The organism is Pseudomonas fragi (assembly GCF_900105835.1).
Lineage (GTDB): Bacteria > Pseudomonadota > Gammaproteobacteria > Pseudomonadales > Pseudomonadaceae > Aquipseudomonas > Aquipseudomonas fragi.
The window spans coordinates 3,407,315-3,462,180 of the sequence record NZ_LT629783.1; the positions used below are offsets into that span (position 1 = coordinate 3,407,315).

The following is a 54,866-nucleotide window of genomic DNA, read 5'->3' on the forward strand; positions in this document are numbered from 1 at the left end:
CATTGCTGAAGTGGTAGAAGCGCAGGCTCAGGCCGCCGGTGCCATCGTTGATGCGCACCAGCAAGCTGCGACGCTTGCCCATGACCACGTCGGCACCAATGACCCGGCCTTCGACCACCGCATCCTGACCGGGGCGCAAGGCGCCAATCGGCACCACGCGGGTGCGATCCTGATAACGCAAGGGCAAATGGAACAGCACGTCCTGGACGTTCTCCAGCCCGACCTTGGCCAGTTTCTCGGCCATAGCCTCACCGACGCCCTTGAGCGCGGTGACCGACACATTCGACAACTCGGTCATCACACGGGCACTTAGGTCGCGGCAGGTGGCTTGGCCACCGAGCACAGGCGGATCGAGTCCGCGAGGATTTCAATCGCCTTGGGCCGCGGGAAGCTGGCGCGCCAGGCGATGGCCACGGTGCGAAACGGTACCGGCGGGGTCAACGGGCGCACGGCCAGAATGCCCGGGGCATAGTGATGGCTGTCCACGGCCGACAACGGCAGGATCGAGATACCCAAGCCAGATGCCACCATATGACGGATGGTTTCCAGCGAGCTGGACTCCACCGTGGTGTGCATGGCGCCATCATTGCCTTTGGCCACGGTCGGGCAGGCTTCCAGCACCTGGTCGCGGAAGCAGTGGCCTTCACCCAGCAACAGCAGGCTCTTGTCGTTGAGCAGGCTGGCGTCGATGGTGTCTTTTTTGGTCCACGGGTGCTCGCTGGGCATGAGCACATAAAACGGCTCGTCGTACAGCGGCAGGGTCAGCACGTCGGCTTCATGGAACGGCAGGGCGATAATGATCGCGTCCAACTCACCGTTACGCAGTTTGTCGCGCAGTACATGGGTGAAGTTTTCTTCGATATACAACGGCATCTGCGGGGCGACCCGGTGCAGTTGCGGGATCAGGTGCGGGAACAGGTACGGGCCTACGGTGTAGATCGCCCCCACTTTGAGGGGAGCCGTCAGCTGGTTTTTGCCGGCCTGGGCCAGTTCACGAATGCCCTGGGCCTGCTCAAGCACTTTTTGCGCCTGAGCCACGATGGCTTCACCCACCGGCGTGACGCGCACCGCGCTTTTGCTGCGCTCGAAAATCAGCACACCGAGTTCGTCTTCCAGTTTTTTCACACCCACCGACAGGGTCGGCTGGCTGACATGGCAACGTTCGGCGGCATGGCCGAAGTGCTGCTCTTGGGCGAGGGTAACGATGTAGCGTAATTCTGTAAGCGTCATAGCGGGCGTCCCTTTGGTTGCGGGCCAAGCATAGCGGCAGCAATCGATAGACGCACGTTATCAGACATTGCCCTCAGAGCTACAGTCGCCAATCACGCTATAACTGGTTTTTTATCCAGACCCCAGATGCACAAAAGGCACCCTGGGGTGCCTTTTGTGGTGTTAGCGCCGACGCTTATCGATGGAATAAACGAAGGGTGCCACGATCTCGATACTGCCATTGGTCAGCATTTCAGGCGGCGGCTTGGGCAACGGTTGTGCCCGGCGGATCATTTCCAGGGTGGCCCGGTCCAGATCAGCGTTACCCGAACGCCCTACCAGCTCGTAGGACAGCACCTTGCCTTCAGCGTCCACCACGAAGCGCAGACGGTTCAGGCCTTCCTTGCCACGGGATTGCGCAGCAGGCGGGTACTTCTTGTACTTGCCCAAGTGATTGAGCAGCGTACCTTCCCAGCTGGCCTTGGCAGCCAGTTGTTGCGCCGACGGCCCCGGGGCCGGTGCAGCGGATTTCTCGCTGGTGTTCTTGGTCGGCGTTGCGTCGCTCGGTTTCTCTTCTGAAGGCTTCTCTTTGACCGGGTCCGGTTTTTCCACAGGCTTGGGCGGTTGCGGCTTTTGCTTGGGCTTGACCGGTTTGGGTACAGAAATCTTCGGTTTAGGCGCTTCGGCCAGCTTGGGTATCGGCAACTCTTCCACCGGCGCCGGGGGTTGTGGTGGTGTCACCACTTTGGGCGGCGCTGGCGGTGGCGGTGCTGGCAACGGTGCCAGATCAACCATCATCGCTTGCGGCGGAAGTTCGATTGCCCGCGGGTTGGACCATTGCAGCATAAGAGCTACTGCCACTGCATGGATGGCCAACACCGCGGCCAGGCTGATTGCGTAACGCGTCATCTTTTGGCGCGCTATGGTCATTTCTTGGCTGCCGTCTCAAGTCCGACCAGACCTACCTTCAAGTAACCGGCTGCGCGCAAAGCATCCATCACGCTCATCAGGTCGCCGTAGTCCACGCCCTTGTCGGCCTGGAAGAAGATCGTCGTGTCTTTGTTGTTGTGGGTCCTGGCATCCAGGGTCGGGCCCAGGGCTTCAACCGTGACCGGCTCTTCGCCCAGGTACAGACGCTGGTCAGCCTTGACGCTGAGGAACACCGGTTTCTCGGGCCGAGGCGCCGGCTTGGCGCTGGACGCAGGCAGGTCAACCTTGATATCCACAGTGGCCAGCGGTGCTGCCACCATAAAGATGATCAGCAGTACCAGCATCACGTCGATAAAAGGGGTGACGTTGATTTCATGGTTCTCGGCGAGATCGTCATCGCCTTCTTTTAAATGCAGGCCCATGGCCGATTACCCCACTTTCACCATGTGCGGTTGCGAGCTGCGCTCGGGCGGCAGGTGATCGAGGTCACGGCTAACCAACAGCAACACTTCAGCAGACGCATCCGCCACCTGGGCCTTGTAGCCGGTGATGGAACGGGCGAAGACGTTGTAAATCACTACCGCAGGGATCGCAGCAACCAGACCCAATGCCGTGGCCAGCAGGGCTTCGGCAATACCCGGCGCAACCACGGCCAGGTTGGTGGTCTGGGTTTTGGCGATACCGATAAAGCTGTTCATGATGCCCCATACAGTACCGAACAGACCGACGAACGGTGCTGTGGAGCCGATGGTGGCCAGTACGCCGGTGCCGCTGCTCATGTTGCGACCGCACGCTGCAACCAGACGCTCAAGACGGAAGCTCACACGTTCCTTGATGCCTTCTTTTTCACGGCTGTTGGCCGACAGGCGCATTTCTTCAAGGGCGTCCTGCACCAGCAGGTGGGCCAGGGTGCCTTCTTTGCCAGCCGTTTCGCTGGCTTCTTTCAAGGTGCGGGCTTTTTTCAGTTGGGCGATTTCGCTGCGCAGACGACGCTTGGCGCCCAGCACTTCAAAGCCTTTGGCAATCCAGATCGTCCAGGTGATGATCGAAGCAATAGCCAGGCCGATCATTACGATTTTGACGATGATGTCTGCGTTTTTATACATGCCCCAAGGCGACAGGTCATGGGCCATGCCCAGGCTGTTGTCTTCTTCGGCAACGATTTGCGGAGCGTCATCGGCGGGAGCGGCTGCGCCCTCTACCAGTGTAGGATCAGTCGCACCTGGTGCAGCGACAGGTGCCGGGGCCGCTGCTTCGGTGGCCGCGTGTACGGCCGGGGTAGCAGGCTCGTCGGCAAAGGCCGCGACAGGTGCCAACATCAAGCTGAACATCAGCGCCGCAACCCCACGCCAGACGCGTGTTGGGCTCAAAGGCTGGGTTGGCGAAGCGGTGGGATGATTGCGTGTCATGCTAGCCGGACCTGAGAAAGTAATGAGGTAATGCCCTACAACGCGGTGTAAGACCAAGGGCAAAATGATGGGTTATTATTGCAAGTAATTCTTGTTAACAAAAGCAATAGCATCTGTTTTTTTCGAAAGTCACGACTTTGGTCGTGTCAAATCACGTCGTTTTGTAACTTTTCATTAGGATTTTTACGATGTCCAAAGCCTCTGTATTGATCGTCGGGTGCGGTGATGTCGGTAGCCGCCTGGCTACTCAACTGCTCGACGCGCACTGGCAGGTCTATGGCCTGCGCCGCTCCATCGAGCGTTTACCCACGGGGGTTATCGGTGTGGCGGGCGACTTGTTCAGTGAGCAATGCCCGGCACAATGGCCAACCGGCCCGATCGACTATGTGGTGTACAGCGCGGCGGCGACCGAGCATGACGAAGCGGGTTATCAGGCGGCGTATGTAGACGGCCTGAAAAACACCCTGGCCTGGCTCAAACAGCATGGCCAACAGCCCAAGCGCCTGTTGTTTGTCTCCAGTAGCGGCGTTTACGCCCAAAAAGACGGGGAGTGGATCGACGAAACATCACCTGCCCTGAGCACCAACTACTCGGGCCGGATCATCCTGGATGCCGAACGGGTGGCGCTGGATAGTGGCATTGCTGCCAGTGCGGTACGCCTGACCGGGATCTACGGGCCGGGTCGAGAGTGGTTGCTGGGGCAAGTGCGCAAAGGCTATCGCGTGGCGGTTGAGCCGCCGCTGTATGGCAACCGTATCCATGCCGATGATGCGGCGGGGCTTTTGGCCTTTCTGCTGGAGGCGGACCGCCAGGGCAAGGCGCTGGATGATTGCTATATAGGTGTGGATAACGCACCGGCACCTTTGGCAGAGGTGGTGGACTGGTTGCGTGAGCGTTTGGGCATTACCGAATGGGCCGCCGAAGCGAGCGTGCGCCGGGCAGGCAGCAAGCGCTGCAGCAATGCCCGCGCCAAGGCGCTGGGCTGGGAGCCGCGCTATTCGAGTTACCGTGAGGGCTATGCAGCGGTTTTGGGCTAGCAGGCCTGAGAGTGGTCTTGTGGGAGCGGGCTTGCTCGCGATTCAGGCGGCGCGGTTTGAAAGAAAAATCGCGGCGATCTTATCGCGAGCAAGCCCGCTCCCACAGGTCAGGGGATTAGGTTGGCTTACAGTTTCTCCAGCGACCATTCAAGCTTGCCCGGGTAGAACTGGGGCATGTCGTCTGGCGCCGAGGCGTCCAGCGCCTGGAAGATTTCCAACTTGCGGCCATCGCGGACAAAAATGTGCGCCGCACCCGTTTCACCTTGCTGCAGCCAGAGGCTGTCGTATTCGCCGCTCATCGATGCGCAATCGCCCGCCAGGCACAGCACATAATTTTGGGTGTTGGGCAGCCCTGTCACCTGGCCGTCTGCCGAGAACGTCACCTGATTGCCCTTGCCCGCACCGCTGACCACACGCCACTGGCCACCCAGGTAGGCGGCGTTGAGCGCTGTTTCAAAGCTCGTGCCTAATGGCGCATCGCTTGCAACCTTGACCTGCGAGCGTACAAAAGGCTGGCGCGGCTCTGCATCCGTTTCGGCCTGGACCAGCGTTTCGCCCTCCAGGCTCAAGTCGGTGGAACTGCTGCCATAAAAGCTGACCTGCCACATGCCATCATCCGCAGGCAGCAGCTTGCCTTCAACTGACTCAAAGCCGTTGGTGTAGTGGGCGGTGGCGTTTTTGACGTCGATGTCCCATTCCAGGTTCGGCCCATATGCCAGCAGGGCTTCGCGCAGGTTGCCGCCATTGGCAGCTGCATCGATTGCGGCCTGGTTGATCCAGACACCACTGATGTCGCGGCGGGCGGGTTCGCTGGCACAACCACCCAAGACAATGGCGAGCAGTGACAACACGAGCGCTTTGCGCATGGTGGGATCCTTTTGAAACCGGGAAGAGCGGGGGTTGGCGCAGCATGAAGACGCTGCGCCGGGGGGTGTTACTCAATAACCAGGATAGCGTCCATCTCTACCTGCGAGCCCTTTGGCAGGGCTGCAACGCCGATGGCGGCGCGGGCCGGGTATGGCTGTTCGAAGTAGGTGCCCATGATCTCGTTGACCTTGGCGAAGTGGCTCAGGTCAGTCAGGAAGATGTTCAGCTTGACGATGTCCTTGAACGAACCGCCTGCGGCTTCAGCAACCGACTTCAGGTTTTCGAAAACCTGGATGGTCTGGGCTTCAAAGCCTTCAACCAGTTCCATGGTTTTTGGGTCCAGAGGGATTTGACCGGACATGTAGACAGTATTGCCAGCTTTGATCGCCTGAGAATAAGTACCGATTGCAGCAGGTGCCTTGTCGCTGGTGATAACAGTCTTGGACATGGGTGACTCCTTGTAATTAGATGGCTACGCACGCATGCGAGTGATGCGTATGACCCCGGTAAGGGCGCGCAGTTTTTTGATCACGCGAGCCAGGTGCACACGGTCGTGCACGCTGACCACCAGTTGGACCACGCTGATGCGACCATCGCGTTCGTCCATGCTGATCTTTTCGATGTTGCCGTCGGCAGCGTTGACGCTGCTGGCCAGCAGCGCAATCAGGCCGCGCTGGTGTTCCAGTTCGACGCGCAATTCGACGTTGAATTCGCCGGTAACGTCCTTGGCCCACGACAGCTGGATGCACTTTTCGGGGTTGTGGCGGATTTCACTGATATTGCGGCAGTTGTCCAGGTGCACGACCATGCCTTTGCCTGCAGACAAATGGCCAACGATCGGGTCGCCCGGGATCGGCGTACAGCATTTGGCGTAGCTGAGCACCAAACCTTCGGTGCCGCGGATCGCCAGCGGGCCTTCAGGGCTCGGCAATGCTTCGCCTTCGCCCAACAGGCGTCGGGCCACCACATAGGCCATGCGATTGCCCAGGCCGATATCTTCGAGCAGGTCTTCGATCTGTTCCAGGCGGTATTCCTGAAGCATGGCCTGCACGCGCTCGGCCGGGATCTTGTCCAGGGCGCTGTTGAAACCGTTGAGTACTTTGTTCAGCAGGCGTTCGCCCAGGTTGACCGACTCGGAACGGCGCTGCAGCTTGAGGGCATGGCGAATGTGCGTGCGCGCCTTGCCAGTGACCACAAAGTTGAGCCAGGCCGGGTTGGGGCGGGCGCCGGGAGCGCTGACGATCTCGACCGTGGAACCGCTTTGCAGCGGCTCGGACAGCGGCGCGAGGCGACGGTTGATCCGGCAGGCGATACAGCTGTTGCCGACGTCGGTGTGAACCGCGTAGGCAAAGTCGACGGCCGTGGAGCCTTTGGGCAGCTCCATGATCCGGCCTTTGGGCGTGAACACATAGACCTCGTCCGGGAACAGGTCGATCTTCACGCTTTCGATAAATTCCAGGGAGTTGCCGGCGCGTTGCTGCATTTCCAGCACGCCCTTGACCCATTGCCGCGCCCGGGCATGGGTGCCCGTGTGCTGCTCGTCGCCACTGGACTTGTACAGCCAGTGGGCGGCGATGCCGTTGTTGGCCATTTCTTCCATTTCACGGGTACGGATCTGGATCTCGATCGGTACGCCATGCATGCCAAACAGCGTGGTATGCAACGACTGATAGCCGTTGGCCTTGGGAATGGCTATGTAGTCCTTGAACCGGCCCGGCAGGGGTTTGTACAAATTATGTACAGCGCCCAGTACGCGGTAGCAGGTGTCGACCTTGTCGACGATGATCCGGAATGCGTAAACATCCATGATCTCGTTAAAGGCCCGGCGTTTGCCGCGCATCTTCTTGTAGATGCCGTAGATGTGCTTTTGACGACCGCTGACTTCGCCCTGAATGCCGTCGATGGCCAGACAGTGGCTGAGCGATTCTTCAATCTTGTTGACGATTTCCTTGCGATTGCCCCGGGCACGCTTGACCGCCTGGTAAATGCGCGCAGAGCGCATCGGGTACATCGCCTTGAAACCGAGGTCTTCGAATTCGATACGAATGCTGTGCATACCCAGCCGATTGGCGATGGGTGCGTAGATTTCCAGGGTTTCCTTGGCAATCCGTCGGCGTTTTTCGCCGGACAGCACTTCGAGGGTACGCATGTTGTGCAGACGGTCAGCCAGCTTCACCAGGATCACGCGGATGTCGCGTGCCATGGCCATGGCCATCTTCTGGAAGTTTTCTGCCTGGGCTTCGGCCTTGGTTTCGAAGTTCATCTGCGTCAGCTTGCTGACGCCATCGACCAGGTCGGCCACGGTTTCGCCGAACTGCGCTACCAGCGCTTCCTTGGCAATACCGGTGTCTTCAATCACGTCATGCAGCATGGCCGCCATCAGGCTCTGATGGTCCATATGCATGTCGGCAAGGATATTGGCCACTGCCAGCGGGTGCGTGACATAAGGCTCGCCGCTGCGTCGGCGTTGGCCGTCGTGGGCTTGTTCTGCGTAGAAGTACGCCCGGCGGACCAGATTGACCTGGTCCGGGCCGAGGTACGCCGACAAGCGATCGGCGAGGGCGTCTATGCTCGGCATGAGGAAACCTCCTGCCAAAACTTTTTACCCTTCGCCGTGCTACGTCGACCGGGCATAGGCTTAGTTCGCCTCGTTGGACTCGTCCTCGAACGCTGCGAACAGCGGTTCGTCTTCGACGATTTCAGCGTTGGCGATAAACTCGTAGCTCATCAGGCCTTCTGCGATTTCGCGCAGGGCAACAACGGTAGGCTTGTCGTTTTCCCACTGCACCAGAGGCTCTTTACCGCCGGTGGCCAGTTGACGGGCACGCTTGGTAGAGAGCATGACCAGCTCAAAGCGGTTATCCACGTGTTCTAGACAGTCTTCAACGGTTACGCGGGCCATGGTCTTCCTCGTAGCAAATGCAATATGCGCGCTGCCCGGATGGGCGAGCGGACTGAACAGTTTAAAAAATCACCAGCCATTAGGGAAGCGCTGATTTTTCGGCCACTGCTCCAAAAACCTCTGTAAGCACCAATGTAAAGCCCTTACAGGGGTTTTGGGAAGTGTTCATTAACCCAGCAGTTCGGCCAGCAATTTGCCAAAACGCTGTTGCTGGCGCTTTTGCTGCAGGCGATTGGCGCGGAAAATGGCCTTGAGGTCTTCAAGGGCCAGGGCGAAATCGTCGTTGATGATCAGGTAGTCATAGTCCACATAGTGGCTCATTTCGCTCACGGCTTCGCGCATGCGGGCGTCAATGATTTCGTCGCTGTCCTGGCCACGGTTGTCCAGGCGCTGGCGCAAGGCTTCCTGGCTTGGCGGCAGGATAAAGATCGAGCGCGCCTGGGGCATCAGCTTGCGTACCTGCTCGGCACCTTGCCAGTCGATTTCCAGAATCAGGTCGTGGCCTTCATCCAGGGTCTGCTGCAGGTGGCTTTGCGAGGTGCCGTAGAGGTTGCCGAACACTTCGGCACGTTCCAGGAAGTCACCGTGCTCGATCATTTTGACGAACTCTTCGCGCTCGACGAAGTGATAGTTCACGCCATTGACCTCGCCCGGACGCATGGCGCGGGTGGTGTGCGAAACCGATACCCGGATCTGCGGCTCAACGTCGATCAAGGCCTTGACCAGGCTGGTCTTGCCTGCGCCCGAAGGGGCAGAAACGATATAAAGGGTGCCAGTGCTGTGGGTCATGTCAGGGGATGCCTTACTCAATATTCTGTACTTGTTCACGCATCTGCTCGATCAACACCTTGAGGTTGACCGCCGCTTGGGTGCTGCGTGGATCGAATGCCTTGGAGCCCAGGGTATTGGCCTCGCGATTCAGTTCTTGCATCAGGAAGTCCAGACGTCGCCCGGCAGCTCCCCCCGACTTGAGTACGCGGCGTACTTCAAGAATATGGGTGCTCAGGCGGTCCAGCTCTTCGGCCACGTCGCTCTTTTGCGCGAGCATGACCATTTCCTGTTCGAGACGCTGCGGGTCCAGCTCGGCCTTCATGTCGGCAAAACGGTCGAGGACCTTTTGCCGCTGGGTGGCGAGCATTTGCGGCACCAGCTCGCGCAGGGTTTCAACATCGCTTTCAATGGCGGTCAGGCGATCGCTGATCAAGCGGGCCAGTTCCGCGCCTTCGCGCTCACGGCCGTTTTTCAGTTCTTGCAGGCCTTGCTTGAACAGCGTCAGGGCCTGGGTGTTCAAGGCTTGCGGGTCGCTGGCATCGGCCACCAGAACACCGGGCCAGGCCAGCACTTCCAGCGGGTTGAGCGCGGCAGGCTGCTTGATCAGGCTGGCGATGGTCTCGGCGGCGGCCACCAGCTGTGCGGCACGTTCGCGGTCAACCTGCAGCGGCTTGCCGGTGGTTTCTTCCGTGAAACGCAAGGTGCATTCCAGCTTGCCCCGGGAAATGCCCTGGCGCAGCGCTTCACGCACCGCACCCTCGAGATCACGGAAAGATTCAGGTAGACGCAGGTGCGGCTCCAGGTAGCGGCTGTTGACCGAACGCAGCTCCCAACTCAGGGTGCCCTGAGTGCCGGCGCTTTCGACGCGGGCAAAGGCGGTCATGCTGTGCACCATGGACGGTACCTCGCGATTGGATGAGTTAAGCCTGGCGGCAAGTTAGACGACAGATTGTAACGCAGTGCGGGCAACTGCCCCAAATGACGTCGGTCGTAAATACGTTTCACCGCCGTTCAGCGCCGGCGTCCACCGACGCGCCCTGCGCGGCCATGCCCTTTCCTTTATAATGCTCGGCAGTTTTCCGTCCCGTACAGGTATCCCACATGAAACGTCCAAGTGGTCGCGTTGCCGATCAGCTCCGCCCGATCCGCATCACCCGCAACTACACCAAACACGCAGAGGGTTCTGTACTGGTCGAGTTCGGTGACACCAAAGTCATCTGCACCGTCAGCGTCGAGAATGGCGTGCCGCGCTTCCTCAAGGGCCAGGGCCAGGGCTGGCTGACTGCCGAATACGGCATGCTGCCACGCGCCACCGGCGACCGTAACCAGCGTGAAGCCAGCCGTGGCAAACAAGGCGGGCGTACCCTGGAAATCCAGCGCCTGATCGGCCGCTCCCTGCGCGCTGCGCTGGACATGTCCAAGCTGGGCGATATCACCCTGTACGTCGACTGCGACGTGATCCAGGCTGATGGCGGCACCCGCACTGCCTCGATCACCGGTGCAATGGTTGCCCTGGTCGACGCCCTGAAAATCATCAAGAAGCGTGGCGGCCTCAAGGGCGGCGATCCGATCAAGCAGATGATCGCGGCGGTATCGGTGGGCATGTACCAGGGCGTACCGGTACTTGACCTGGACTATCCTGAAGATTCGGCTGCTGAAACCGACCTGAACGTGGTGATGACCAGCAGCGGCGGTTTCATCGAAGTTCAAGGCACCGCCGAAGGCGCGCCGTTCCAGCCTGAAGAGCTGAACGCCATGCTGGCACTGGCACAAAAAGGCATGAACGAAATTTTTGCCCTGCAACAAGCGGCACTGGCTGACTGATTGCCCGAGCCAACGCTTAGCACTTGGAGAATCTCATGAGCGAACTGGATCTTTCAAAACCTGGACCGAGCCGCGACGCTCGCAAATGGGCCATGTTCTGTCATTTTTCGGCGTTCCTGGGGATGTGGTTTCCGTTTGGCAGCCTGATCGGCCCGCTGATCCTGTGGCAGGTAAAGCGCGAGAGCGATCCCTTTATCGACGATCAGGGCAAGGAAGCGATGAACTTCCAGATCACCGTGGCGATTGCCTCGGCCATTTGCTATGTGCTGATGTTCGTGCTGATCGGCTTTGCGCTGCTGGGCCTGGTGCTGATCGGTGCGGTGGTGCTGGTGGTGATTGCCGGGGTCAAGGCCAATGACGGGGTGGCTTATCGTTACCCTTTCACCTGGCGGCCGCTCAAGTAACACACCTGCCTTGTGGGAGCGGGCTTGCTCGCGATGCAAACGATGCGGTCTGTCTGGTAAACCGCGTTGATGCCATCGCGGGCAAGCCCGCTCCCACATCGCCCGCCACCACAATGGGTTGCGTACAAAAAAGGCCCGTATCTTCCGATACGGGCCTTTTTTAACTGCGAAAAAACACTTAGATAGTCAGTGTCCAGTCGTAGTCCACGATCAATGGCGCGTGCTGCGAGAAGCGTGGCTGACGCGGCATGCGAGCGCTTCGTACAAAGCGGCGCAAGCCCGGTGTCAGCAGCTGGTAGTCAAAACGCCAGCCCAAATTCAGCATCTCGGCCTGTTCGTTGTCCGGCCACCAGCTGTACTGGTCGCCTTCACGACTGACTTCACGCAGGGCATCGACATAGCCCATGTTGCCGACAATCTCATCCATCCAGGCCCGTTCAGGCGCCAGGAAGCCAGGCGATTGCTGGCTGTCGCGCCAGTTTTTAATGTCGAGTTTCTGCTGCGCCACATACAGCGAGCCGCAGTAGATGTACTCACGACGCTTGCGACGCTGCTTGTCGAGATAGCGCGCAAAGTCGTCCATTAGCTTGAATTTTTGATTCAAGTCTTCATCGCCGTTCTGCCCCGAAGGGAGCAGCAAGGTCGCGATGCTGACCTTATCGAAATCGGCTTGCAGGTAGCGCCCGTAGCGATCGGCCGTCTCGAAGCCAAGCCCGGTGATGACTGCTTTCGGCTGCAACCGCGAGTACAAAGCCACACCACCTTGGGCAGGAACTTCGGCGTCACAGGCATAAAGAAAGTAGCCATCGAGCTGGTAGGCTGGATCGTCCAGTTCAAAGGCGGAGGCACGGGTGTCCTGCAGGCAGATAACGTCGGCATTCTGAGCTTGCAGCCAACTGAGTAAACCGCGCTCGACTGCCGTCTGAATACCATTGACGTTCACACTGATGATCCGCATAAATGGCCCCAAAAATCTCGTGCGTGTATGATACACGCCGTCTTACCAATTAGCTAAATCCGTGGTATCTGGGGCCTTTTTCATGCAAGCGTATCAGCGCGACTTCATCCGTTTTGCCATCGATCGCGGCGTACTGCGCTTCGGTGAGTTCACCCTGAAGTCCGGGCGCACCAGTCCTTACTTCTTCAATGCCGGCCTGTTCAACACCGGTTCCGCCCTGGCCCAGCTAGGGCGCTTCTATGCGGCGGCCATCGTTGACAGCGGCATTTCCTTCGACGTGCTCTTTGGCCCGGCCTACAAGGGCATCCCCCTGGCGGCGACCACTGCCGTGGCACTGGCCGAACACCACGACCGCGACCTGCCGTGGTGCTTCAACCGCAAAGAAGCCAAGGCTCACGGCGAAGGCGGCAGCCTGGTTGGCTCGCCGCTGGAAGGCGATATCCTGATCATCGACGATGTGATCACGGCTGGTACCGCTATCCGTGAAGTGATGCAGATCATCCAGGCCCAGGGCGCCAAGGCGGCCGGCGTGATGATTGCCCTCAACCGTCAGGAGCGCGGTAACGGCGAGCTGTCGGCGATCCAGGAAGTCGAGCGCGACTTCGGCATTCCGGTGATCAGCATCGTTTCGTTGAATCAGGTGCTGCAATACCTGGCCGAAGACGAAACGCTCAAGCAATACCTGCCAGCCGTTGAGGCGTACCGGGCGCAGTACGGGATTTAATCCCCCCCCCGCCCATAAAAAAGCCCCGCCCGGATCATTCCGGGCGGGGCTTTTTTAGTTCTGCTTAAGCCGGTTTGCTATTGGTAATCAGCGTACCTACACCGGTATCGGTGAAGATTTCCAGCAGTACGGCATTCGGCACGCGCCCGTCGACGATATGCGCCGTGGTCACGCCACCTTGCACAGCTTCCAGTGCGCAGCGGATTTTTGGCAGCATGCCACCATAAATGGTGCCGTCGGCGATCAGGTCATCCACCTGAGCGGTCGTCAGGCCGGTCAGTACCTTGCCTTCCTTGTCCATCAAGCCGGCGATGTTGGTCAGCAGCATCAGTTTCTCGGCCTTGAGGGCTTCGGCAACCTTGCCCGCCACCAAGTCGGCGTTGATGTTGTAGGACTCGCCATTGGCGCCCACGCCGATCGGCGCAATCACCGGGATGAAATCACCCTTGGTCAGCATGTGCAGCAGGTCGGTGTTGATGTCGATGACCTCGCCCACATGACCGAAGTCGATGATTTCCGGCTTGGTCATTTCCGGCGTCTGACGGGTCACGACCATCTTTTTGGCGCGAATCAGCGTCGCGTCCTTACCGGTCAGGCCGATGGCGCTGCCACCGTGGCGGTTGATCAGGTTGACGATTTCCTTGTTCACATGGCCGCCCAGCACCATTTCCACCACATCCATGGTTTGCGAGTCGGTCACGCGCATGCCGTCGATAAAATGGCTCTCGATGGACAAACGCTTGAGCAGGTCGCCGATTTGCGGGCCGCCACCGTGGACTACGACCGGGTTGATACCCACGGCCTTCATCAGCACGATGTCACGGGCAAAGCCGGTTTTCAGGTCATCGTTCTCCATAGCGTTGCCGCCGTACTTGATCACCAGCGTCTTGCCGACGTAACGGCGAATGTAGGGCAGCGCTTCGGACAAAACCTTGGCGACGTTGGAGGCGGCATCACGTTCGAGGGTCATTCAGGGCTCCGGTAGAACAAGTCGGTCAAAACGGTAGTTGGAGATCAGGTGCCACACGCTGCAATTGAGCGTGAAAGACATCCTTGATACGTTGCAGTTCGGCCTCGGTTTCGGCCTCGAATCGCAGCACCAGCACCGGGGTGGTGTTGGAGGCGCGAACCAGGCCCCAGCCATGAGGGTAGTCAACCCGCACGCCATCAATGGTCGTCAGCTCGGCGGCTTCGCCCCATTGGGCGTCGTGCAGGGCCTCAATGATGCTGAATTTGCTCTCGTCCGTCACATCGATATTGATTTCAGGTGTGGAAATATCGTTCGGGAAGGTCTCAAACAGCGCTTCAGCAGTTACCTGACGCTTGCTGAGGATCTCCAGCAGGCGTGCAGCGCTATAGATGCCGTCGTCAAAACCGAACCAGCGCTCTTTGAAAAAGATATGTCCGCTCATTTCGCCAGCCAGCAAGGCGCCGGTTTCTTTCATCTTCTTTTTCATCAGCGAATGGCCTGTCTTCCACATCAGTGGTCGACCGCCGAGTTCCTTGATGAGCGGGATCAGACGGCGGGTGCATTTCACATCGAAAATGATCTCGGCGTCCGGGTTGCGCTCCATTACATCCTGGGCGAACAACATCAGTAAGTGGTCAGCAAAGATAATGGTGCCAGTGTTGGTCACGACACCCACGCGATCAGCATCACCATCAAAGGCAAGCCCTATATCGGCATTGGTTTCTTTGACCTTGGCGATCAAATCCACGAGGTTTTCCGGCTTGCTAGGGTCGGGGTGATGGTTGGGGAAATTGCCATCCACTTCGCAAAAAAGGGCGGTCACATCACAACCCAAGGCTTCAATCAGCTGGGGGGCGATGACCCCGGCCACGCCGTTGCCGCAGTCCACAACGACCTTCAAGCGCTTGGCCAGCTTGATATCGCGGGTAATCACTTCGGTGTAGAGGGGCAAAATATCTACACGTTCTATACGCCCTTCGCCCCAGGTCAGGTCATTGGCCTTGAGCCGCGTATGCAGTGCCTTGATCTGCTCATCAGCCAGGGTATCGCCCGCGATCACGATCTTGAAACCGTTGTAGTCCGGCGGGTTATGGCTGCCCGTGAGCATCACCCCCGACTTGCCTGCCAGCACATGCGTGGCGTAATACAGCGCAGGGGTCGGCACCAGCCCAACATCGCTAACCTGGCAGCCACTGTCTGCCACGCCCTGGATCAGGCGTTCGACCAGCTCAGGGCCTGACAGGCGCCCGTCCCGACCTACCGACACATGGGGTTCACCCTTGGCCAGGCTTTCGGCACCGACGGCACGGCCGATCCAGTACGCGGTTTCAGCGGTCAGGGTTTTTGGCACCACACCGCGGATGTCATAGGCGCGGAAAATGCTGTCAGGCAGTATCGGTGGAACCGAAGCGGGGTTAATCATTGCTGGGGGGGGCTCCACGCTCAGAGGATTCAGGAGGGTGCTGAAGGCCAGGTCGGACGCCTGGCCTTGTCGTGCAAAATCAGAGCTTGCCGGAGTGGCCAAAACCGCCAGCGCCGCGCTGGCTTTCGTCGAATTCTTCGACCAGTTCAAAGTGTGCTTGTACCACCGGCACCAGTACCAGCTGAGCGATACGCTCGCCGATGGTGATGTTGAAGGCGGTCTGGCCACGGTTCCAGCACGACACCATCAGCTCGCCCTGGTAATCAGAGTCGATCAGGCCGACCAGGTTCCCCAGCACGATGCCGTGTTTATGGCCCAGGCCCGAACGCGGCAGGATCAGGGCGGCAAGGCCCGGGTCGCCAATGTATACCGACAGGCCGGTAGGGATCAGCAGGGTCTGGCCCGGCTCCAGAACGGTGTCTTCTTTAAGCATGGCGCGCAGGTCGAGGCCGGCGGAGCCCGGGGTGGCGTACTGCGGCAGCGGGAATTCGTTACCAATGCGTGGGTCGAGGATCTTGGCTTGCAAAGCGTGCATACGAGTTAAACCTGGTTCAGACGTTCGGCGATAAAAGTGACCAGCTGGCGGGCAATCTTGCCCTTGCTGGTCTGGGCAAATACGGTGGCATGCAGTTCGCGATCAATCACGCTGCAGGCGTTCTCTTCGCTGTTGAAGCCGATGCTGGGGTTGGCCACATCGTTGGCGACAATCAGGTCGAGGTTTTTGTCTTTGAGCTTGCGTGCTGCGTAATCGAGCAAGTGCTCGGTTTCTGCGGCAAAACCAACACTGAAAGGGCGGTCAGGGCGTGAAGCAATAGTGGCCAGAATGTCTGGATTGCGCACCATCTGCAGCAGCAGGCCGTCACCCTTGGTAGGGTCTTTCTTGAGTTTTTGCGGGGCAACGACTTCCGGGCGGTAGTCTGCAACCGCAGCGGACGCGATAAACACGTCACAGGGGATCGCCGCTTCACAGGCTGCGAGCATGTCACGGGCGCTTACAACGTCGATGCGGGTGACGCGATCCGGAGTCGGCAGGTGTACCGGGCCGGTGATCAGGGTCACGCGCGCACCGGCTTCCACTGCCGCTTCGGCCAGGGCGAAGCCCATTTTGCCCGAGCTGTGGTTGGTGATGTAACGCACCGGGTCGATGTTTTCCTGGGTCGGCCCGGCAGTAATCAGCACATGCTTGCCGGTCAGCAGCTGGCGCTGGAAACACTCGGCGGCGCAGTGCACCAGATCATCGGCTTCGAGCATGCGGCCAAAGCCCACGTCGCCACAGGCCTGACTGCCAGACGCCGGGCCAAACACGCGCAGGCCGCGGCTTTCGAGCAGTCGGGTATTGGCCTGGGTGGCCGGGTCGCGCCACATGGCCTGGTTCATCGCCGGCGCGATGGCAACCGTGGCATCCGTAGCCAGCACCAGGGTGGTCAGCAGGTCATTGGCCAGGCCCTGGGCCAGGCGGGCGATCAGGTCTGCAGTTGCAGGTGCAATCAGCACCAGGTCGGCCCACTTGGCCAGCTCGATATGCCCCATAGCCGCCTCTGCCGCAGGGTCGAGCAAATCCAGATGAACGGGGTGCCCGGACAACGCCTGCATGGTCAGGGGGGTGATGAATTCGCTGCCGCCGCGGGTCATGACAACCCGTACTTCCGCGCCTTGGTCCAGGAGACGGCGAACCAGCTCTGCACTCTTGTAAGCCGCGATGCCGCCGCCGACGCCCAAGACAATGCGTTTTCGATACAGCCGCTGCATAGGCCTGCCTTTTAGTTCGATGATGACTGCGCAGAAAATGGCCAAATGCCGCGCAAAAATGATGGGCTAAGATAACACAGCGCCTGCCAGGGAACAGCGGCGCCCACTCACAAGGAGGTGTTATGAGCATTCGAGATTGGCCTGCGGCGGAGCGTCCGCGGGAGAAGCTTTTGCAACACGGATCCGGCAGTCTTTCCGACGCCGAACTGCTGGCAATCTTCTTGCGCACCGGGGTTTCGGGCAAAAGCGCGGTCGATCTGGCGCGCCATCTGCTCAGCGAGTTTGGCAGCCTGCGGGCCTTGCTCGAAGCTGATCTGCGTGCCTTCTGTCGCCAGCTCGGGCTGGGCCCGGCCAAGTTCAGCCAGTTGCAGGCCGTACTGGAAATGAGTCGCCGCCATTTGGCCGAACGCTTGCGCCGCGAAAGCGCGCTAGAGAGCCCGCAAGCTGTTCGCGACTATTTCAAGGCCTTGCTGCGTCATGAGCCGCACGAAGTGTTTGGTTGCCTGTTTCTGGACACCCGGCACCGCATGCTGGCCTTTGAAGTGCTTTTCAGGGGCTCGATAGACAGCGCCAGCGTCTACCCGCGCCAAGTGGTCAAGCGCGCCCTGGCGCACAATGCCGCAGCGGTGATTTTCTGCCACAACCATCCCTCCGGCATCAGCGAACCCAGCCAGGCTGACCGGACCTTGACCAGGCGTCTGATCCAGGCGCTGGACCTGATCGAAGTGCGGGTTCTGGATCACTTTATAGTCGGCGACGGCCAGCCGCTTTCGATGGTCGAACGCGGCTGGATGTAAGGCTCAGGGCTTAACGCTGACTGTTGAAAAGTCCTGACGCCCAAACGGACTTACCTGATATCCCTGTACGTCTTTACGGGTCAGTGCGTAGGCCGTTGGATGGGCCAGCGGCAGCCACAGGGCTTGCTGCTGGATCTGCGCTTGGGCCTTTTGATACAACGCGCTGCGTTTGTCCTGGTCGGTCAGGGTTTTGCCCTGGCTGATCAAACCGTCCAGGGTCTTGTCGCAATAGCGCGCAAAGTTGGTCCCGGACTTCACTGCCGCACAGGAAAACTGCGGCGTGAGGAAGTTGTCCGGGTCACCGTTATCGCCCGCCCAGCCCATAAACAGCAGGTCATGCTCGCCCGCCTTGGCGCGACGGATCAACTCACCCCACTCGATCACGCGGATATCGGCCTGGATGCCCACCTTGGCCAGGTCAGCCTGCAGCAACTGCGCTCCAAGGCTCGGGTTGGGATTGAGCACGCTGCCTGTCGGGCGCGTCCAGATCGTGGTTTTGAAGCCGTCTTTCAGCCCCGCCCTGGCCAACAACTCCCGGGCTTTTTGCGGGTCGTGAGCATACCCCGGCAAGTCCTTGGCATAACTCCAGGTGGTTGCCGGGTAAATCCCGTTGGCCGCCTGGGCGCCATTTTCAAACACGGCCTTGAGATAAGTGTCCTTGTCGAAAGCCAGATTAATGGCCTGACGAACTTCGGGTTTATCCAGTGGCGGATGCTGGCTATTGATGGCCACAAACGCGGTCATGAAGGCGGGGGTTTGTGTCACTGCCAATGCCGGATCCTTGGCCGCGGCGGCTACGTCCAGCGGCTTGGGCGAGAGGGCAATCTGGCATTCATTGCGACGCAATTTCTGCAGGCGCACGTTGGCATCAGGGGTGATGGCAAAAATCAGCCCATCCACCGCAGGCTTGCCGGCAAAGTAGTCCGGGTTGGCCTTGTAGCGCACCACGGCGTCTTTCTGGAAACGGTTGAAGATGAAAGGCCCGGTGCCGATCGGCTGGCTGTTCATCAACTCGGGCGTGCCCGCTTTCATCAGTTTGTCGGCATATTCGGCTGAGTAGATCGAGGCAAAGCCCATGCTCAGTGCTGGCAGAAAGGTCGAATCAGGGCGGCTGAGGGTAAAGCGCACAGTCAGCGGGTCGGGTGTTTCAATCTTTTTGATCAGCTCGGGCAGTTGCAAGGATTGCGCATGGGGGAAACCGCTTTGCGCCACCTTATGCCACGGGTTGGTGGGATCAAGCATGCGTTCGAAGCTGAAACGCACGTCATCGGCATTCAATTCACGGCTTGGAGTGAAATAGGCCGTGTTGTGGAACTTGACCCCGGGGCGTAGCTTGAAGTCGTACACAAGACCGTCAGGGGACACTGACCAGCTTTGCGCCAGTGAAGGCACCAGCTTTGCGGCTTTGGCGTCAAAGTCCACCAGGCGGTTCATCAGCACGTCTGCCGAAGCATTGGTGGTGCTGAGCGAGTTGTACTGCACAACGTCGAACCCTTCAGGGCTGGCCTCGGTGCAAACGCTCAAGGTGGCTGCCTGTACCAGCGGGCTCAGGCAAAAGGTGAGCAAAAAAGGGACGGCAGCGAGGCGCATGATCTGTTTCCTGTACAAGTCGATGAGGCCCATCTGCAAGTGCAGTCTGGAAAAGTCTTACCCTAGTGTTCTGATTGCTAAATGACTACTTTTTAATGACAGCCGATACGCTGTAGCCGCTGACAAGGCCCGCAGGGCCTTCAATAATCGTGAAAAAACGACCGCTGCGCCCTCGATTGCAGCCTTCGGCAGCGGCTACACGATGGCATTGGCACCTGAAAACTTTCACCCAGCGACGAGCGGTAAAACGCCACAAGGCATAGACGCGGCGTGGATTGGCGTTAAAATGGCGGCTTCATTAATTACACCAAATCACACTGCTTGTTGTTGCTCTTTAGTCTTTCTGGTATAAAGCAGCGCTCTTTTCTAGGGGCCCGGTTCCTGCGTTTGTAGGTGTAGCCGGTAAGACCCTTAAAGAAACGCGGCGCCTGGCGCCATGACTGAGAGATTAAGCGGCCAACCCATGCCGGGTTGGGCATGTGGTTTTAGAGGGCTGAGGCATGTCGAGAGTCTGTCAAGTTACCGGTAAGGGTCCGGTGACTGGGAATAACATTTCCCACGCAAATAACAAAACCCGTCGTCGTTTCCTGCCGAACCTGCAGCATCACCGCTTCTGGGTTGAAGAAGAGAAACGTTTCGTACGTCTGCGCGTATCTGCTAAAGGCATGCGTATCATCGACAAGCGTGGCATCACTGTCGTGCTGGCCGAAATCCGCCGTGCTGGCAAGATCTAAGGGAGCTAATCATGCGTGAATTGATCCGTTTGGTGTCGAGCGCTGGTACAGGCCATTTCTACACCACTGATAAGAACAAGCGCACCACTCCGGACAAAATCGAAATCAAAAAATTCGATCCGCGGGTTCGCAAGCACGTGATCTACAAAGAAGCCAAAATCAAGTAATTGGTTTTTCTTCTTACGAAAAAGGCCCATATCTCACGATACGGGCCTTTTTTGTGCGCGCTTTTCGGCCTTAGCCGCACATAAAGCTCTGCATCAGGTTGTTTTCGTCGACAATAACGCGAAGACGATCAGCGTTGTATTCCTTGGTATAGCCCTTGCCGGGTTCCTCGACGCGAATTTCTGTTGCTCCGGTCTCGCGACGCAACATCTCCAGCAGGGCAGGCGTCGCCTCAGGCGCAACCAGAAAATTGATTGCAACCTGTTTGCACTTGCCGCCCTGCTCAGCCATTGCGGGCGTGGAGCAAACCCCCAGTACGACGCTGCTGGCCACTAACAAACGTTTCAACGCATTCAGACTGGACATGGATCTTCCCTGTTTTCAGATAAATGAAGTAACGCTGCGGGTCTCATTCCGTAAGTGCCCGGCGTTCTCCCAAGACTGGCCCAAATCGGCGCGAAAGGTGCTGGTGACGTATTTCTGAATTTGTAGTCGTTACCTTGAAGGGCAGGCATAAAAAAGCCCCGCCAGCAAAGCGTGGCAGGGCTTGTTTAAAGCTCTGGATCAGCTGTCTTCGGCCTTTTTCTCAAAGACGACGTAAATTTTCCGACATGGCTCCAGTACTTCCCATGTCCCTTTGAAGCCCGCGGGGATGACAAAGCGATCTCCGGCGCGCAGGGTCTTGGCGTTACCTTCATGGTCACGCAAAACGGAAACGCCCTGCACGATCTCGCAGTATTCGTGCTCGGTGTAATTGACGGTCCACTGGCCCACAGCTCCTTCCCACACTCCGGCGTTCATTTGCCCACAGGGGCTGTCGTAGTGGTTGTGGATAACTTGTTCGGGGCTGCCTTTGAGCACCTTTTCCGGGGCCGGGCTAAAACGCTCAGCCTGGGTATTGGCAGTGCTGAAGTCGACTACGCTTGCGATGCTCATCTTTGTTATCCCCCCGAAATTGCGGCGTATGTGGTCAGAAAACCAAAGTCTATGTTTATTAAAACGAACAAGCCATGCCGTATGCGTCACTTGTGTCAAATATATTGAAAGTTCAATGGCCACTGGTTTAGGGTGGCGCTTCCATTTCAACAAGAGGAGGACACTCGAATGACCACCCTGACGCGTGCTGACTGGGAACAACGGGCCCAACAGCTGAAAATCGAAGGTCGCGCCTTTATCAACGGTGAGTACACCGCTGCGGTCTCCAATGAAACGTTCGAGTGTCTGAGCCCGGTCGATGGCCGCTTGCTGGGCAAGGTTGCCAGCTGTGATAGCGCAGATGCCCAGCGCGCCGTTGAAGTGGCCCGCAAGACGTTCGAGTCCGGCGTCTGGTCGCGCCTGGCCCCGGCCAAGCGCAAGGCGGCAATGATCCGCTTTGCCGGCCTGCTCAAGCAAAACGCCGAAGAACTGGCCCTGCTTGAAACCCTGGACATGGGCAAGCCGATCAGTGACTCCCTGCATATCGACGTACCCGGTGCTGCCGGCGCGCTGAGCTGGAGCGGCGAAGCCATCGACAAGATCTACGATGAAGTTGCCGCCACCCCCCACGACCAGCTGGGCCTGGTAACCCGTGAGCCGGTGGGCGTGGTCGCCGCCATCGTGCCGTGGAACTTCCCGCTGATGATGGCCTGCTGGAAACTGGGCCCGGCCCTGTCGACCGGTAACTCGGTCATTCTCAAGCCGTCCGAAAAGTCTCCTCTGACAGCCATTCGTATCGCAGCGCTGGCGGTTGAAGCCGGTATTCCTGCGGGCGTGTTCAACGTGTTGCCAGGCTACGGTCACACCGTTGGCAAGGCCCTGGCCCTGCATATGGATGTCGATACGCTGGTGTTTACCGGTTCGACCAAAATCGCCAAGCAATTGATGATTTACGCGGGCGAATCCAACATGAAGCGCATCTGGCTTGAAGCTGGCGGCAAAAGCCCGAACATCGTTTTCGCCGATGCGCCGGACCTGCAAGCCGCTGCCGAAGCGGCAGCCAGCGCCATTGCCTTCAACCAGGGCGAAGTCTGCACCGCCGGTTCGCGCCTGCTGGTGGAGCGCTCGATCAAAGACAAATTCCTGCCGCTGGTGGTCGACGCACTCAAGGGCTGGAAGCCCGGCAACCCGCTGGATCCGGACACCACCGTGGGCGCTCTGGTCGATACCCAGCAAATGAACACCGTTCTGTCGTACATCAAGTCTGGCCATAGTGAAGGCGCAAAACTGGTCGCAGGCGGTAATCAAATCCTGCAAGAAACCGGCGGCACCTACGTTGAACCGACCATTTTCGATGGCGTCAGTAACGCGATGAAAATCGCCCAGGAAGAAATCTTCGGCCCTGTGCTGTCGGTGATCACCTTCGACAGCGCCGAAGAGGCCATCAAGATTGCCAACGACACGCCTTACGGCCTGGCAGCAGCCGTGTGGACTGCGGACATTTCCAAGGCGCACCTGACCGCCAAGGCCCTGCGCGCCGGTAGCGTGTGGGTCAACCAATACGATGGCGGCGACATGACCGCGCCGTTTGGTGGTTTTAAGCAGTCGGGCAACGGCCGTGACAAGTCGCTGCACGCGTTCGACAAGTACACCGAGCTGAAGTCCACCTGGATCAAGCTGTAACAGTGTAAACGCAACACCCTGTGGGAGCGGGCTTGCCCGCGATGGCAGCACTGAGGTCTGACTGACAGACCCCGGTGCCTTCATCGCGGGCGGGTTCGCTCCCACAATGGTTTTTACACCACACAAGTAGCGCCCTCACCCTAACCCTCTCCCGGAGGGAGAGGGGACTGACCGAGTTGATGCTGGATTCAACTTAAAACTGTCAGATTGCCGAAACTCTTAAATATCCCCCAATCAGCTCCCTCTCCCTCCGGGAGAGGGTTGGGGTGAGGGCAGCCGTCACTCAGAGCATTCGCTCAAGCCCCACACTTTTGCTGAACCAGGCATTGAGCCGGCGCCACCAGTTGCCTGGCTCATGGTGCAAGGTGTGCAACTGGCCGTTGTCTTCGGTCACCCAGACCAACTTGCCCTGTTCCAGTTTCGGTTCATAACTCAAGGCCGGGGCCATGCCCTGCAACGCCAGTTTGCGGGCCTCGGCAGCCAGTTCAGGGCTGTCCACCAGCACGCCGACCTCGGTGTTCCACAAGCCCGAGCGCGGGTCGAAATTGAACGAGCCGATAAAGGATTTCTGCTGGTCGAAAATCATCGCCTTGCTGTGCAGGCTCGAATCCGAACTCATCCCCGGCTTGAACCAATGTGGGCCGCTGCCGCCGCTACTGCCCGGCTGGCGCCGCAGCTCAAAGAGCTTGACCCCATGCTCCAGCAGCGCCTTGCGATACGGTGCATAACCGCCATGCACCACGGGTACGTCGGTGGCCTCCAGCGAATTGGTCAATAAACGTACATCCACTCCGGCATCGGCGCGGCCCGTGAGGTACAGCAGCCCGGTTTCACCGGGTACAAAGTAGGCGGAAACCAGAATCAGCTCCTGGTTCACCCCCGCCAATTCCGGCGCCAGTTGCGTGGTCAGCATCAAATGTGAGTCAGGCTCGTCGCGGGCCAGCACCTTGCTGGGTGCATCCCACAGCGCCTGATTCCAGGCCCAGATCAGTTCCTTGCGCCACACGTCGAGCTGCGGGCGGGTTTCGTACGAGGCCAGCTCTTGATACAGCGCCGGGTTGCGTTGCTGCGCACGCTTGAGCGAGGCTTCCAGTTGTTTGCGCGCCTTGCCCAGCTCGTGCTCAGTCAGGCTCGAAGAGGCAAAATCGCCAATCGGCTGGCTCAGGGCGCTGTTCCAGTATTGGTCGAAGCTGTGCCCCAATTGTTCTGCCACCGGGCCGACGCTGAGCAGGTCGATATCGGTGAAATTCAGCTCCGGCTTGGCATCGAAATATTCATCGCCCAGATTGCGCCCGCCGACGATCGCCACGCTGTTATCGGCCAGCCAGAGCTTGTTGTGCATGCGCCGGTGCTGGCGCGAGAGATTGAACAGCCGCCCCATCGCCCGGGTCACGCCCGTGCTGCGCCCCAGTTGCAGCGGGTTGAACAGGCGGATCTGGATATTGGGATGGGCCGCAAGGGTTGCCAGCACATCGTCCAGGCCATCACTGGCCGTGTCATCGAGCAGGATGCGCACCCGTACTCCGCGATCGGCCGCCTTGAGCAGCTCGTCGATCAACATGCGCGTACTCAGCCCGTCGTGGACGATGTAGTACTGCAGGTCGAGGCTGGTTTGCGCGTTGCGGATCAGCTCGGCCCTGGCCCTGAACGCTTCGCCGCTGTTGGGCAGCAGGCGAAACCCCGAGCGGCCCTGATACGGTGCGGCCTGGGCCTGGATTGAACGGCCAAAGGAAGAGTCGGTTGCGGGCAACGCCTGGGTGGGTTCACGGGGTACGTCCAACGTGGCACAGCCTCCCAGCAAGACGGCTAAAAACAATGCGCAAAGTGATTTCAACGGGTCGAGCCTCGGGCAGACGTCACGGGAGTTAAACGGAATCTGCCAGCAGTTTACTGGCCGCCATACCCACTTTGCGTACAGCGTCTTCGATCTGCGGTGTAGGCTTTGCAGCGTAGTTCATGCGCAGGCAGTTACGGTACTTGCCCGAGGCCGAAAAAATACTGCCCACTGCGATCTGAACGCCCTGGTCCAGCAACGCGCGATTGAGGCGCAGGCTGTCAAACCCCTCCGGCAGCTCAAGCCAGAGCATAAAACTGCCCTGGGGCCGGCTGGCGCGGGTGCCGGGCGGAAAGTAACGACTGATCCAACCCAGCATCAGGTCGCGATTGCGCTGATACTGGCTGCGCATTTTGCGCAGGTGCGGCTCGAAATGACCGTTTTTCAAAAAATCTGCAACCGCCAGTTGCGGCTGCGGCGCAGTAGAGCCGGTGCTGATGTATTTCATATGCAGCACCCGCTCCAGATAACGCCCCGGCGCAACCCAGCCAACGCGCAAGCCGGGGGCCAGGGTTTTGGAGAAAGAACTGCACAGCAGGACACGACCGTCATCGTCGAAGGATTTAATGGTGCGCGGGCGAGGGTAGGTGTAGGCCAATTCGCCGTACACATCGTCTTCAATGATTGCCACATCAAAACGCTGGGCCAGGGTGACCAGCGCCCGCTTGCGGGCCTCGGGCATGATATAGCCCAGCGGGTTATTGCAACTGGGGGTGAGCTGGATGGCCTTGATCGGCCACTGTTCCAGGGCCAGTTCCAGGGCTTCGAGGCTGATACCCGTCAGTGGATCGGTGGGGATTTCCAGGGCTTTCATACCCAGGCCCTTGAGGGTTTGCATGGCGCCGTGAAAGCTCGGCGAATCCACCGCGACGATATCCCCCGGCTCGCACACGGCGCGAATGCTGCACGACAACGCCTCATGGCAGCCGGTGGTGATCACCAGATCTTCTGCGCCCAGCTGGCAGCCCGAATCGAGCAACAGCCGCGCCAGTTGCTCGCGCAGGCCCAGCACACCGTAGACGTTGTCGTAATACAGACCGGGCAAATCCAGACGCCGGCTGATCTGCGCCAGGCTGCGCAACAACGGCTTGATGGTCGGCGTGGTGACATCGGGCATGCCGCGCCCCAGCTGGATCACGTCCTTTTGTGGCACCGAGCGCACCAGTTCCAGCACCTGTTCCCATTGTGAAATTTCCACCGGGCGCTGCGCCGGTTTGCCCATGCCCGGCAGGGCGGGCAGCTCACGCTCCATCGGCACAAAGTACCCGGACTTGGGCCGCGGCGATGCCAGGCCATTGTCCTCCAGCAACCGATACGCCTGCTGCACCGTGCTCAGGCTCACGCCGTGCTCGGCGCTTAACGCGCGTACAGAAGGCAAACGGTCGCCAGGGCGATAAAAGCCTTGTTCGATGCGTGTGCCAAGCAGGTCGGCGAGGTTGACGTAGAGGGTCATGGGCAGGGCTCCTGCAGGGTTGACCAGTACAGATAGGGCTAAAACCGAGGATTCAGCGCCTGAAATGCCGAATCTGTATGCACTTAAAAGGACTTTGCTGAATCTGTCATGGTTTTGAGCAGACGGCCATCATGCTGACTCATGGCAATTGAGTCAAAAGGAGCTGTCTGATGAATGGTTTGAGCGATGTGCGCCTGACGCTGCACAGCCAACAATTACTGGCCGAGCATGAAACCCGTGAAGTCACCAGCATCCCGACCGGCCTTGGGTTGTGGGGCCTGTTTTGCCACCGCGCCCGCAGCCGCCGCGTACTGCTGAACCTGGACGAACAACAGCTGCGTGACGTGGGCCTGAGCCGTGAAATGGCTCAGCGTGAAGGCTGCAAGCCGTTTTGGCGTTCATGACTGCAACGCCTGTGGGAGCGGGCTTGCCCGCGATGGGAGCGCCGCGGTGTGTCGGCTACACCGGGGGGGCTTGATCGCGGGCAAGCCCGCTCCCACAGGTTTAACGCAGTTCTTTTAACCGGTGCCACAGCATCCCCAGCGCCAGCAACGGCGAACGCAGGTATTTGCCGCCGGGGAAGGTGATATGCGGGACTTTGGCGAACAGATCAAAACCGTCACTGTGCTGGCCACTGATGGCTTCGGCCAGCAACTTGCCCGCCAGGTGAGTGGCATTGACCCCGTGCCCCGAGTAAGCCTGGGCGTAATACACATTGGGTTGGTCTGGCAGGCGGCCAATCTGTGGCAAACGGTTGGCACCAATGCCGATCATGCCGCCCCACTGGTAATCGATTTTTACATCCTTGAGATGGGGGAACACCTCAAGCATTTTCGGACGCATATACGCCGCAATATCCTGCGGGTCACGGCCCGAATAATGACAGGCGCCCCCGAACAGCAAGCGTCGATCCGCCGAAAGCCGGTAGTAGTCCAGCGCCACTCGCTGATCGCACACGGCCATGTTTTGCGGCAGCAAAGCGTGCGCCTGGGCCTCGCTTAACGGTTCGGTGGCGATGATGTAACTGCCCGCAGGCAGCACTTTGCCACTGAGCTGCGGGTTCAAGTCCTTGAGGTAAGCATTGCAACCCAACACCAGGCTTTTGGCCCGCACCGTGCCCTGGGCCGTGTGCACCCGCACCTCAGGGCCATAATCAATGCGGGTCACGGCGGAATTTTCAAACAGCTTTACACCCAGTTGTGCCGCCGCTGCGGCTTCGCCCAGCGCCAGGTTCAACGGATGCAAATGCCCCGAGCCCATATCGACAAAACCGCCAACATAACGGTCCGAACCCACCACGGTATGTACTTCATTGGCCTGCAACAGGCGGGTTTCGTGGCGATAGCCCAGGTCGCGCAGCTCCTGGGCTTCTTCGGCAAAACCTTCAAGGTCACGGGGCTTGTTGGCCAGGTCGCAATAGCCCCAGGTCAGGTCGCAGGCAATATTGAAGCGCTCGACGCGCTGGCGCACGATTTCCACGGCCTCCAGCCCCATCAGCTTCATGTGTCGTACACCGTCCTTGCCGATGATGCCTTCAAACTGCTCAAGGCCATGACCGACACCGCGAATCAACTGGCCGCCATTGCGCCCGCTGGCGCCCCAGCCGATCTTGTGCGCTTCCAGCAAGACCACGCTCATGCCGCGCTCGGCCAGCTCCAGGGCCGTGTTCAGGCCGGAAAAGCCACCGCCCACCACACACACATCCGCCATCAGCTCGCCCTGCAGCACCGGGTGATCGGGTTGCGGCAGGCTGCTGGCGGCGTAATAAGAAGCGGTGTGCTGGCTGCGCTGAACTGGGGCGTTCATGTGCGTAATCCTGATTATTGATGTTTGGAAAATTTGACGGAGCATAAGCCGTGCCATTCCCGCGGGGCAAGAACAGCCGAATGGCCCTGTCTAGTGCAGGGGTTTTCAGGCAGACTCTGCGGCCTTTTCAAAATCGGTACGTTCTGGATGAGCTGCAACAGCCACAAGATCCGCTTTCTCAGGCAGCAAATCCCCTCGTTCGACTGCGTGCCGGGTTGCCATGACTGCTGCGGGCCTGTGACCACTTCATCCGAAGAAATGGCCCGCTTGCCACGCAAGACGGCGGCCGAGCAGGAAGCGGCGATGGATGAGCTGAACTGTGTGCATCTGGGGCCCAATGGCTGCACGGTGTATGAAGAGCGGCCACTGATCTGTCGGCTGTTCGGTACGACGCCCACCTTGCCGTGCCCCAATGGCCGACGCCCGGTAGAGATGATTCACCCCAGTGCAGAGAAGCTGGTGCATGAATACATCGCCAGCACGCGGCAGGTGTTGGTCTAGATCAAAAGCCCCTCACCCTAACCCTCTCCCGGAGGGAGAGGGGACTGACTTGCGCTGTTTTTGAAATCGCGTGCGGTCGGCTCCCTCTCCCTCGGGAGAGGGCTGGGGTGAGGGGCCGCTGTTAATCCGCAATCGGCAGATTCAGGCTCTCTTTCACTTCTTCCATCACGATATAGCTCTTGGATTCGCGCACATGGGGCAGCTTGAGCAGGATGTCGCCCAGCAGCTTGCGGTATGAAGCCATCTCGCTGATCCGCGCTTTCACCAGATAGTCAAAATCCCCCGACACCAGATGACATTCCAGCACATGTGGCAATTTCAGCACGGCCCGTCGGAATTCGTCGAAGGTATCGCCTGACTTGTAGTCCAGGCTGATCTCCACAAACACCAGCAGGCTGCCCTGCAAGTGCTGCGGGTTGAGCCGGGCGTTGTAGCCCATGATGATCCCTTCGCGTTCCAGCCTGCGCACCCGTTCGGTACAGGGCGTTGTGGACAGCCCGACCTTCTCGCCCAGCTCGGTAAACGAGATGCGGCCATCGACTTGCAGGATGCGCAAAATGTTGCGGTCTATCTTGTCCAGTTCACGCTTTGTTTGATGATTTGTACGCATAGGAGATTCTCCTCCGTGAAAAGCGATTCGCCCGGGAATTGTCGCCAAATATAGCTGCTTATACAGTGAATTCCACTAGCCAATGCTTCATATACTGCGCTCATCTTCGCTCTGAACAATAAACGTCTGCGGCTGGCCGCGATGAGGGATATAAATATGCGAGTTATGGTATTGGGTGGCGGCGTTATTGGTACTGCCAGCGCCTATTATCTGGCCCGAGCCGGTTTCGATGTGGTCGTCGTGGACCGTCAGCCAGCCGTTGCAATGGAAACCAGCTTTGCCAACGCCGGCCAGGTGTCTCCGGGCTACGCTTCGCCGTGGGCTGCACCGGGTGTGCCGCTCAAGGCCATCAAATGGCTGCTCGAACGCCACGCGCCTCTGGCCATCAAGGCCACGACCAGCATTGACCAGTACCTGTGGATGGCCCAGATGCTGCGCAACTGCACCGCCAGCCGCTACGCCGTGAACAAGGAGCGCATGGTCCGCCTGTCCGAGTACAGCCGTGACTGCCTCGATGAACTGCGCGCCGAAACCGGTATTGCCTACGAGGCCCGCAACCTCGGTACTACGCAACTGTTCCGCACCCAGGCCCAGCTCGATGGCGCCGCCAAGGACATCGCGGTCCTGAAAGAATCCGGCGTACCGTTCGAACTGCTCGACCGTGCTGGCATTGCCCGGGTTGAGCCTGCACTGGCCAGCGTCACCGATATCCTGGCCGGCGCCCTGCGCCTGCCGAATGACCAGACTGGCGACTGTCAGATGTTTACCACCCGCTTGGCTGAAATGGCCAAGAACCTGGGTGTAGAGTTCCGCTTCGGCCAGGATATCCAGCGTCTGGACTACGCAGGCGACCGAATCAATGGCGTGATGATCGACGGCAAACTCGAAACCGCCGACCGCTATGTACTGGCACTGGGCAGCTACTCGCCGCAGATGCTCAAGCCGCTGGGCATCAAGGCTCCGGTTTACCCGCTCAAGGGTTATTCGCTGACCATTCCGATTACCAATTCGGACATGGCCCCGACCTCGACCATTCTCGACGAGACCTACAAGGTCGCGATCACCCGTTTCGACAATCGCATCCGCGTTGGCGGCATGGCTGAAATCGCCGGTTTTGACCTGTCGCTGAACCCGCGTCGACGCGAAACCCTGGAGATGATCGTCAACGACCTTTATCCTCAGGGCGGTGATCTGAGCCAGGCCAGCTTCTGGACCGGCCTGCGTCCGACCACCCCGGACGGTACGCCGATTGTTGGCGCGACCCCGTTTAAAAACCTGTTCCTGAACACCGGTCATGGCACACTCGGTTGGACCATGGCCTGCGGTTCCGGTCGTTTCCTTGCGGACGTAATGGCCAAGAAGACCCCGCAAATCAGCGCCGAAGGCCTTGATATTTCCCGCTACGGTAACCACCAGGAGACTGCAAAACATGGCAATCCAGCGCCAGCTCACCAATGAACGCATGAGCCAGATCGTTACCCATAACGGTACTGTCTACCTGTCCGGGCAAGTCGGCGACGACATGAACGCCGGGGTCGAGCAGCAAACCCGTGAAACACTGGCCAATATCGAGCATCTGCTGGACCTGGCGGGCACCGACAAAAGCCGCATCCTGTCGGTCACCATCTACCTCAAGGACATCGATGCCGATTTTGCCGGCATGAACAGCGTCTGGGACCAGTGGCTGCCAAAAGGTGTAGCGCCGGCCCGAGCGACCGTCGAAGCCAAGCTGTGCGAACCTGAAATTCTGGTCGAATTATCTGTTGTGGCAGCACTGCCCTAGTAGTTTGATCATGTAACAGTCCCTCTTGCGGTGCGGCACGCGGTTCACGCTGCGGGTTTGCACCGTTTTTTTATTCAATTGCCGTTAGAAGCCCGCCGCCATGCGCCCAGCCCGTGCCCTGATTGACCTGCAAGCCCTGCGTCACAATTACCAACTGGCGCGTGAAGTCACGGGGGCCAAGGCCCTCGCTGTAATCAAGGCCGATGCTTACGGCCACGGGGCCGTTCGCTGCGCCCAGGCCCTTGAAGCCGAAGCCGACGGCTTTGCCGTTGCCTGCATAGAAGAAGCACTGGAGCTGCGTGCCGCCGGTATTGGCGCACCCATCCTGCTGCTCGAAGGTTTTTTTGAAGCTGATGAACTGCCGCTGATCGTCGAACATGACTTCTGGTGCGTGGTGCATTCGCTGTGGCAGCTCGATGCGATCGAGCAGGCCCGCCTCGCCAAACCGCTCCACGTATGGCTGAAACTGGACAGCGGCATGCACCGCGTCGGTTTGCACCCCAATGATTACCAGGCGGCCTACCAGCGCCTGCAGGCCAGTGCCAATGTGGCGAAAATCGTGCTGATGAGCCACTTTGCCCGCGCCGATGAACTCGATTGCACCCGAAGCGTAGAGCAAGTCGCTGTGTTCCTGGGCGCTCGCGCCGACTTGACGGCAGAAATCAGCCTGCGTAACTCGCCAGCTGTACTCGGCTGGCCACGGGTGCCAAGTGACTGGGTACGCCCGGGGCTGATGCTGTATGGCGCCTCGCCATTTGAAGAACCCCAGGCCACTGCATCACGTCTGCAACCGGTGATGACCCTGGAGTCCAGGGTGATTTGCGTGCGCGAATTGCCCGCCGGTGAACCAGTGGGCTACGGTGCCAAATTCATCACCCCGAAGCCGATGCGCATTGGCGTGGTGGCAATGGGTTATGCCGACGGTTATCCGCGCCAGGCACCCACCGGTACCCCGGTGCTGGTGGACGGTGTGCGCAGCCAGTTGCTGGGCCGGGTGTCGATGGACATGCTGTGCATCGACCTAACCGATGTACCGCAAGCCGGCCTGGGTTCGACGGTCGAGTTATGGGGCAAAAACATTCTCGCCAACGAAGTGGCAACCGCAGCAGACACCATTCCTTACCAGATTTTCTGCAACCTTAAACGCGTGCCACGCCTCTATTCCGGTAGCTGACAGGTTGTATCCAATGTACGGGGGCAAATGGGTACCCGGGTTTGAAGTCGAAGTGTTGTAAATACTGAACGCTATCGCCATCATGGCGGCTTCTCGACTTGAATCTGCCCCAGGAGGCTCCCGCATTGGACGTCGGTGAACGACTGCAATCCATCCGCAAACTCAAAGGCCTGTCGCAGCGTGAACTCGCCAAGCGCGCGGGCGTCACCAACAGCACCATTTCGATGATCGAAAAGAACAGCGTGAGCCCGTCCATAAGCTCCCTGCGCAAAGTGCTGAGTGGCATCCCCATGTCCATGGTCGAGTTTTTTTCCGAAGAGATCCTTCAAGAAAACCCAACTCAAATTGTCTACAAAGCCAATGAGCTGATCGACATTTCCGACGGTGCCGTGACCATGAAACTGGTCGGCAAGGCGCATCCGAGCCGGGCCATTGCATTTCTCAACGAGATTTACCCACCGGGCGCCGATACCGGGGACGAAATGCTGACCCATGAAGGCGAAGAAACCGGGATTTTGGTGGAAGGTCGCCTAGAGTTAACCGTGGGTCTTGAGACCTTCGTGCTGGAAGCCGGTGACAGCTATTATTTCGAAAGCTCCAAACCGCACCGTTTTCGCAATCCGTTCGACGTCGCGGCGCGACTAATCAGCGCAGCCACCCCGGCGAACTTCTAAGAACAGAGGCGCCCTGCCTGTTTGCAGAGGCACCCGTAGATGCATTTCGCCAGCTCTATTCCCCCTTTGTCTTTAGGGTTGTTTCAGAGAGGCGGGCTAACCGTTATACTTTTGCCGCCCGCGAAACCGTGGTTGTGGGCGTGAATAGCCACCATTGAGGGTGAACGCGTGAACCTAATTATGAAAATGCTGGCCGTACCAGCAGCAGTAGTGGCCCTTTGGGCAGTCAACGCTCAGGCAACAACGAACGATGACATTGCAAAACGTCTTGAGCCAGTGGGTAAAGTCTGTGTTCAAGGGCAGGAATGCAAAGGGATGGAAGTGACTGCTTCTGTAGGCGGTGGTGGTGGCATGACACCAGACGATATTATTGCCAAGCACTGCAGTGCTTGCCACGGCACCGGCTTGTTGGGCGCACCGAAAATCGGTGACACCGCGGCCTGGAAAGAGCGCGCCGATCACCAGGGCGGCCTTGATGGCATCCTGGCCAAGGCCATCACCGGTATCAACGCCATGCCGCCAAAGGGCACTTGCATGACCTGTACCGATGAAGAGCTTAAAGGCGCCATCGAGAAGATGTCCGGCCTCAAATAAGCCGAACGTCCCTGAAAAAGCCGCTGATGGGCGGCTTTTTTGTGCCCGGGATTTGGGGTGGATCGCACCAACTGTTCTTTATCACGTCTATATTCAAGGATGGATAAGGAGAGTCAGATGGTGCAGCCCTGTTCGATCGAACGCGCAGTCGATGATGTGCTGGCGCGGTTACCGATACATATTCACCTTGGTCTGCCACTGGGTCTGGGCAAGGCGAACCGCTTCGTCAATGCGCTTTATCAGCGAATCAAACTGCTGCCCGAGCGCCAGCTGACGATCTATACCGCCCTGAGCCTGGGTCGCCCAGCGCTTGGCGATGGTTTGCAGCGGCTGTTTCTGGAGCCTTTTGTCGAGCGGGTATTTGGCGATTACATCGAGCTGGATTACCTCGCCGATCTGCAGCACAACCGCATGCCCGCCAATATCCACGTTGAGCAGTTCTTTATGCAGCCGGGCAGTTTGCTCAACAGCCCGGCGGCCCAACAGGATTACGTCAGCAGCAATTACAGCCACGCGGCTCGCGACATCAATGCCAGCGGCCTGAACCTGGTGGCCCAGCTGGTGGCCCGCCACCCCGGGGATGCCACGCGTCTGAGCCTGAGCTGCAACCCCGACATCACCCTCGATCTATTGCCCATGATTGCCAGGCGGCGAGCGGCGGGCGAGACCATTCTGATGCTGGGCCAGGTACATGAAGACCTGCCGTATATGCCCGGTGACTCGGAATTGAGCATCGACGATTTTGACTTGCTGATCGACGAAGATGAACGCACTACGTTGTTTTCAACCCCCAGCATGCCGGTCAACCTGCAAGACCATATGATCGGCTTGCACGCCAGCACCCTGATCCGTGACGGCGGTACGCTGCAGATTGGCATTGGCTCGATGGGCGATGCCCTGAGCGCAGCTTTGCTCGCACGCCAGGGTGACAACGAGGGCTATCGCGCCCTGCTCGACGATATCGATACCACCCCGTGGCACACGCTGATCGAGCGCGAAGGTGGCGTCGAGCCTTTTGCCCATGGCCTGTACGGTTGCAGCGAGATGTTTGTCCACGGCCTGATGGTGCTGGCAGATGCCGGGATTGTGCGACGCAAGGTCTACCCCGATGTCGAACGCCAGGCCCAGGCCAATGCCGGCACCCTGGATGAAAGCCTGCATGAAGACGGAGTCAGCATCCACGGCGGTTTTATTCTCGGCCCCCGCGACTTTTACCAGCGCCTTAGGGAATTGCCCCACAGCAAGCGTTGCGAATTCAACATGACTGCCATCAGCTATATCAACGAGCTGTACGGCCAGGAAGAGTTGAAGCGCTTGCAACGGCGCGATGCGCGCTTCGTCAACAGCGCTTTCACCGCCACCTTGCTCGGTGCTGCGGTGGCCGATCAGCTTGAAGACGGCCGGGTGCTTAGCGGGGTCGGCGGGCAATACAACTTTGTTGCCCAGGGCCACGCCCTGCATGATGCCCGCTCGGTGATCATGCTGCGCAGCTGGCGTGAGTCAGGCGGGGAGGTGAGTTCCAATATTGTCTGGGAGTACGGCCACTGCACGATCCCGCGGCATTTGCGCGACATTGTGGTCACTGAATACGGGATTGCCGACCTGCGCGGCAAAACCGACAGCAAGGTGATCGAAGCGCTGCTCAACATTACCGACTCACGCTTTCAGACCGAGCTGACGACGCAGGCGCAATTGATGGGCAAATTGCCCAAGGATTTCTGCCTTGACCCGCGTTTTGCCGACAACAGCCCGGAACGCTTGCAGGGGATAGCTGCCAGGCACCCGCACTTGTTCCCTGAGTACCCGCTGGGCAGCGATTTCAGCGCGCAGGAGCAAGACCTGCTGCGAGCGTTGAATTGGCTCAAGAGCAAATTCAAGCTCACGCAGATTTACCAGTTGGGCAAGGCCACGCTAGACGCGCCGTCGCCGCAGGCCTTCCCCGAACACCTGGCGCGTATGCAGCTCGCACAGCCCGACGGGTTGCGCGATGAGCTGTACCAGCGTTTGCTGCTGGCGGGGTTGCAGGCCACCGCGAAAAGCCATTGACGCGCCTTTCGTAGCAGCTGCCGCCAGGCTGCGTTCGGCGGCGCAGCCGTCGTAAACCCTGCAATCACGGTTGTTCGGATAGACCGCGACGACCGGGTTTACGAGCGCTTCGCGCTCGAACGCAGCCTTCGTTCCTCGGCAGCTGCTACGGGCTGAATGGGTTACTCGATAAAGGTCACTTTACCGCCCGCCAGGGATTTGACCCGGGCCAGGGATTCAACGCGGTAGCCCTGTGCATCCAGTTCGGCACGGCCGCCCTGGAACGACTTCTCGATCACGATACCCAGGCCGGCAACGGTGGCGCCCGCCTGCTTGATGATCGAGATCAGCGCTTGCGACGCCTTGCCGTTGGCCAGGAAATCATCGATCACCAGAACGCGGTCGCTGCTTTGCAGGTGACGCGGGGAGATCGCAACGGTGCTTTCGGTCTGCTTGGTGAACGAATACACCGTGGCCGACAGCAGGTTTTCTGTCAGGGTCAGGGACTGGTGCTTACGCGCGAAAATCACAGGTACACCCAAGTTCAAGCCAGTCATCACGGCAGGGGCGATGCCCGATGCTTCGATAGTGACGATCTTGGTGATGCCCGAATCCTTGAACAAACGCGCGAACTCGTCGCCGATCTCTTTCATCAGCTGAGGGTCGATCTGATGGTTCAAAAAGGCATCGACCTTCAAAACCTGATCGGAAAGCACGATGCCTTCTTCGCGAATTTTCTTGTGCAGTGCTTCCAACGTAACGTCCTCAAATAGCGCTTATGCGCTGAAGGTAGAGTGAAAAATAGTCGATTTTAGCGTTTTAGCATGGCGCGTATATCGGCCAATGCCGTATTGCCGCGAACCGCTTTGACTTCGGTAGGGGTATCGTCGTTGCCTTCCCAGGCCAGATCGTCCGGTGGCAACTCATCGAGGAAGCGGCTTGGCGCGCAATCAATGATCTCGCCGTACTGCTTGCGCTTGGCCGCGAAGGTGAACGCCAGCGTCTCACGGGCACGGGTAATGCCCACGTAGGCCAGACGGCGTTCTTCTTCAATGGTGTCTGCTTCAATGCTGGAGCGGTGCGGCAGGATTTCTTCTTCCATGCCCATGATGAACACGTAGGGGAATTCCAGGCCCTTGGAGGCGTGCAAGGTCATCATCTGCACGCCTTCGGCACCGTCTTCCTCTTCCTGCTGGCGCTCAAGCATGTCGCGCAGTACCAGCTTGCCGATGGCTTCCTCGATGGTCATGGCGCCGTCTTCGTCTTTTTCGAGGGTGTTTTTCAACGCCTCGACCAAGAACCAGACGTTGGACATACGGTAGTCCGCCGCCTTGTCGCTGGAACTGTTGGTGCGCAGCCAGTTTTCGTAGTCGATGTCCATGATCATGCTGCGCAGCGCCGCTATCGGGTCTTCGCCCGAACAGTGCTCGCGCACGCGGTCCATGAAACGCTTGAAGCGCACCAGACGATCGGTAAAACGCGCATCCAGATGCTCGCCCAGGCCGATTTCATCGGTGGCGGCATACATCGAGATTTTGCGCTCGGTCGCGTAGTTGCCGAGCTTTTCCAGGGTAGTCGAACCGATCTCGCGACGCGGGACGTTGATCACGCGCAGGAAGGCGTTGTCGTCATCCGGGTTTACGATCAGGCGGAAGTAAGCCATCAGATCTTTGACTTCCTGACGCCCGAAGAAGCTGTTGCCGCCCGATAAACGATATGGGATCTGATGGTGCTGCAGCTTCAGCTCGATCAGTTTGGCCTGGTAGTTACCGCGGTACAGAATCGCAAAGTCGCTGTACGGGCGGTCGGTGCGCAGGTGCAGGGTGAGGATTTCGACGGCAACGCGCTCGGCTTCGGCGTCTTCGTTGCGGCAGCGGATCACCCGCACTTCGTCACCGTGACCCATCTCGCTCCACAGCTGTTTTTCAAACTCGTGGGGGTTGTTGGCAATCAGGATATTGGCGCAGCGCAGGATACGGCTGGTGGAGCGGTAGTTTTGCTCCAGCATCACCACTTTCAAGGACGGATAATCGTCCTTGAGCAGCATCAGGTTTTCCGGGCGGGCGCCGCGCCAGGCGTAGATCGACTGGTCATCGTCACCTACTACGGTGAACTGGTTACGCTTGCCGATCAGGTATTTGACCAGCAAATACTGGCTGGCGTTGGTGTCCTGATACTCGTCCACCAGCAGGTAACGCACCTTGTTCTGCCATTTTTCCAGAATGTCGGCGTGTTCTTCGAACAGTTTGACCGGCAGCAGGATCAGGTCGTCAAAATCCACCGCGTTGTAGGCCTTGAGCGTGCGCTGGTAGTGGGTGTAGACGATGGCTGCCGTCTGCTCCTTGGGGTTGCGCGCGTTTTCCAGGGCCTGGGGCGGCAGGATCAGGTCGTTTTTCCACGAGCCGATCATGTTCTTGATTTCGTCGACCCCGTCGTCGCCCGAGTATTCCTTTTGCATGATGTCGGCCATCAGCGCCTTGACGTCAGCCTCGTCAAAGATCGAGAAACCCGGCTTGTAGCCCAGCCGTGCGTGCTCCTTACGGATAATGTTCAGGCCCAGGTTGTGGAACGTACACACCGTCAAGCCGCGGCCTTCACCCTTTTTGAGCAGGGTACCGACACGCTCTTTCATCTCGCGGGCGGCTTTGTTGGTGAAAGTCATGGCGACGATGTACTGGGCACGGATGCCACAATTCTGGATCAGGTGCGCGATTTTTCGGGTAATCACGCTGGTTTTGCCGGAGCCTGCGCCGGCGAGCACCAATAGAGGGCCGCCGACGTAGCTCACGGCTTCTTGCTGCCGGGGATTGAGTCGGGACATGACGAGATCAGGGGTCGTGTGTAAAAAGGGCGGGCATTTTAACAGGCTGAGCGAATATTGCTGCCTCTGTGCGACGGTGTGACATGCCAGAGCATCTATATTTGCCGCTTTTGTTACTTTCGAGCAGGATGCTGAGAGCATTTACAGCTAATGTTGGGTAAATGCAGCAAATGCGTATTTGATAACCAGTGTCATTGCCATTGGTTGCCGGCACGTCATAATGCCCACCGGTCGAATTTTTGCAGAGTCTAGGGAGCTAGCTTGTCTACGCCTGTCGAACCCTTGCGTTTGCTGCTATTGGCCGAAGAGCCATCTTGGGCAGCGTTGTTGCGCGAGTGTCTGGCGCCAATGGGAAGTGCGGCCGTACTGATAGACGCGCCGAGCTGGGAATCTGTCAGCCATCTGTTCGAGAACGATCGCAATGCGCTGCTCCTGACGACCCCGGCCCTGCAGCCCTCAGCGGGCCGCTGCCGCTTGCCCACGATTTTGCTGCTCGACAGCGAACCTGCGAGCGCCCCTGCGGGCGTCAGCGACTGGCTGGTGGGCGCCAGCCTGACCAGCGATGTGCTGCGCCGCTGCCTGCGCCATGTGCGTGAACGCGGCCTGCTGGAGCACACGTTGCAGCGTCTTGCCGAAGAAGACCCGCTGACCGGCATCGCCAACCGTCAGGGTTTCCAGACCTTGCTGGCCGTGCGCCTGGCTGAAGGCGACGGTCGCGGCATAGCCCTGGGCCACCTGGACCTGGACAACTTTCGCCACGCCAACGACGCATTGGGCCATCAGGCGGGCGATCGGCTGATCCTGCAAGTGGTGGCGCGCCTCAAAAGCCAGCTTGAGGCCTGCGACCAACTGGCCCGGCTGGGCAGCGACGAATTCGCCCTGCTGATTAACACCCATCGTGCGCCTGAACGCGCCGAATGGATGGCCGAGCGCATCACCGAGGTGATGGCCGAGCCCTACTGGGTTGACGGTGAGAGCCTGCTGATCGGCTGTAGCCTGGGCATCGCCCACGCCCGCGCCAACGCCGGGGCCGACCCGTTGATGTGGCACGCACACATTGCCATGCAGCAGGCTAAAAGCACCCAGGGCTGCACTTTTCACGTATTTAACGAACGTATCAATCGCAACGCCCGCAGCCTGGCCGACCTCGAAAGCGAGCTGCGCCGGGCTCTGCGCCGTGACGAACTGGAGCTGCATTACCAGCCGCGGCTGGACCTGGGCACGGGGCAAATCGTCGGGCTGGAAGCGCTGGTGCGCTGGCGCCATGCCGAGCGGGGTTTGTTGGCCCCCAGCGAGTTCGTGCCGCTGGCCGAGCAAAGCGGGTTGATTGTGCCGCTGGGGTACTGGGTGATTTCCCGCGCCCTGCGGGATATGCAGGCGCTGCGCGAACGCGGGCTTGAGCCATTGCATATGGCGGTCAACCTGTCGTTCCGCCAGTTTCAGGACAGCCAGTTGCTTTCGACCCTTAGCCGCTTGATCACCGAGCGCGGCGTTGAAGCCCAGTGGCTGGAGTTCGAGCTGACCGAAACGGCCGTGATGCGGCGCAGTGACCTGGTCAAACAGACCATGGATGCCCTGGGCCGATTGGGTGTGCGCTTTTCGCTGGATGATTTCGGTACGGGTTTCTCATCGTTTGTGCACCTCAACAGCCTGCCGATAGCGCTGCTCAAGATCGACAAAAGCTTTGTGGGCGGCATGGAAAGCCGCGAAGAGAACCGCAAGCTGGTGCATGCCATGATCAACCTGGCGCACAACCTGAAACTGGAAGTGGTTGCCGAAGGCGTCGAAACCCCGGAGCAGCTTGCGCTTTTGCGTGATTTTGGCTGCGACCAGGTGCAGGGCTACTTCATCAGCAAGCCGCTGCCGCTGGCAGAACTGGTGGACTACCTGACTTTCGGGGCCAGGCAGCAGGTGCCGCAGGCAATATAAGGCCGGCACCTCACCTGTGGGAGCGGGCTCGCTCGCGATGCAGGCGACGCGGTCCTTCAAGCGAACCGCAGTGATGCCATCGCGAGCAAGCCCGCTCCCACAGAGGCCAGGCAACCGGTCTGGTCCCTACACAGCGCTCAAGCCCGCCACTTTCGCTGCCTTGCGTTCCTGCTTGAGCATGCGCCGCACCTTCCACTCGAATGCCAGGGTCAGGCTGATCGACGCACAGGCCAGCCCCATCGCCAGGCCCCACCACACGCCGGTCGGCCCCCAGCCGAAGGTAAACGCCAGCAGCCAGGCCATCGGCGCACCAATCACCCAATAGCAGAACAGCCCCACCAGGAACGTGGTCTTGGCATCCTTGAGCCCGCGAATCGCACCCATCGCAATGGTCTGCGCGCCATCAAACAGCTCAAACCAGGCCGCGACGGCCAACAGGCTCACCGCCAGCTCGAACACCGGGCGGAAGGCCGGGTCGTTGTAATCCAGGAACAGCCCGATCAACTGGCTCGGGATAAACCAGAACACCGCCGAAAACCCGAGCATGATCACTGCACCACAGCCGATCCCGACCCGGCCCGCCAGCCGCGCCCGCTGCAAATCACCACCACCATAATGCTGGCCGATGCGCATGGTGATTGCATAGGACATGCCTGCCGGCACCATAAATGCGACCGAGACGATTTGCAGGGCGATCTGGTGCGCCGCCAGTTGCGTGCTGCCCATCGTGCCCATGCACAGGGCCGCGAAGGCAAATAGCCCGACTTCCACCGCATAGGTGCCGCCAATCGGCAAGCCGAGCCGCCACAGTTCCCGCAGGTAAGTCAGATTGATCCGCGACAGGCCCTTGCTGATCGGATACGCGTCGTAGGCCGGGTGCCGATGGATATGCCAGGCCAGGCCCAGGGCCATGCCGGTCGCCACAACCGCCGTGACCAGGCCGATACCCATCAAACCCAGTTTTGGCAGGCCGAACATGCCGGTAATCAACGCGTAATTGAGCACAAAGTTGGCCACGGTGCCGATCAGGCTGATCACCATGACCGGCGTGGCCCGACCCATTGCACTGGTAAAGCCGCGCAGGGCCATGAAAGTCATATAGCCGGGCAGGGCAAACGGCAGCAGCAGCAGGAACTGGCCAGCGGCTTCAACGTTGGTTGGCGTTTGGCCAAACAGCAGCAACAACGGCTTGATATTCCACAGCATCACCGCGCCGCCCAATGCCAGCGCCCAGGCAAGCCACAGCCCGGCCTGGGTCAGGCGGGTCGCACCTTCAATATCCCCTGCACCCTGGCGAATTGACACCAGCGTGCCTATGGCAGCGATGACGCCAATGCAGAAAATCGACACGAACGAGTAGCTCGCCGCCCCCAGGCTCCCGCCCGCGAGCGCCTCGGGGCTCAGGCGCGCCATCATCAGCGTATCGGTGAGCACCATCAGCATGTGAGCCAGCTGCGAAGCGATCAGCGGCCCGGCCAACCGCATAATGGCCGAGAGTTCGATACGTGCAGGATGCTGTTTGGTCATCGTAAAAATATCTATAGGTGCGTTGAAAGGCTTGATTCTCGGCGCCTTGAGTGTTTTAAGCAAAGGGATAAAAACGATCGCTGGCATGATTTAAACTCATGCTGGTAGTTATGTTTTCTATCGTCACCTGTTGTGCAATAGGAATATTCGTAATGGCTCGTAGCCTTCCTCCGCTTTATGCCCTGCGCGCCTTTGAGGCTGCAGCTCGCCATAGCTCCTTCACCCGGGCGGGGGAAGAGCTGTCGATTACCCAGAGTGCCGTCAGCCGCCATATCAAAACCCTGGAGGCGCATTTCGCCTGCCGGCTGTTTCAGCGCAGCGGCCGCAGCCTGCAACTCACTGAAGCGGCTCGCTTGCTGCTACCCGGAGTGCGCGAAGGCTTTGCTGCTCTGGAGCGCGCCTGCACCACTTTGCGCGCCGAAGATGACATCTTGCGCATGAAAGCCCCCTCGACCCTGACCATGCGCTGGCTATTGGCAAGGCTGAGCCGCTTTCGCCACTTGCAGGCGGGCAACGAGGTACAGCTGACCAGTGCCTGGATGGACATCGACCATGTGGATTTCAATCAGGAGCCGTTCGACTGTGCGGTGCTGTTGAGCAACGGCCACTTTCCGCCCGACTGGGAGGCCACGTTGCTGTTTGCGGAGATGCTGATCCCGGTCGGCGCGCCTGCCAGCCAGGACGACAAACCCTGGGACGTCACGCGTCTGGCCGCCACTGAACTGCTGCACCCCACGCCCGATCGCCGTGACTGGCGGCGCTGGCTCGACTGCATGGGCCTGAGCGGGCAAGTATCACTCAAGGGCGGGCAAGTTTTCGACACCCTGGAACTGGGCATGATTGCCGCCGCCCGGGGTTACGGCATCTCTATGGGTGACCTGCTGATGGTGGCCGAAGACGTGGCCCAGGGCCGCCTGAGCCTGCCGTTTCCGGCCGCGGTGGCCAGCGGCGATAATTATTATCTGGTTTGGCCCAAGACCCGCCCCGGGGGCGAGCGTTTGCGCCGGCTCAGCGACTTTTTGCAACACGAAGTCGCTGCCATGGTGCTGCCAGCGGTTGAGCAGTTGCATTGACCGGCCTGATCAGCCACTGAGCGGCCGATACTGCAACGCCTCTGCCAGATGTTTGCGCTCTATGTGTTGTACCTGTTCAAGGTCAGCCAGGGTTCTTGCCACTTTCAACAATCGATGTGCCGCCCGCAGTGACAGGGTCATGCGCTCGCAAGCAGCCTCCAGCCAGCTGTTATCCCCATCACTCAAGCGGCACTGGGCACGCACCCCCGGCAGGTCGAGAAAGGCATTGGCACAGCCCTGGCGTTGCAGCTGCCGCTCTCGCGCCGCAGCTACCAACGAAGCCGCCTTGGCCGTGGTGTCATCTGAGGCCAGTGGCGGGTTGAGGGTGGTGGTTTCGCGGGCCACGGTCAGGTGCAGGTCAATGCGATCGAGCAATGGGCCAGACAGTTTGTTGCGATAGCGCTGAATCTGCTCCGGTGTGCAGCGACAGCGCCCTGTGGGTTCGCCGAGATAGCCACAAGGGCAGGGGTTCATCGCCGCAACCAGCTGGAAACGCGCCGGAAAACGCATGCGATCCTTGGCCCGGGCAATCACAATAAAGCCGCTTTCCATGGGCTCTCGCAAGACTTCCAGAACCTTGCGATCAAACTCGGGGAGTTCATCGAGAAACAACACGCCGTGATGGGCCAGGGTGATTTCCCCGGGCCGGGGTTTGGAACCGCCGCCCACCAACGCGGGGCCGGAGGCCGAATGATGGGGTTGGCGAAACGGTCGCTGAGGCCAGCTGTTCAATGGCACATGGCTGGCCACCGACTGAATGGCGGCCACTTCCAGCGCCTCGTGTTCATTGAGAGGGGGCAACAAGCCAGGCAGGCGACTGGCCAGCAAGGTTTTGCCTGTGCCCGGCGGCCCGGTAAACAGCAGGTTGTGACTGCCGGCTGCGGCCACCAGCAACGCCCGCTTGGCCGAAAGCTGGCCCTGGACATCGCTCAGGTCGGGATAGGGCTTGCTTAGATGCAGCAAGCCGCTGGGGCTATAGGGCGCAATCACTTCCCGGCCTGCGAAATGGGCCACCACCTGCAGCAAGTGCTCGGCCGCGATGACCGTCAGCCCGCAGGCCAGGCAGGCTTCCTCGGCATTGGCCAGCGGCACCACCAGCGCCCGACCTGCGGCGCGAGCTGCCAGGGCGGCCGGCAATATGCCCTGTACCGGCCTGATTGCCCCCGATAGCGCCAGTTCGCCTAAACACTCCACTTGCTCCAGCGCCACTGCCGGCAGTTGCCCGCTGGCCGCCAGAATGCCCAGGGCAATGGCCAGATCAAAGCGCCCGCCGTCCTTGGGCAGGTCAGCGGGAGCGAGATTAAGGGTGATCCGCCGGGCCGGGAAATCCAGGGTGGAATTGATGATTGCACTGCGTACCCGATCTTTACTTTCCTTGACTGCGGTTTCAGGCAAACCGACCAGCGTCAACGCCGGCAACCCATTGGCCAGATGCGCCTCCACCGTCACCGCAGGCGCCTCGACGCCCACCTGGGCGCGGCTGTAAACAATCGCCAGAGCCATGACTCATTCCTTGAGTTCGCTAAAAAACTCATGGTGCGCGAATCAGAAGCCAGGGGCAGGCAGGGAATGGATACGGGATGTTAACGGGTATGGGAACACGGCATATGAGCTGCCAGAGTGCGGTTGCGAAAAAATTAAAAGCCCCTATTATTAATCAATAACGTTATGCATTAATTATGATCGTAAGCTTTAAATGCAACAGAACGGAACGTCTGTATCGAAGCGGCAAGACGCGCTTATGGTCAGATATTCTCAATGTCATTGAACGAAAATTAACCATGCTGGACGCTGCCAGCGTGCTGACAGATTTGGCGTCCCCCCCTGGCAACCGCCTCGAGGCACTCGGCGGAGCTCGCAAGGGCCAATACAGCATCCGTATCAACGCACAATGGCGAATCTGCTTTATCTGGGGCGCCAAAGGCCCTGAAGCAGTAGAAATCGTCGATTACCATTGAGGTCATGATGATCAAGAACGGCATGCGCCCGGTTCACCCGGGTGAAGTTCTCAAGGAAGAATACCTTGAGCCCCTGAGCCTCTCGTCCGCTGCCTTGGCCAGGGCGCTGGGGGTGTCTACACCGACGGTCAACGATATCGTGCTGCAACGCCGTGGCGTCAGTGCCGATATGGCGTTGCGACTGTCGGTCTGCCTGGGGACAACCCCCGAGTTCTGGCTGAACCTGCAAACCACTTACGACCTGCGAAAAGCCGAAATCGACCGCGGCGCCGCGATTCGCGAACAGGTGCAGCCGATTCACCACTGCGCCTGAATTACTCCCCCAGCGCTTTGGTGCCCAGGTCTTGCGCAAAGCGCAGCAGGTAGCCATCAGGGTCGAGCACCAAAAAGTTGCGCTCGCCAAACAGCACGTCGTTGCTGCGGTACCAGCGTTCTTCCAGGGGTTTGCGCAGGGTGTGGCCTGCGGCCTCCAGGCGCTCGATCAGCCCTTGGGCATGCGGGCATTTGATCGACAGGTTCATGCCCCGCCCGAACGGCTGTTCCAGCGGCCCGACCCGCCAGGAGGACGCTTGGAGGTCATCCTGCTCCAGCATCAGCTGGCTGCCATGAAACGACAAAAATGCAAACAGATCCTCGGGCCGTTGGTATTCGACCCTGAAACCGAGCACGTCACAGTAAAAGTGCAGGCTGCGCGAAAGGTCCGAGACGATCATCTCGGGCACCAGCGGATTCATCACCAGCATATAAAAACGTCCTTGTTCTGACAGGCGAATGCACCGCCTTTGAGCGTCATTCGCCCGGTGGCAACAACCTGGCTTCCAGTTCGGCCACTTTGGCTTCCAGGCTTTCAAGGCGGGCACGGGTACGGGCCAGCACCACCATCTGGCTGTCGAACTCTTCACGGCTCACCAGATCAAGCTTGCTGAAACCGCTTTGCAGCAAGGCTTTGAACTGGCTTTCGATTTCATTGCGTGGCAGCGCGGTTTCGCCACTGAACAAGCGGGAGGCGTGGCCACCAAGGGCGTCGAGAAAATCTTTGGGCGCGAGCATGGATAAGGTCCTTAAAACTGATGGCGGCGAGTGTATCACGGGGTGCCGGGGCCTATTGCCGGGGGCTTTCTGCACATTTTTCGCGCATCGATTGGTCAGGTCGCGCACCAACTTCGCGCACAAACCTTGCGGAAAATCAGGCTAAAAGCCATCAGTTCCCGCTAAATAGCTGTAATTATTGATTTTTCCAGACATGGCAAGGTTTCTGCTAATACCAACATGACTCATGCACTGATGCAGTAGCTGTGACGAAGGCAGTGCGGCAGGTGGTTCAAGGAGTGTTTTCGTCACCAGCGATTTAACACACGTTGTACAGCCTGAAGAAGGCTGACGATGCGTTACAAAGCCAGACACTGCGCTTAGACTTGAGCCGGGTTTGTTTTCCTGGGGCAAGTCCACCAATTCGGGAGAAGTTTCATGAAGCTAGTCACCGCCATTATCAAGCCGTTCAAGTTGGATGACGTGCGCGAGTCGCTGTCTGAGATCGGCGTACAAGGCATTACCGTTACTGAGGTCAAAGGCTTCGGCCGGCAGAAGGGCCATACCGAGCTGTATCGCGGCGCGGAATATGTGGTCGATTTTCTGCCAAAGGTGAAGATTGATGTCGCCATTGACGACAAGGATCTTGATCGGGTTATCGAGGCGATCACCAAGGCTGCCAACACCGGCAAGATTGGTGACGGCAAGATTTTCGTAGTCAATCTGGAACAGGCTATTCGCATCCGTACCGGCGAAACCGATACCGACGCAATCTAAGCCGCCAAACCCAACGCCCCAGGAGAAAACACTATGACTCTGCGTAAAATCGCAGGGCTCGGAGCCCTGCTGTCTGCTGTAATGCCTGGCCTGGCCATGGCGGCAGACGAAGTGGCTGCTCCAGTCCTCAATTCCGGCGACACCGCCTGGATGCTGACGGCTACCGCCTTGGTGCTGTTTATGACCATTCCCGGCCTGGCGCTGTTCTACGGCGGCATGGTGCGCTCCAAAAACATTCTTTCCGTGATGATGCAGTGCTTTGCCATTACCGGTCTGATCAGCATCCTGTGGGTCATTTATGGCTACAGCATCACGTTCGACACCGCAGGCATGGAGCAGGGCGTCACCAACTTCAATTCGTTTATCGGCGGCTTCGGCAAAGCCTTCCTGGCGGGTGTCACGCCAGAAAGCCTGACCTCATCCACCGCGCTGTTCCCGGAAGCCGTGTTCATCACCTTCCAGATGACCTTCGCCATCATCACCCCGGCACTGATCGTCGGCGCATTCGCCGAGCGCATGAAGTTCTCGGCCATGCTGATCTTCATGGGCGTGTGGTTCACCCTGGTGTATGCGCCGATTGCGCACATGGTGTGGAGCGGCAACGGCGGCCTGCTGTGGGACTGGGGTGTACTCGACTTCGCAGGCGGCACCGTGGTGCATATCAACGCCGGTATCGCCGGCCTGGTAGCGTGCATCGTGCTCGGCAAGCGTAAAGGCTACCCTAGCACCCCGATGGCCCCACACAACCTGGGTTATACCCTGGTGGGCGCGGCCATGCTGTGGATCGGCTGGTTCGGCTTCAACGCAGGCTCCGCTGCTGCCGCCAACGGCACTGCCGGCATGGCCATGCTGGTGACTCAAATTGCCACCGCAGCCGCAGCGCTGGGCTGGATGTTTGCCGAGTGGATCACCCACGGCAAGCCAAGTGCACTGGGCATCGCCTCGGGCGTGGTAGCAGGCCTGGTGGCAATCACCCCGGCTGCGGGCACTGTTGGCCCGATGGGCTCGGTGGTGATCGGCTTGTCGGCTGGCGTGATCTGCTTCTTCTGCGCCACCAGCCTCAAGCGCAAGCTGGGCTACGATGACTCGCTGGATGCATTCGGCGTTCACGGCATCGGCGGCATCGTCGGCGCAATCCTCACCGGCGTGTTTGCAGCCCCGGCACTGGGCGGCTTCGGCACTGTGACCGACATCGCAGCGCAGGTCTGGATCCAGTTCAAAGGCGTGGCCTTTACCGTGGTCTACACCGCGATCGTGACCTTTATCATCCTCAAGGTACTGGATGCGGTGATGGGTCTGCGTGTGAATGAAGAGGAAGAGGCCGTGGGCCTGGACCTGGCTCAGCACAACGAACGTGGCTACAACCTGTAAGGTTTCGTTTATAAAAAACCCGGCGTGCCGGGTTTTTTTTTGCCGGTAATAAAGCGATATTCGCGGCGTCTAAATGATTTGCCTTACAGGTTAAAAGGGTGAATGAGTTCTAAGCTTGTTTATGTGACGCGTGCTTGTGACACAACTCGACTATTAGCCGCTTTGCTTTTTTCTTCAGCACGCTAGAATGCGCGCCGAGGGCTTGAAACAAAGCTCGAGTACGACGAAGGCGAGGATGATCTCCCGACGCTTTCAAGGCCCGTGATCCGTGCTGCGCAATTTCTGGCAGCGGGCGCCTGGCAAGGTGTTTATTCAGGCGCAGGCCATGTGTGTGTGGTGTGCGCCAAGTCCTCTTTACCTCACAACGGTAAAGAGGCGTAAGCCGCGGTTTGCCCAAGGCTACTTTTTCACCAGCGGTGGTAGACAGTCGCCACAGCTGGTCTATAACTAATCTGCTTTACGTATGTCATGGGGTAGAACATGAGCGACGACGATCTGGAAAATGATGACCTCGAAGTAGGTGACGAAGACGAAACCGAAGAAGGTCTGGAAACGTCTGCCGATGACGTGGCGGACGACGATGGTGGCGATGATGCGCCGGCCCCTGCGGCCAAAGGCAAGTCGAAGGCTGCGGTGTCGGTTGATGACCTGCCCAGCGTAGAAGCCAAAAACAAGGAGCGTGATGCTCTGGCCCGCGCGATGGAAGAGTTTTTGTCCAAGGGCGGCAAGGTGCAGGAAGTTGAGGCCAATGTGGTGGCAGACCCACCCAAGAAGCCTGACAACAAGTACGGCAGCCGTCCTATCTAAGGATAAGAACCGCTCGCTTGCTTGAAGAAAAAACCCGCCGTCGCTGCGGGTTTTTTTGTGGGCGATGGAAAAATTCACACCCCTGTGGCGTGGGCTTGTTGTGGGAACGGGCTTGCCCGCGATTGCATCGCCCCGGTTTGCCTGGCGACCGCGGCGCCTGCATCGCGAGCAAGCCCGCTCCCACCGTTACAAGTGCTTCAACACCAGTGGCAATTCACTCAAACAGCCAATTTCGGCATCCGGGGCCTTGTCGCCGTCCCAGCGCTTGCCGCCAGGGTTGAACCACACCGCCCGCAAGCCCGCCAACTGCGCACCAGCAATGTCGTCACCAGGGTGATCGCCCACATGCACTGCGGCACCCGCCGCTACGCCACCGCGCAGCAGGGCTTCGTGAAACAGGCGCGCATCAGGCTTGGCAATGCCGATATCTTCAGCACACAACACAAACTTGAAGTGATGGCCCAAACCGATTCTGCGCACATCGGCGTTACCGTTGGTCACCACGCCCAAGGCGTAATCCCGCGCCAGCGCAATCAGGGTTGGCTCGGCCTGGGGGAACACTTGCAGGGCATGGCGCGCCTCAATAAACACTTCAAACGCATCGTCAGCCAACGCCGCAGCGTTGGCGTAACCGGCACCGTGCAGGGCATGAAACAGAATCCTGCGGCGTAACGCGCTGATCCGGTGCTTGAGCTGCGGCTCTTCACTCAAAACCTGCTCGCGAATCGCCTGGAAATGTCCGACTTCAACAACGCCCAATTTTGGTGCGTTGTCTGTCAGCCAGTCCCGCAACACGGCTTCAGCGCTGACGATTACCGGGGCTGTGTCCCACAGGGTATCGTCAAGGTCGAAGGTAATCAGCTCAATCGTCATTCACTGTCCTTACTGCGTTTGGCGCGTGGATGGGCACTGTCGTAGACCGATGCCAGATGCTGGAAATCCAGATGAGTATAGATTTGCGTGGTTTTGATGTCCGCATGCCCCAGTAATTCTTGCACCGCACGCAAGTCCTGGGAGGACTCCAGCAAGTGGCTGGCAAATGAATGGCGCAGCATATGCGGGTGCAGGTTCTGCCCCAGCTCGCGCTCACCGGCAGCCTTGACCCTGACTTGAATGGCTCGCGGCCCCAGGCGTGTGCCGCGCTGGCTGACAAATACCGCATCGTCCTGCGGGTTGGCCAGCGCCCGCAGCGGCAGCCAGGCCTGTAGCGCCTCACGGGCCTTCCTGCCGACGGGCAGCACGCGGGTCTTGCTGCCCTTGCCGAGCACTTCGACCAGCCCGTCAGCCAAATCCAGCTGCTCCAGGTTAAGCCCGGTCAGCTCCGACAAACGCAGGCCCGAGGAGTAAAACAGCTCCAGAATGGCCTGGTCGCGCTGGGCCAGAAAGTCGTCTTCAACGCCCCCTTCCAGCAATTGCAGGGCGCGGTCGGTATCCAGGGTCTTGGGCAGGCGACGCTCGCCTTTGGGCGGGGCCAGCCCGTTTGCCGGGTCGTGGTCGCACAGGCCTTCACGATTGAGGTAGTGGTAAAGCCCGCGCACTGCCGACAGCAGCCGCGCAATGCTGCGCGAGGACTGACCTTGCTGGTGCAGGCGTGACACCAGTTGGCGCATGCGCTGGATGTCCAGTGCTGCCCAGCCGGGGATTGATTCCTTGGCACAAAACGCCAGCACCTTGTTCAGGTCGCGACGGTAGGCCTCAAGCGTGTGGGGTGACACCTGGCGCTCACTGCGCAGATGAATGCAGTAAGCGTCCAGCTGCCGTTCCATCTAGCGCACCGAGCGCAGGGCGTTGGTAAAACGCGGCAACACCCGGCCCAGCACTTCGGCGATATAACCGAGGAACAGCGTGCCCACCGAGCTTTTGTAGTGCTGCGGATCGCGACTGGCGATCGCCAGCACACCGTGCAACCCCAGATGATTAAGCGCGACCACGGCCGTCGAACCGATTTGCTTGCGCTGTTCTTCGCCAAACAGGAAGTCCAGCTCATGTTCGCGCAAGCTGCCGCTCACGGTCTTGCCTTCAGTCAACAAGCCACCCAGTGCGCGTTGCGCATCGGCGCTGCTGACCCAGCGGCCGACTGGCATCGGGTTGTCGCCAAATAGCACCAGGCTGACAAAAGGCACCTGGAAGTCCTGGCGCAGGCTGTCTTCGACGGCAATCACCAGCTCTTCGAGGCTGGTGGCGTCCATCAAGGCCAGATTCAGGCGACGGGTTTTTTCGAACAGACGGTCGTTGTCACGGGCCACGTCCATCAATTGCGACAAGCGATGACGCATCTCTATATTGCGCCCGCGCAACAGCTCCAGCTGGCGCTCCACCAGGGATATGGTGTCGCCACGCTGATGCGGAATACGCAGCGACAGCAGCAGCTCTTCGCGCTGGGCGAAAAAATCCGGGTGCTCCTGCAGATAAGCGGCCACCGTGTTGGCGGCTGAGTTATCCACAGATACGTCGGGTTCAGCTGACTGCGTCTTGTCGGTCATCGGTTACGCTCGCTCATAAACGGACTTGTCCTTCGTAAACACGCATCGCCGGGCCGGTCATGATCACTGAATGGCCAGGGCCTGCCCATTCAATGGACAAACGGCCACCCGGCAAATCGAGGATCAGCGGTGAATCCATCCAGCCCTGGCTGATCGCCGCTACGGCGGCGGCACAAGCCCCGGTACCGCAAGCCTGGGTTTCCCCGGCGCCGCGTTCCCAGACCCGCAGTTGCCCGCGCTGGCGATCGATAACGTGCAGAAAACCGACATTGACCCGCGCCGGAAAGCGCGGGTGGTGTTCAATTTTTGGTCCCAGTTCATGCACCGGCGCCGCGTTGATATCGTCAACGCGCAGCACCGCATGGGGGTTGCCCATCGACACGGCGGCAATCTCGACGGTCTGCCCGTCAACATCCAGTTCATAGCTCAACGCCTGGGCGTCAGCCACAAACGGGATATCTGCCGGGACCAGGCGCGGCGGGCCCATGTCGACGCTGATCTGCCCATCGCTGCGCACGTTCAGCTCGATAATGCCGCTTTTGGTTTCGACCTTGATCTGGCGCTTGGTGGTCAGGCGCTTGTCGAGCACAAAGCGCGCAAAGCAGCGCGCCCCGTTACCGCATTGCTCCACTTCGGAACCGTCGGAGTTGAAGATCCGGTAACGGAAATCCACCTCCGGGTTGCTTGGCGCTTCAACGATCAACAACTGATCAAAGCCGACACCCGTGTGCCTGTCACCCCATTGCTTGGCGTGCTTGGGCAGGATGTGCGCGTGCTGGCTGACCAGGTCGAGAACCATGAAATCATTGCCCAGGCCGTGCATTTTGGTAAAACGCAGCAACATGGTTTTACTCCGGCAGCAGGCTTTCGCCAGCAAACAACTCGGCAACGGTCTCGCGACGACGCACTTCGAACGCCTGATCGCCGTCCACCAGCACTTCGGCGGCGCGGCCACGGGTGTTGTAATTCGAGCTCATGACAAAACCATAGGCCCCGGCCGAATGCACGGCCAGCAGATCCCCTTCGGCCAACGCCAGTTGGCGGTCTTTGGCCAGGAAATCACCGGTTTCGCAGATCGGGCCGACAATGTCGTAGGCGCGCGCTTCGCTGTCACGCGGGCGCACTGCGGTCACGTCCATCCAGGCCTGATACAGGGCCGGGCGGATCAGGTCGTTCATCGCCGCATCGACGATGGCGAAATCCTTGTGCTCGGTGTGCTTGAGGTACTCGACCTGAGTCAGCAACACGCCGGCATTGGCCACGATATAACGGCCCGGCTCGAACACCAGTGCCAGGTCACGCCCGTCGAGACGTTCGCGCACGGCCTTGATGTAATCACCGGCCAGAGGCGGTTCTTCATCGCGGTAACGCACGCCCAGGCCGCCACCCAGATCGATGTGGCGCAGGTAGATACCGCAATCGCCCAGGCGGTCGATCAGCGCCAGCAGGCGGTCGAGAGCGTCGATGAACGGTTCGAGGGTGGTCAGTTGCGAGCCGATATGGCAATCGACACCGACCACTTCCAGATTGGGCAACTGCGCGGCGCGGATGTACACATCCTCGGCGTCAGCGATGGCAATGCCGAACTTGTTTTCTTTCAGACCGGTGGAGATGTACGGGTGCGTGCCGGCATCGACGTCCGGGTTGACGCGCAGCGAAATCGGCGCGCGAACGCCCATTTCGGCGGCCACGACCTGCAGGCGTTCCAGCTCTTCGGTGGACTCGACGTTAAAGCAGTGCACGCCGACTTCCAGGGCGCGACGCATGTCGTCACGGGTCTTGCCGACACCGGAGAACACGATCTTGTCAGCCTGGCCACCAGCGGCCAGCACACGTTCCAGCTCGCCACGGGACACGATGTCGAAACCGGCGCCAAGACGGGCCAGGACATTGAGCACGCCCAGGTTGGAATTGGCCTTGACCGCGAAGCACACCAGATGCGGCATGCCGCTCAGGGCATTGGCGTAAGCATTGTATTGCGCCTCGATGTGCGCCCGGGAGTAAACGTACGTCGGTGTACCGAAACGTTCGGCAATGGCCGTCAGCGCAACACCTTCGGCGAACAGCTCACCGTTGCGGTAATTAAAAGCGTCCATGGTGTTCCCTTATTGGTGCTTGTGCGATTGCGTTTGCGACGACTTCGCTTGGTCTTCAGGGGATTTGCTGTCATCGGGCAGATACAGCGGTCCTTTTTGACCACAGGCAGAAACAAGGCAGGCGACCGCGACGAGCGCAGCAATAGAAGAGATCAGGCGCTTCATGGCGAAATCCTTTGAAAAGCATTAATTGCGCCCGAGTATACCGAGCACCCACCAGCTTGCCTATGCAGCAGAGCGGCCGAGCGTAACCTGCTGTGTGGATGATCAGTGGTAGCTGGCAGATGGCTGTTATGGGGTTTGCAATCGGCCTGGAGCGCCCGTATCTTGCGAGCTCCGAGCATGACTAGACACTACGAGGTTCCACCATGAGTTTGACTGAAGCCCGTTTTCACGATCTGGTCGATGCCACCCAGGAAAATCTGGAAGACATCTTCGACGACTGCGATCTGGATGTAGATGTGGAAAACTCCGCCGGCATCCTGACCATCAAGTTCGAGAATGGCAAAGCCCTGATCTTCAGCCGTCAGGCGCCCGTGCTGCAGCTCTGGCTGGCGGCTCCAAGCGGTGGTTTTCACTTCGATTACGATGAAAAACGCAGTTCGTGGAAGTGCGATAAAACCGACGAACTGCTTAGCGAAATGGTTCAGCGCCTGACCCTGGAACTGGCAGGCGCCGAGCTGGAATTTGAAGAGATCTGACAGTGACCGCTTCTGCTAAACCTGCAAAACCGCTCTACAGCAACGTCAGCCCGGCAGTGCCGTCCCCTTGCATCAGCACCTGCCGGCTGGATGAGCACAAAGTCTGTCTGGGCTGTTTTCGCCACGTTGAGGATATTCGCGAGTGGCGCTCGGCAGACGACCAGCGGCGCCGGGTCATTTGTGAACAGGCCCGGCAACGCCAGGGCTGAGGAGTGAATGTGGGAGCGGGCTTGCTCGCGATACAGGCGGCGCGGTGTATCTGGCAAACCACGTTGATACCATCGCGAGCAAGCCCGCTCCCACAAAACCCCCACCCTGCTTGTGTATTTATTTTGCTGTGGTAGTGTCCGGGTTCGCCTCGCACTAACGAGGTTCGTCAAAACCCCGCCATATTCCGGCGGGGTTTTGCTTTTTCGTGCAGAAAAAAGGAGTCTGCCAGGTCATGAGCACACCAACCCCACTCATCCTCACCCGCCTGGACGTACAGCGTCTGGAGCAATTGATCGACAGCTTGCCAGAAACGACTCCTGGCATTGAGGCACTGCAAGCCGAGCTCGATCGCGCCGAAACCATCGTCGGCCACGAAGAAGTGCCTGCAGGCGTTGTGACCATGAATTCCCGTGTGCACTGCCGCGAAGAAAGCAGTGGCAAGGACTACCGCCTGACGCTGGTCTATCCAAAAGACGCCAACGCCGACGAAGGCAAGATTTCGATTCTGGCGCCTGTGGGCAGCGCACTGCTGGGTCTGCAAGTCGGCCAGCACATCAACTGGCCCGCGC

Annotated in this window: 60 protein-coding genes and 1 pseudogene (2 of these 61 running past the window's edge); 26 read left to right on the top strand and 35 right to left on the bottom strand. The window is 59.4% G+C overall.

Annotated elements, in window-relative coordinates:
- The 5 genes from recG to exbB all read right to left on the bottom strand — a co-directional run.
- On the bottom strand, positions 1-298 hold the start of the coding sequence (recG, locus tag BLU25_RS15530) for an ATP-dependent DNA helicase RecG (RefSeq protein WP_029611633.1). It extends 1,778 nt beyond the left edge of the window; only the first 298 of its 2,076 coding nucleotides appear in the window; its start codon is at positions 296-298; its stop codon lies beyond the left edge, outside the window.
- Between the two features lie 11 nt (positions 299-309).
- Positions 310-1,230 (bottom strand): hydrogen peroxide-inducible genes activator, encoded by a 921-nt coding sequence (locus tag BLU25_RS15535; protein WP_016782715.1) that lies wholly within the window; start codon positions 1,228-1,230, stop codon positions 310-312.
- A gap of 162 nt (positions 1,231-1,392) precedes the next feature.
- Positions 1,393-2,139, bottom strand: coding sequence for a TonB family protein (locus BLU25_RS15540; RefSeq protein WP_016782714.1), 747 nt, complete (start codon positions 2,137-2,139; stop codon positions 1,393-1,395).
- Complete coding sequence (gene exbD / locus BLU25_RS15545; protein WP_016782713.1) at positions 2,136-2,561, bottom strand: TonB system transport protein ExbD; 426 nt, start codon at positions 2,559-2,561, stop codon at positions 2,136-2,138. The genes BLU25_RS15540 and exbD overlap by 4 nt, the downstream gene beginning before the upstream one ends.
- Before the next feature lie 6 nt (positions 2,562-2,567).
- Positions 2,568-3,548, bottom strand: coding sequence for a tonB-system energizer ExbB (gene exbB, locus BLU25_RS15550; protein ID WP_029611632.1), 981 nt, complete (start codon positions 3,546-3,548; stop codon positions 2,568-2,570).
- A gap of 188 nt (positions 3,549-3,736) precedes the next feature.
- Here exbB and BLU25_RS15555 point away from each other — a divergent pair, with 188 nt between their 5' ends.
- The gene (locus tag BLU25_RS15555; protein WP_016782711.1) at positions 3,737-4,585 is read left to right on the top strand and encodes an NAD-dependent epimerase/dehydratase family protein; all 849 of its coding nucleotides are present in this window, start codon (positions 3,737-3,739) and stop codon (positions 4,583-4,585) included.
- 125 nt (positions 4,586-4,710) lie between these two features.
- On the opposite strand, the gene BLU25_RS15560 is transcribed toward BLU25_RS15555, so the two are convergent.
- From BLU25_RS15560 to BLU25_RS15585, 6 genes are all read right to left on the bottom strand, one after another.
- Positions 4,711-5,451 (bottom strand): hypothetical protein, encoded by a 741-nt coding sequence (locus BLU25_RS15560; protein ID WP_016782710.1) that lies wholly within the window; start codon positions 5,449-5,451, stop codon positions 4,711-4,713.
- 68 nt (positions 5,452-5,519) lie between these two features.
- Positions 5,520-5,900, bottom strand: a complete 381-nt coding sequence (locus BLU25_RS15565) for a RidA family protein (RefSeq protein WP_016782709.1) — start codon at positions 5,898-5,900, stop codon at positions 5,520-5,522.
- Positions 5,901-5,924: 24 nt separating this feature from the next.
- Complete coding sequence (gene spoT, locus BLU25_RS15570; protein ID WP_016782708.1) at positions 5,925-8,030, bottom strand: bifunctional GTP diphosphokinase/guanosine-3',5'-bis pyrophosphate 3'-pyrophosphohydrolase; 2,106 nt, start codon at positions 8,028-8,030, stop codon at positions 5,925-5,927.
- Between the two features lie 60 nt (positions 8,031-8,090).
- Entirely contained in the window at positions 8,091-8,354 is a 264-nt protein-coding gene (rpoZ, locus tag BLU25_RS15575; RefSeq protein WP_016782707.1) for a DNA-directed RNA polymerase subunit omega, read from the bottom strand.
- A 168-nt stretch (positions 8,355-8,522) separates the two neighbouring features.
- Positions 8,523-9,143, bottom strand: a complete 621-nt coding sequence (gene gmk / locus BLU25_RS15580) for a guanylate kinase (protein ID WP_016782706.1) — start codon at positions 9,141-9,143, stop codon at positions 8,523-8,525.
- Between the two features lie 13 nt (positions 9,144-9,156).
- Positions 9,157-10,020, bottom strand: coding sequence for a YicC/YloC family endoribonuclease (locus tag BLU25_RS15585; RefSeq protein ID WP_016782704.1), 864 nt, complete (start codon positions 10,018-10,020; stop codon positions 9,157-9,159).
- Positions 10,021-10,226: 206 nt separating this feature from the next.
- Between BLU25_RS15585 and rph the strand changes: the two genes are divergently transcribed.
- Both rph and BLU25_RS15595 read left to right on the top strand, forming a co-directional pair.
- Entirely contained in the window at positions 10,227-10,949 is a 723-nt protein-coding gene (gene rph, locus BLU25_RS15590) for a ribonuclease PH (RefSeq protein ID WP_016782701.1), read from the top strand.
- A gap of 35 nt (positions 10,950-10,984) precedes the next feature.
- Positions 10,985-11,353, top strand: coding sequence for a DUF4870 domain-containing protein (locus tag BLU25_RS15595; protein ID WP_016782699.1), 369 nt, complete (start codon positions 10,985-10,987; stop codon positions 11,351-11,353).
- Positions 11,354-11,531: 178 nt separating this feature from the next.
- Here BLU25_RS15595 and BLU25_RS15600 read toward each other — a convergent pair whose 3' ends face one another.
- A complete protein-coding gene (locus BLU25_RS15600) occupies positions 11,532-12,311 on the bottom strand; it encodes an exodeoxyribonuclease III (protein WP_016782698.1) in 780 nt (259 codons plus the stop codon).
- Between the two features lie 82 nt (positions 12,312-12,393).
- On the opposite strand from BLU25_RS15600, the gene pyrE reads away from it, so the two are divergent.
- Positions 12,394-13,035, top strand: a complete 642-nt coding sequence (gene pyrE / locus BLU25_RS15605) for an orotate phosphoribosyltransferase (RefSeq protein ID WP_016782697.1) — start codon at positions 12,394-12,396, stop codon at positions 13,033-13,035.
- Positions 13,036-13,099: 64 nt separating this feature from the next.
- On the opposite strand, the gene argB is transcribed toward pyrE, so the two are convergent.
- The 4 genes and pseudogenes from argB to coaBC all read right to left on the bottom strand — a co-directional run bounded on the left by argB (position 13,100) and on the right by coaBC (position 17,177).
- Complete coding sequence (gene argB / locus BLU25_RS15610; RefSeq protein ID WP_016782696.1) at positions 13,100-14,005, bottom strand: acetylglutamate kinase; 906 nt, start codon at positions 14,003-14,005, stop codon at positions 13,100-13,102.
- Between the two features lie 25 nt (positions 14,006-14,030).
- Positions 14,031-15,452: pseudogene (locus BLU25_RS15615) on the bottom strand (phosphomannomutase/phosphoglucomutase); the annotation flags it as partial.
- A 55-nt stretch (positions 15,453-15,507) separates the two neighbouring features.
- Positions 15,508-15,963 (bottom strand): dUTP diphosphatase, encoded by a 456-nt coding sequence (dut, locus tag BLU25_RS15620; RefSeq protein ID WP_016782694.1) that lies wholly within the window; start codon positions 15,961-15,963, stop codon positions 15,508-15,510.
- A gap of 5 nt (positions 15,964-15,968) precedes the next feature.
- Positions 15,969-17,177, bottom strand: a complete 1,209-nt coding sequence (coaBC, locus tag BLU25_RS15625; protein WP_016782693.1) for a bifunctional phosphopantothenoylcysteine decarboxylase/phosphopantothenate--cysteine ligase CoaBC — start codon at positions 17,175-17,177, stop codon at positions 15,969-15,971.
- Between the two features lie 122 nt (positions 17,178-17,299).
- Here coaBC and radC point away from each other — a divergent pair, with 122 nt between their 5' ends.
- Positions 17,300-17,974, top strand: coding sequence for a RadC family protein (gene radC, locus BLU25_RS15630; protein WP_016782692.1), 675 nt, complete (start codon positions 17,300-17,302; stop codon positions 17,972-17,974).
- Positions 17,975-17,977: 3 nt separating this feature from the next.
- On the opposite strand, the gene BLU25_RS15635 is transcribed toward radC, so the two are convergent.
- Positions 17,978-19,564 carry an ABC transporter substrate-binding protein gene (locus tag BLU25_RS15635; RefSeq protein ID WP_016782691.1) on the bottom strand — a complete coding sequence of 529 codons (1,587 nt, stop codon included), beginning with the start codon at positions 19,562-19,564 and terminating at the stop codon, positions 17,978-17,980.
- A gap of 500 nt (positions 19,565-20,064) precedes the next feature.
- Between BLU25_RS15635 and rpmB the strand changes: the two genes are divergently transcribed.
- Together rpmB and rpmG are read left to right on the top strand one after the other, a co-directional pair.
- Entirely contained in the window at positions 20,065-20,298 is a 234-nt protein-coding gene (gene rpmB, locus BLU25_RS15640) for a 50S ribosomal protein L28 (protein ID WP_019410280.1), read from the top strand.
- Between the two features lie 11 nt (positions 20,299-20,309).
- Entirely contained in the window at positions 20,310-20,465 is a 156-nt protein-coding gene (rpmG, locus tag BLU25_RS15645; protein ID WP_003437824.1) for a 50S ribosomal protein L33, read from the top strand.
- 70 nt (positions 20,466-20,535) lie between these two features.
- On the opposite strand, the gene BLU25_RS15650 is transcribed toward rpmG, so the two are convergent.
- Positions 20,536-20,829, bottom strand: a complete 294-nt coding sequence (locus BLU25_RS15650; RefSeq protein ID WP_016782689.1) for an I78 family peptidase inhibitor — start codon at positions 20,827-20,829, stop codon at positions 20,536-20,538.
- Positions 20,830-21,027: 198 nt separating this feature from the next.
- Positions 21,028-21,399, bottom strand: a complete 372-nt coding sequence (locus BLU25_RS15655) for a cupin domain-containing protein (protein WP_016782688.1) — start codon at positions 21,397-21,399, stop codon at positions 21,028-21,030.
- 168 nt (positions 21,400-21,567) lie between these two features.
- Here BLU25_RS15655 and BLU25_RS15660 point away from each other — a divergent pair, with 168 nt between their 5' ends.
- Positions 21,568-23,061, top strand: coding sequence for an aldehyde dehydrogenase (locus BLU25_RS15660; RefSeq protein ID WP_083369714.1), 1,494 nt, complete (start codon positions 21,568-21,570; stop codon positions 23,059-23,061).
- 283 nt (positions 23,062-23,344) lie between these two features.
- On the opposite strand, the gene BLU25_RS15665 is transcribed toward BLU25_RS15660, so the two are convergent.
- Entirely contained in the window at positions 23,345-24,895 is a 1,551-nt protein-coding gene (locus BLU25_RS15665; protein WP_029611631.1) for a phospholipase D family protein, read from the bottom strand.
- 31 nt (positions 24,896-24,926) lie between these two features.
- Positions 24,927-26,348 carry an aminotransferase-like domain-containing protein gene (locus BLU25_RS15670; protein WP_083369715.1) on the bottom strand — a complete coding sequence of 474 codons (1,422 nt, stop codon included), beginning with the start codon at positions 26,346-26,348 and terminating at the stop codon, positions 24,927-24,929.
- 170 nt (positions 26,349-26,518) lie between these two features.
- Between BLU25_RS15670 and BLU25_RS15675 the strand changes: the two genes are divergently transcribed.
- Entirely contained in the window at positions 26,519-26,752 is a 234-nt protein-coding gene (locus tag BLU25_RS15675) for a DUF1127 domain-containing protein (protein ID WP_016782684.1), read from the top strand.
- Between the two features lie 100 nt (positions 26,753-26,852).
- On the opposite strand, the gene BLU25_RS15680 is transcribed toward BLU25_RS15675, so the two are convergent.
- Positions 26,853-28,154: an NAD(P)/FAD-dependent oxidoreductase gene (locus BLU25_RS15680; protein WP_016782683.1), complete on the bottom strand. Its 1,302-nt coding sequence runs from the start codon at positions 28,152-28,154 to the stop codon at positions 26,853-26,855.
- 147 nt (positions 28,155-28,301) lie between these two features.
- Here BLU25_RS15680 and BLU25_RS15685 point away from each other — a divergent pair, with 147 nt between their 5' ends.
- On the top strand, positions 28,302-28,655 hold the full coding sequence (locus tag BLU25_RS15685) for a YkgJ family cysteine cluster protein (protein ID WP_016782682.1): 354 nt from the start codon (positions 28,302-28,304) through the stop codon (positions 28,653-28,655).
- Between the two features lie 121 nt (positions 28,656-28,776).
- Here the strand turns inward: BLU25_RS15685 and BLU25_RS15690 are convergent, their stop codons facing one another.
- Entirely contained in the window at positions 28,777-29,265 is a 489-nt protein-coding gene (locus tag BLU25_RS15690; RefSeq protein WP_016782681.1) for an Lrp/AsnC ligand binding domain-containing protein, read from the bottom strand.
- Between the two features lie 156 nt (positions 29,266-29,421).
- On the opposite strand from BLU25_RS15690, the gene dadA reads away from it, so the two are divergent.
- From dadA to BLU25_RS15720, 6 genes are all read left to right on the top strand, one after another.
- A complete protein-coding gene (gene dadA, locus BLU25_RS15695) occupies positions 29,422-30,723 on the top strand; it encodes a D-amino acid dehydrogenase (RefSeq protein ID WP_029611630.1) in 1,302 nt (433 codons plus the stop codon).
- The gene (locus tag BLU25_RS15700) at positions 30,695-31,048 is read left to right on the top strand and encodes a RidA family protein (RefSeq protein ID WP_016782679.1); all 354 of its coding nucleotides are present in this window, start codon (positions 30,695-30,697) and stop codon (positions 31,046-31,048) included. Before dadA ends, BLU25_RS15700 begins: the two co-directional genes overlap by 29 nt.
- A 100-nt stretch (positions 31,049-31,148) precedes the next feature.
- A complete protein-coding gene (gene alr / locus BLU25_RS15705; protein WP_083369716.1) occupies positions 31,149-32,222 on the top strand; it encodes an alanine racemase in 1,074 nt (357 codons plus the stop codon).
- Between the two features lie 125 nt (positions 32,223-32,347).
- On the top strand, positions 32,348-32,896 hold the full coding sequence (locus BLU25_RS15710) for a cupin domain-containing protein (protein ID WP_016782677.1): 549 nt from the start codon (positions 32,348-32,350) through the stop codon (positions 32,894-32,896).
- Between the two features lie 180 nt (positions 32,897-33,076).
- Positions 33,077-33,490 (top strand): c-type cytochrome, encoded by a 414-nt coding sequence (locus tag BLU25_RS15715; RefSeq protein ID WP_029611629.1) that lies wholly within the window; start codon positions 33,077-33,079, stop codon positions 33,488-33,490.
- 117 nt (positions 33,491-33,607) lie between these two features.
- Complete coding sequence (locus tag BLU25_RS15720; protein ID WP_083369717.1) at positions 33,608-35,536, top strand: acetyl-CoA hydrolase/transferase C-terminal domain-containing protein; 1,929 nt, start codon at positions 33,608-33,610, stop codon at positions 35,534-35,536.
- A gap of 161 nt (positions 35,537-35,697) precedes the next feature.
- Here BLU25_RS15720 and BLU25_RS15725 read toward each other — a convergent pair whose 3' ends face one another.
- Positions 35,698-36,270, bottom strand: coding sequence for a xanthine phosphoribosyltransferase (locus BLU25_RS15725; RefSeq protein WP_016782674.1), 573 nt, complete (start codon positions 36,268-36,270; stop codon positions 35,698-35,700).
- A gap of 56 nt (positions 36,271-36,326) precedes the next feature.
- The gene (gene rep / locus BLU25_RS15730; RefSeq protein ID WP_016782673.1) at positions 36,327-38,336 is read right to left on the bottom strand and encodes a DNA helicase Rep; all 2,010 of its coding nucleotides are present in this window, start codon (positions 38,334-38,336) and stop codon (positions 36,327-36,329) included.
- Positions 38,337-38,597: 261 nt separating this feature from the next.
- Here rep and BLU25_RS15735 point away from each other — a divergent pair, with 261 nt between their 5' ends.
- Positions 38,598-40,265 carry a putative bifunctional diguanylate cyclase/phosphodiesterase gene (locus tag BLU25_RS15735; protein WP_083369718.1) on the top strand — a complete coding sequence of 556 codons (1,668 nt, stop codon included), beginning with the start codon at positions 38,598-38,600 and terminating at the stop codon, positions 40,263-40,265.
- Between the two features lie 126 nt (positions 40,266-40,391).
- Here the strand turns inward: BLU25_RS15735 and BLU25_RS15740 are convergent, their stop codons facing one another.
- Positions 40,392-41,792: a NorM family multidrug efflux MATE transporter gene (locus BLU25_RS15740; RefSeq protein WP_016782671.1), complete on the bottom strand. Its 1,401-nt coding sequence runs from the start codon at positions 41,790-41,792 to the stop codon at positions 40,392-40,394.
- Between the two features lie 152 nt (positions 41,793-41,944).
- On the opposite strand from BLU25_RS15740, the gene BLU25_RS15745 reads away from it, so the two are divergent.
- A complete protein-coding gene (locus BLU25_RS15745; protein WP_016782670.1) occupies positions 41,945-42,865 on the top strand; it encodes a LysR substrate-binding domain-containing protein in 921 nt (306 codons plus the stop codon).
- A 9-nt stretch (positions 42,866-42,874) separates the two neighbouring features.
- On the opposite strand, the gene BLU25_RS15750 is transcribed toward BLU25_RS15745, so the two are convergent.
- A complete protein-coding gene (locus BLU25_RS15750) occupies positions 42,875-44,368 on the bottom strand; it encodes a YifB family Mg chelatase-like AAA ATPase (protein WP_016782669.1) in 1,494 nt (497 codons plus the stop codon).
- A 176-nt stretch (positions 44,369-44,544) separates the two neighbouring features.
- On the opposite strand from BLU25_RS15750, the gene BLU25_RS15755 reads away from it, so the two are divergent.
- On the top strand, positions 44,545-44,823 hold the full coding sequence (locus BLU25_RS15755) for a type II toxin-antitoxin system RelE/ParE family toxin (RefSeq protein WP_029611627.1): 279 nt from the start codon (positions 44,545-44,547) through the stop codon (positions 44,821-44,823).
- A 7-nt stretch (positions 44,824-44,830) separates the two neighbouring features.
- Positions 44,831-45,136, top strand: coding sequence for a HigA family addiction module antitoxin (locus BLU25_RS15760; RefSeq protein ID WP_016782667.1), 306 nt, complete (start codon positions 44,831-44,833; stop codon positions 45,134-45,136).
- A 1-nt stretch (position 45,137) separates the two neighbouring features.
- Here BLU25_RS15760 and BLU25_RS15765 read toward each other — a convergent pair whose 3' ends face one another.
- Both BLU25_RS15765 and BLU25_RS15770 read right to left on the bottom strand, forming a co-directional pair.
- Positions 45,138-45,566 (bottom strand): bleomycin resistance protein, encoded by a 429-nt coding sequence (locus BLU25_RS15765; RefSeq protein ID WP_016782666.1) that lies wholly within the window; start codon positions 45,564-45,566, stop codon positions 45,138-45,140.
- 46 nt (positions 45,567-45,612) lie between these two features.
- On the bottom strand, positions 45,613-45,873 hold the full coding sequence (locus BLU25_RS15770; RefSeq protein WP_016782665.1) for an accessory factor UbiK family protein: 261 nt from the start codon (positions 45,871-45,873) through the stop codon (positions 45,613-45,615).
- A gap of 417 nt (positions 45,874-46,290) precedes the next feature.
- Here BLU25_RS15770 and glnK point away from each other — a divergent pair, with 417 nt between their 5' ends.
- The 3 genes from glnK to sutA all read left to right on the top strand — a co-directional run bounded on the left by glnK (position 46,291) and on the right by sutA (position 48,807).
- Positions 46,291-46,629, top strand: a complete 339-nt coding sequence (gene glnK / locus BLU25_RS15775; RefSeq protein WP_002555808.1) for a P-II family nitrogen regulator — start codon at positions 46,291-46,293, stop codon at positions 46,627-46,629.
- Between the two features lie 33 nt (positions 46,630-46,662).
- Entirely contained in the window at positions 46,663-48,000 is a 1,338-nt protein-coding gene (locus BLU25_RS15780; RefSeq protein ID WP_083369719.1) for an ammonium transporter, read from the top strand.
- A gap of 480 nt (positions 48,001-48,480) precedes the next feature.
- A complete protein-coding gene (gene sutA, locus BLU25_RS15785) occupies positions 48,481-48,807 on the top strand; it encodes a transcriptional regulator SutA (RefSeq protein WP_016782663.1) in 327 nt (108 codons plus the stop codon).
- A 186-nt stretch (positions 48,808-48,993) separates the two neighbouring features.
- Here the strand turns inward: sutA and BLU25_RS15790 are convergent, their stop codons facing one another.
- From BLU25_RS15790 to lptM, 6 genes are read right to left on the bottom strand one after another with little or no spacing between them, the layout of a single operon-like run.
- Positions 48,994-49,680: an HAD family hydrolase gene (locus tag BLU25_RS15790; protein WP_016782662.1), complete on the bottom strand. Its 687-nt coding sequence runs from the start codon at positions 49,678-49,680 to the stop codon at positions 48,994-48,996.
- The gene (xerC, locus tag BLU25_RS15795; RefSeq protein WP_083369720.1) at positions 49,677-50,573 is read right to left on the bottom strand and encodes a tyrosine recombinase XerC; all 897 of its coding nucleotides are present in this window, start codon (positions 50,571-50,573) and stop codon (positions 49,677-49,679) included. Before xerC ends, BLU25_RS15790 begins: the two co-directional genes overlap by 4 nt.
- Entirely contained in the window at positions 50,574-51,290 is a 717-nt protein-coding gene (locus BLU25_RS15800) for a DUF484 family protein (RefSeq protein WP_016782660.1), read from the bottom strand.
- A 13-nt stretch (positions 51,291-51,303) separates the two neighbouring features.
- Entirely contained in the window at positions 51,304-52,134 is an 831-nt protein-coding gene (dapF, locus tag BLU25_RS15805) for a diaminopimelate epimerase (protein WP_016782659.1), read from the bottom strand.
- A 4-nt stretch (positions 52,135-52,138) separates the two neighbouring features.
- Positions 52,139-53,386, bottom strand: a complete 1,248-nt coding sequence (gene lysA / locus BLU25_RS15810; RefSeq protein WP_016782658.1) for a diaminopimelate decarboxylase — start codon at positions 53,384-53,386, stop codon at positions 52,139-52,141.
- Positions 53,387-53,395: 9 nt separating this feature from the next.
- Complete coding sequence (lptM, locus tag BLU25_RS15815; RefSeq protein WP_016782657.1) at positions 53,396-53,551, bottom strand: LPS translocon maturation chaperone LptM; 156 nt, start codon at positions 53,549-53,551, stop codon at positions 53,396-53,398.
- A gap of 203 nt (positions 53,552-53,754) precedes the next feature.
- Between lptM and cyaY the strand changes: the two genes are divergently transcribed.
- From cyaY to rnk, 3 genes are all read left to right on the top strand, one after another.
- Complete coding sequence (cyaY, locus tag BLU25_RS15820; protein ID WP_016782656.1) at positions 53,755-54,087, top strand: iron donor protein CyaY; 333 nt, start codon at positions 53,755-53,757, stop codon at positions 54,085-54,087.
- On the top strand, positions 54,084-54,296 hold the full coding sequence (locus tag BLU25_RS15825) for a DUF1289 domain-containing protein (RefSeq protein ID WP_169845772.1): 213 nt from the start codon (positions 54,084-54,086) through the stop codon (positions 54,294-54,296). The genes cyaY and BLU25_RS15825 overlap by 4 nt, the downstream gene beginning before the upstream one ends.
- 233 nt (positions 54,297-54,529) lie before the next feature.
- Positions 54,530-54,866, top strand: the 5' portion of a protein-coding gene (gene rnk / locus BLU25_RS15830; RefSeq protein WP_019828269.1) for a nucleoside diphosphate kinase regulator. Its footprint extends 77 nt past the window's final position; 337 of the gene's 414 nt are visible here — the first part of the coding sequence; its start codon is at positions 54,530-54,532; its stop codon lies beyond the right edge, outside the window.

Excerpts from the sequence above, each read along its gene's own strand:
- BLU25_RS15535 (WP_016782715.1), bottom strand. The coding sequence starts at position 1,230 with ATGACGCTTACAGAATTACGCTACATCGTTACCCTCGCCCAAGAGCAG.
- BLU25_RS15540 (WP_016782714.1), bottom strand. The coding sequence starts at position 2,139 with ATGACCATAGCGCGCCAAAAGATGACGCGTTACGCAATCAGCCTGGCC.
- exbD (WP_016782713.1), bottom strand. The coding sequence starts at position 2,561 with ATGGGCCTGCATTTAAAAGAAGGCGATGACGATCTCGCCGAGAACCAT.
- exbB (WP_029611632.1), bottom strand. The coding sequence starts at position 3,548 with ATGACACGCAATCATCCCACCGCTTCGCCAACCCAGCCTTTGAGCCCA.
- BLU25_RS15555 (WP_016782711.1), top strand. The coding sequence starts at position 3,737 with ATGTCCAAAGCCTCTGTATTGATCGTCGGGTGCGGTGATGTCGGTAGC.
- BLU25_RS15560 (WP_016782710.1), bottom strand. The coding sequence starts at position 5,451 with ATGCGCAAAGCGCTCGTGTTGTCACTGCTCGCCATTGTCTTGGGTGGT.
- BLU25_RS15565 (WP_016782709.1), bottom strand. The coding sequence starts at position 5,900 with ATGTCCAAGACTGTTATCACCAGCGACAAGGCACCTGCTGCAATCGGT.
- spoT (WP_016782708.1), bottom strand. The coding sequence starts at position 8,030 with ATGCCGAGCATAGACGCCCTCGCCGATCGCTTGTCGGCGTACCTCGGC.
- rpoZ (WP_016782707.1), bottom strand. The coding sequence starts at position 8,354 with ATGGCCCGCGTAACCGTTGAAGACTGTCTAGAACACGTGGATAACCGC.
- gmk (WP_016782706.1), bottom strand. The coding sequence starts at position 9,143 with ATGACCCACAGCACTGGCACCCTTTATATCGTTTCTGCCCCTTCGGGC.
- BLU25_RS15585 (WP_016782704.1), bottom strand. The coding sequence starts at position 10,020 with ATGGTGCACAGCATGACCGCCTTTGCCCGCGTCGAAAGCGCCGGCACT.
- rph (WP_016782701.1), top strand. The coding sequence starts at position 10,227 with ATGAAACGTCCAAGTGGTCGCGTTGCCGATCAGCTCCGCCCGATCCGC.
- BLU25_RS15595 (WP_016782699.1), top strand. The coding sequence starts at position 10,985 with ATGAGCGAACTGGATCTTTCAAAACCTGGACCGAGCCGCGACGCTCGC.
- BLU25_RS15600 (WP_016782698.1), bottom strand. The coding sequence starts at position 12,311 with ATGCGGATCATCAGTGTGAACGTCAATGGTATTCAGACGGCAGTCGAG.
- pyrE (WP_016782697.1), top strand. The coding sequence starts at position 12,394 with ATGCAAGCGTATCAGCGCGACTTCATCCGTTTTGCCATCGATCGCGGC.
- argB (WP_016782696.1), bottom strand. The coding sequence starts at position 14,005 with ATGACCCTCGAACGTGATGCCGCCTCCAACGTCGCCAAGGTTTTGTCC.
- dut (WP_016782694.1), bottom strand. The coding sequence starts at position 15,963 with ATGCACGCTTTGCAAGCCAAGATCCTCGACCCACGCATTGGTAACGAA.
- coaBC (WP_016782693.1), bottom strand. The coding sequence starts at position 17,177 with ATGCAGCGGCTGTATCGAAAACGCATTGTCTTGGGCGTCGGCGGCGGC.
- radC (WP_016782692.1), top strand. The coding sequence starts at position 17,300 with ATGAGCATTCGAGATTGGCCTGCGGCGGAGCGTCCGCGGGAGAAGCTT.
- BLU25_RS15635 (WP_016782691.1), bottom strand. The coding sequence starts at position 19,564 with ATGCGCCTCGCTGCCGTCCCTTTTTTGCTCACCTTTTGCCTGAGCCCG.
- rpmB (WP_019410280.1), top strand. The coding sequence starts at position 20,065 with ATGTCGAGAGTCTGTCAAGTTACCGGTAAGGGTCCGGTGACTGGGAAT.
- rpmG (WP_003437824.1), top strand. The coding sequence starts at position 20,310 with ATGCGTGAATTGATCCGTTTGGTGTCGAGCGCTGGTACAGGCCATTTC.
- BLU25_RS15650 (WP_016782689.1), bottom strand. The coding sequence starts at position 20,829 with ATGTCCAGTCTGAATGCGTTGAAACGTTTGTTAGTGGCCAGCAGCGTC.
- BLU25_RS15655 (WP_016782688.1), bottom strand. The coding sequence starts at position 21,399 with ATGAGCATCGCAAGCGTAGTCGACTTCAGCACTGCCAATACCCAGGCT.
- BLU25_RS15660 (WP_083369714.1), top strand. The coding sequence starts at position 21,568 with ATGACCACCCTGACGCGTGCTGACTGGGAACAACGGGCCCAACAGCTG.
- BLU25_RS15670 (WP_083369715.1), bottom strand. The coding sequence starts at position 26,348 with ATGACCCTCTACGTCAACCTCGCCGACCTGCTTGGCACACGCATCGAA.
- BLU25_RS15675 (WP_016782684.1), top strand. The coding sequence starts at position 26,519 with ATGAATGGTTTGAGCGATGTGCGCCTGACGCTGCACAGCCAACAATTA.
- BLU25_RS15680 (WP_016782683.1), bottom strand. The coding sequence starts at position 28,154 with ATGAACGCCCCAGTTCAGCGCAGCCAGCACACCGCTTCTTATTACGCC.
- BLU25_RS15685 (WP_016782682.1), top strand. The coding sequence starts at position 28,302 with ATGAGCTGCAACAGCCACAAGATCCGCTTTCTCAGGCAGCAAATCCCC.
- BLU25_RS15690 (WP_016782681.1), bottom strand. The coding sequence starts at position 29,265 with ATGCGTACAAATCATCAAACAAAGCGTGAACTGGACAAGATAGACCGC.
- dadA (WP_029611630.1), top strand. The coding sequence starts at position 29,422 with ATGCGAGTTATGGTATTGGGTGGCGGCGTTATTGGTACTGCCAGCGCC.
- BLU25_RS15700 (WP_016782679.1), top strand. The coding sequence starts at position 30,695 with ATGGCAATCCAGCGCCAGCTCACCAATGAACGCATGAGCCAGATCGTT.
- alr (WP_083369716.1), top strand. The coding sequence starts at position 31,149 with ATGCGCCCAGCCCGTGCCCTGATTGACCTGCAAGCCCTGCGTCACAAT.
- BLU25_RS15715 (WP_029611629.1), top strand. The coding sequence starts at position 33,077 with ATGAAAATGCTGGCCGTACCAGCAGCAGTAGTGGCCCTTTGGGCAGTC.
- BLU25_RS15720 (WP_083369717.1), top strand. The coding sequence starts at position 33,608 with ATGGTGCAGCCCTGTTCGATCGAACGCGCAGTCGATGATGTGCTGGCG.
- rep (WP_016782673.1), bottom strand. The coding sequence starts at position 38,336 with ATGTCCCGACTCAATCCCCGGCAGCAAGAAGCCGTGAGCTACGTCGGC.
- BLU25_RS15740 (WP_016782671.1), bottom strand. The coding sequence starts at position 41,792 with ATGACCAAACAGCATCCTGCACGTATCGAACTCTCGGCCATTATGCGG.
- BLU25_RS15745 (WP_016782670.1), top strand. The coding sequence starts at position 41,945 with ATGGCTCGTAGCCTTCCTCCGCTTTATGCCCTGCGCGCCTTTGAGGCT.
- BLU25_RS15750 (WP_016782669.1), bottom strand. The coding sequence starts at position 44,368 with ATGGCTCTGGCGATTGTTTACAGCCGCGCCCAGGTGGGCGTCGAGGCG.
- BLU25_RS15755 (WP_029611627.1), top strand. The coding sequence starts at position 44,545 with ATGATCGTAAGCTTTAAATGCAACAGAACGGAACGTCTGTATCGAAGC.
- BLU25_RS15760 (WP_016782667.1), top strand. The coding sequence starts at position 44,831 with ATGATCAAGAACGGCATGCGCCCGGTTCACCCGGGTGAAGTTCTCAAG.
- BLU25_RS15765 (WP_016782666.1), bottom strand. The coding sequence starts at position 45,566 with ATGCTGGTGATGAATCCGCTGGTGCCCGAGATGATCGTCTCGGACCTT.
- BLU25_RS15770 (WP_016782665.1), bottom strand. The coding sequence starts at position 45,873 with ATGCTCGCGCCCAAAGATTTTCTCGACGCCCTTGGTGGCCACGCCTCC.
- glnK (WP_002555808.1), top strand. The coding sequence starts at position 46,291 with ATGAAGCTAGTCACCGCCATTATCAAGCCGTTCAAGTTGGATGACGTG.
- BLU25_RS15780 (WP_083369719.1), top strand. The coding sequence starts at position 46,663 with ATGACTCTGCGTAAAATCGCAGGGCTCGGAGCCCTGCTGTCTGCTGTA.
- sutA (WP_016782663.1), top strand. The coding sequence starts at position 48,481 with ATGAGCGACGACGATCTGGAAAATGATGACCTCGAAGTAGGTGACGAA.
- BLU25_RS15790 (WP_016782662.1), bottom strand. The coding sequence starts at position 49,680 with ATGACGATTGAGCTGATTACCTTCGACCTTGACGATACCCTGTGGGAC.
- xerC (WP_083369720.1), bottom strand. The coding sequence starts at position 50,573 with ATGGAACGGCAGCTGGACGCTTACTGCATTCATCTGCGCAGTGAGCGC.
- BLU25_RS15800 (WP_016782660.1), bottom strand. The coding sequence starts at position 51,290 with ATGACCGACAAGACGCAGTCAGCTGAACCCGACGTATCTGTGGATAAC.
- dapF (WP_016782659.1), bottom strand. The coding sequence starts at position 52,134 with ATGTTGCTGCGTTTTACCAAAATGCACGGCCTGGGCAATGATTTCATG.
- lysA (WP_016782658.1), bottom strand. The coding sequence starts at position 53,386 with ATGGACGCTTTTAATTACCGCAACGGTGAGCTGTTCGCCGAAGGTGTT.
- lptM (WP_016782657.1), bottom strand. The coding sequence starts at position 53,551 with ATGAAGCGCCTGATCTCTTCTATTGCTGCGCTCGTCGCGGTCGCCTGC.
- cyaY (WP_016782656.1), top strand. The coding sequence starts at position 53,755 with ATGAGTTTGACTGAAGCCCGTTTTCACGATCTGGTCGATGCCACCCAG.